The organism is Janibacter sp. LM (assembly GCF_039631275.1).
Classification (GTDB): domain Bacteria; phylum Actinomycetota; class Actinomycetes; order Actinomycetales; family Dermatophilaceae; genus Janibacter; species Janibacter terrae.
In genome coordinates this window covers 1-49,029 of the sequence record NZ_JBDIVG010000024.1, presented here as the reverse complement: position 1 = coordinate 49,029, position 49,029 = coordinate 1, and the positions used below count along the sequence as shown (strand labels likewise).

The 49,029-nt window shown below is 71.8% G+C and carries 48 protein-coding genes and 2 tRNA genes; 30 read left to right on the top strand and 20 right to left on the bottom strand.

Annotation, left to right across the window (positions count from 1 at the left end):
• Positions 1 to 54: 54 nt before the first annotated feature.
• The gene (locus ABC138_RS13265; RefSeq protein WP_345913970.1) at positions 55 to 933 is read right to left on the bottom strand and encodes a DUF3097 domain-containing protein; all 879 of its coding nucleotides are present in this window, start codon (positions 931 to 933) and stop codon (positions 55 to 57) included.
• Between the two features lie 121 nt (positions 934 to 1,054).
• Between ABC138_RS13265 and hrcA the strand changes: the two genes are divergently transcribed.
• The 12 genes from hrcA (at position 1,055) to ABC138_RS13205 (ending at position 13,550) form a co-directional block, all read left to right on the top strand.
• Complete coding sequence (gene hrcA / locus ABC138_RS13260) at positions 1,055 to 2,089, top strand: heat-inducible transcriptional repressor HrcA (protein WP_338537928.1); 1,035 nt, start codon at positions 1,055 to 1,057, stop codon at positions 2,087 to 2,089.
• A gap of 50 nt (positions 2,090 to 2,139) precedes the next feature.
• Positions 2,140 to 3,261, top strand: coding sequence for a molecular chaperone DnaJ (dnaJ, locus tag ABC138_RS13255; protein WP_068423490.1), 1,122 nt, complete (start codon positions 2,140 to 2,142; stop codon positions 3,259 to 3,261).
• Between the two features lie 4 nt (positions 3,262 to 3,265).
• The gene (locus ABC138_RS13250; RefSeq protein ID WP_068423491.1) at positions 3,266 to 4,009 is read left to right on the top strand and encodes a 16S rRNA (uracil(1498)-N(3))-methyltransferase; all 744 of its coding nucleotides are present in this window, start codon (positions 3,266 to 3,268) and stop codon (positions 4,007 to 4,009) included.
• Positions 4,010 to 4,095: 86 nt separating this feature from the next.
• Positions 4,096 to 5,085 (top strand): hypothetical protein, encoded by a 990-nt coding sequence (locus ABC138_RS13245; RefSeq protein ID WP_068423493.1) that lies wholly within the window; start codon positions 4,096 to 4,098, stop codon positions 5,083 to 5,085.
• A complete protein-coding gene (locus tag ABC138_RS13240) occupies positions 5,082 to 5,882 on the top strand; it encodes a hypothetical protein (protein ID WP_345913969.1) in 801 nt (266 codons plus the stop codon). Before ABC138_RS13245 ends, ABC138_RS13240 begins: the two co-directional genes overlap by 4 nt.
• A complete protein-coding gene (locus ABC138_RS13235) occupies positions 5,864 to 6,694 on the top strand; it encodes a hypothetical protein (protein WP_170307532.1) in 831 nt (276 codons plus the stop codon). Before ABC138_RS13240 ends, ABC138_RS13235 begins: the two co-directional genes overlap by 19 nt.
• A gap of 13 nt (positions 6,695 to 6,707) precedes the next feature.
• Positions 6,708 to 7,760, top strand: a complete 1,053-nt coding sequence (locus ABC138_RS13230) for a PhoH family protein (protein ID WP_082807440.1) — start codon at positions 6,708 to 6,710, stop codon at positions 7,758 to 7,760.
• On the top strand, positions 7,757 to 8,227 hold the full coding sequence (gene ybeY / locus ABC138_RS13225) for an rRNA maturation RNase YbeY (protein ID WP_068323052.1): 471 nt from the start codon (positions 7,757 to 7,759) through the stop codon (positions 8,225 to 8,227). The genes ABC138_RS13230 and ybeY overlap by 4 nt, the downstream gene beginning before the upstream one ends.
• Positions 8,224 to 9,516, top strand: a complete 1,293-nt coding sequence (locus ABC138_RS13220; protein ID WP_068323055.1) for a hemolysin family protein — start codon at positions 8,224 to 8,226, stop codon at positions 9,514 to 9,516. The genes ybeY and ABC138_RS13220 overlap by 4 nt, the downstream gene beginning before the upstream one ends.
• Positions 9,513 to 10,445, top strand: coding sequence for a GTPase Era (era, locus tag ABC138_RS13215; protein WP_068423504.1), 933 nt, complete (start codon positions 9,513 to 9,515; stop codon positions 10,443 to 10,445). The genes ABC138_RS13220 and era overlap by 4 nt, the downstream gene beginning before the upstream one ends.
• 255 nt (positions 10,446 to 10,700) lie before the next feature.
• Complete coding sequence (locus ABC138_RS13210; protein ID WP_345913971.1) at positions 10,701 to 12,446, top strand: BCCT family transporter; 1,746 nt, start codon at positions 10,701 to 10,703, stop codon at positions 12,444 to 12,446.
• A gap of 66 nt (positions 12,447 to 12,512) precedes the next feature.
• On the top strand, positions 12,513 to 13,550 hold the full coding sequence (locus tag ABC138_RS13205; RefSeq protein WP_345913968.1) for an aspartate-semialdehyde dehydrogenase: 1,038 nt from the start codon (positions 12,513 to 12,515) through the stop codon (positions 13,548 to 13,550).
• 166 nt (positions 13,551 to 13,716) lie between these two features.
• Here ABC138_RS13205 and ABC138_RS13200 read toward each other — a convergent pair whose 3' ends face one another.
• The 4 genes from ABC138_RS13200 to ABC138_RS13185 are packed head-to-tail and all read right to left on the bottom strand — an operon-like array spanning position 13,717 to position 17,133.
• Positions 13,717 to 14,109 carry a universal stress protein gene (locus ABC138_RS13200; RefSeq protein ID WP_068323067.1) on the bottom strand — a complete coding sequence of 131 codons (393 nt, stop codon included), beginning with the start codon at positions 14,107 to 14,109 and terminating at the stop codon, positions 13,717 to 13,719.
• Positions 14,106 to 15,617: a tripartite tricarboxylate transporter permease gene (locus ABC138_RS13195; RefSeq protein ID WP_068423509.1), complete on the bottom strand. Its 1,512-nt coding sequence runs from the start codon at positions 15,615 to 15,617 to the stop codon at positions 14,106 to 14,108. The genes ABC138_RS13200 and ABC138_RS13195 overlap by 4 nt, the downstream gene beginning before the upstream one ends.
• On the bottom strand, positions 15,617 to 16,147 hold the full coding sequence (locus tag ABC138_RS13190) for a tripartite tricarboxylate transporter TctB family protein (RefSeq protein ID WP_345913967.1): 531 nt from the start codon (positions 16,145 to 16,147) through the stop codon (positions 15,617 to 15,619). Before ABC138_RS13190 ends, ABC138_RS13195 begins: the two co-directional genes overlap by 1 nt.
• The gene (locus ABC138_RS13185) at positions 16,144 to 17,133 is read right to left on the bottom strand and encodes a tripartite tricarboxylate transporter substrate-binding protein (RefSeq protein WP_068323076.1); all 990 of its coding nucleotides are present in this window, start codon (positions 17,131 to 17,133) and stop codon (positions 16,144 to 16,146) included. The genes ABC138_RS13190 and ABC138_RS13185 overlap by 4 nt, the downstream gene beginning before the upstream one ends.
• Positions 17,134 to 17,254: 121 nt before the next feature.
• Here ABC138_RS13185 and ABC138_RS13180 point away from each other — a divergent pair, with 121 nt between their 5' ends.
• The 3 genes from ABC138_RS13180 to leuA all read left to right on the top strand — a co-directional run bounded on the left by ABC138_RS13180 (position 17,255) and on the right by leuA (position 21,420).
• A complete protein-coding gene (locus ABC138_RS13180; protein ID WP_345913966.1) occupies positions 17,255 to 18,835 on the top strand; it encodes an ATP-binding protein in 1,581 nt (526 codons plus the stop codon).
• Positions 18,832 to 19,530, top strand: coding sequence for a response regulator (locus tag ABC138_RS13175; protein ID WP_345913965.1), 699 nt, complete (start codon positions 18,832 to 18,834; stop codon positions 19,528 to 19,530). The genes ABC138_RS13180 and ABC138_RS13175 overlap by 4 nt, the downstream gene beginning before the upstream one ends.
• Positions 19,531 to 19,683: 153 nt before the next feature.
• Positions 19,684 to 21,420 (top strand): 2-isopropylmalate synthase, encoded by a 1,737-nt coding sequence (gene leuA, locus ABC138_RS13170; protein WP_068323087.1) that lies wholly within the window; start codon positions 19,684 to 19,686, stop codon positions 21,418 to 21,420.
• A gap of 42 nt (positions 21,421 to 21,462) precedes the next feature.
• On the opposite strand, the gene ABC138_RS13165 is transcribed toward leuA, so the two are convergent.
• Both ABC138_RS13165 and ABC138_RS13160 read right to left on the bottom strand, forming a co-directional pair.
• Positions 21,463 to 22,086 (bottom strand): alpha-ketoglutarate-dependent dioxygenase AlkB, encoded by a 624-nt coding sequence (locus tag ABC138_RS13165; RefSeq protein ID WP_338537937.1) that lies wholly within the window; start codon positions 22,084 to 22,086, stop codon positions 21,463 to 21,465.
• A gap of 57 nt (positions 22,087 to 22,143) precedes the next feature.
• Positions 22,144 to 23,184: a hypothetical protein gene (locus ABC138_RS13160; protein ID WP_068323095.1), complete on the bottom strand. Its 1,041-nt coding sequence runs from the start codon at positions 23,182 to 23,184 to the stop codon at positions 22,144 to 22,146.
• Between the two features lie 100 nt (positions 23,185 to 23,284).
• Between ABC138_RS13160 and recO the strand changes: the two genes are divergently transcribed.
• From recO to ABC138_RS13145, 3 genes are all read left to right on the top strand, one after another.
• Positions 23,285 to 24,031 (top strand): DNA repair protein RecO, encoded by a 747-nt coding sequence (gene recO / locus ABC138_RS13155; protein WP_068323098.1) that lies wholly within the window; start codon positions 23,285 to 23,287, stop codon positions 24,029 to 24,031.
• Positions 24,028 to 24,810: an isoprenyl transferase gene (locus ABC138_RS13150; protein ID WP_068423518.1), complete on the top strand. Its 783-nt coding sequence runs from the start codon at positions 24,028 to 24,030 to the stop codon at positions 24,808 to 24,810. Before recO ends, ABC138_RS13150 begins: the two co-directional genes overlap by 4 nt.
• Before the next feature lie 154 nt (positions 24,811 to 24,964).
• Positions 24,965 to 25,915 carry a class II glutamine amidotransferase gene (locus tag ABC138_RS13145; protein WP_068423527.1) on the top strand — a complete coding sequence of 317 codons (951 nt, stop codon included), beginning with the start codon at positions 24,965 to 24,967 and terminating at the stop codon, positions 25,913 to 25,915.
• On the opposite strand, the gene ABC138_RS13140 is transcribed toward ABC138_RS13145, so the two are convergent.
• Genes ABC138_RS13140 through ABC138_RS13120 form a run of 5 tightly spaced genes read right to left on the bottom strand, consistent with a single transcriptional unit; the run spans position 25,912 to position 29,418 of the window.
• A complete protein-coding gene (locus ABC138_RS13140) occupies positions 25,912 to 26,319 on the bottom strand; it encodes a Fur family transcriptional regulator (RefSeq protein ID WP_068423532.1) in 408 nt (135 codons plus the stop codon). The genes ABC138_RS13145 and ABC138_RS13140 overlap by 4 nt on opposite strands.
• Positions 26,316 to 27,323, bottom strand: coding sequence for a metal ABC transporter permease (locus tag ABC138_RS13135; protein ID WP_345913964.1), 1,008 nt, complete (start codon positions 27,321 to 27,323; stop codon positions 26,316 to 26,318). The genes ABC138_RS13140 and ABC138_RS13135 overlap by 4 nt, the downstream gene beginning before the upstream one ends.
• Positions 27,320 to 28,099 carry a metal ABC transporter ATP-binding protein gene (locus tag ABC138_RS13130; protein WP_345913963.1) on the bottom strand — a complete coding sequence of 260 codons (780 nt, stop codon included), beginning with the start codon at positions 28,097 to 28,099 and terminating at the stop codon, positions 27,320 to 27,322. The genes ABC138_RS13135 and ABC138_RS13130 overlap by 4 nt, the downstream gene beginning before the upstream one ends.
• Before the next feature lie 17 nt (positions 28,100 to 28,116).
• Positions 28,117 to 29,070 (bottom strand): metal ABC transporter substrate-binding protein, encoded by a 954-nt coding sequence (locus ABC138_RS13125; RefSeq protein WP_068323111.1) that lies wholly within the window; start codon positions 29,068 to 29,070, stop codon positions 28,117 to 28,119.
• A 39-nt stretch (positions 29,071 to 29,109) separates the two neighbouring features.
• Complete coding sequence (locus tag ABC138_RS13120) at positions 29,110 to 29,418, bottom strand: DUF6703 family protein (protein WP_345913962.1); 309 nt, start codon at positions 29,416 to 29,418, stop codon at positions 29,110 to 29,112.
• A gap of 60 nt (positions 29,419 to 29,478) precedes the next feature.
• Between ABC138_RS13120 and ABC138_RS13115 the strand changes: the two genes are divergently transcribed.
• Positions 29,479 to 30,885, top strand: a complete 1,407-nt coding sequence (locus ABC138_RS13115; protein WP_068323117.1) for a glycine--tRNA ligase — start codon at positions 29,479 to 29,481, stop codon at positions 30,883 to 30,885.
• A 5-nt stretch (positions 30,886 to 30,890) separates the two neighbouring features.
• Positions 30,891 to 31,640 carry an alpha/beta hydrolase gene (locus ABC138_RS13110; RefSeq protein WP_345913960.1) on the top strand — a complete coding sequence of 250 codons (750 nt, stop codon included), beginning with the start codon at positions 30,891 to 30,893 and terminating at the stop codon, positions 31,638 to 31,640.
• Here ABC138_RS13110 and ABC138_RS13105 read toward each other — a convergent pair.
• Together ABC138_RS13105 and ABC138_RS13100 are read right to left on the bottom strand one after the other, a co-directional pair.
• Positions 31,634 to 32,458 (bottom strand): sulfurtransferase, encoded by an 825-nt coding sequence (locus ABC138_RS13105; protein WP_068323123.1) that lies wholly within the window; start codon positions 32,456 to 32,458, stop codon positions 31,634 to 31,636. The genes ABC138_RS13110 and ABC138_RS13105 overlap by 7 nt on opposite strands.
• Positions 32,455 to 33,411 (bottom strand): cation diffusion facilitator family transporter, encoded by a 957-nt coding sequence (locus ABC138_RS13100; protein WP_169701831.1) that lies wholly within the window; start codon positions 33,409 to 33,411, stop codon positions 32,455 to 32,457. Before ABC138_RS13100 ends, ABC138_RS13105 begins: the two co-directional genes overlap by 4 nt.
• Before the next feature lie 49 nt (positions 33,412 to 33,460).
• Here ABC138_RS13100 and dusB point away from each other — a divergent pair, with 49 nt between their 5' ends.
• Positions 33,461 to 34,696, top strand: a complete 1,236-nt coding sequence (dusB, locus tag ABC138_RS13095) for a tRNA dihydrouridine synthase DusB (RefSeq protein WP_345913959.1) — start codon at positions 33,461 to 33,463, stop codon at positions 34,694 to 34,696.
• A 3-nt stretch (positions 34,697 to 34,699) separates the two neighbouring features.
• Here the strand turns inward: dusB and ABC138_RS13090 are convergent, their stop codons facing one another.
• The gene (locus ABC138_RS13090; RefSeq protein ID WP_345913958.1) at positions 34,700 to 38,074 is read right to left on the bottom strand and encodes a pyruvate carboxylase; all 3,375 of its coding nucleotides are present in this window, start codon (positions 38,072 to 38,074) and stop codon (positions 34,700 to 34,702) included.
• A gap of 113 nt (positions 38,075 to 38,187) precedes the next feature.
• Between ABC138_RS13090 and ABC138_RS13085 the strand changes: the two genes are divergently transcribed.
• The 6 genes from ABC138_RS13085 (at position 38,188) to ABC138_RS13060 (ending at position 43,476) form a co-directional block, all read left to right on the top strand.
• Complete coding sequence (locus tag ABC138_RS13085; RefSeq protein ID WP_345913957.1) at positions 38,188 to 39,417, top strand: deoxyguanosinetriphosphate triphosphohydrolase; 1,230 nt, start codon at positions 38,188 to 38,190, stop codon at positions 39,415 to 39,417.
• A 111-nt stretch (positions 39,418 to 39,528) separates the two neighbouring features.
• Positions 39,529 to 40,392, top strand: a complete 864-nt coding sequence (locus ABC138_RS13080; protein ID WP_245634758.1) for a WXG100 family type VII secretion target — start codon at positions 39,529 to 39,531, stop codon at positions 40,390 to 40,392.
• Positions 40,392 to 40,856, top strand: a complete 465-nt coding sequence (locus tag ABC138_RS13075; RefSeq protein ID WP_068423552.1) for an SMI1/KNR4 family protein — start codon at positions 40,392 to 40,394, stop codon at positions 40,854 to 40,856. The genes ABC138_RS13080 and ABC138_RS13075 overlap by 1 nt, the downstream gene beginning before the upstream one ends.
• Before the next feature lie 68 nt (positions 40,857 to 40,924).
• Positions 40,925 to 42,847 (top strand): DNA primase, encoded by a 1,923-nt coding sequence (dnaG, locus tag ABC138_RS13070; protein ID WP_068323145.1) that lies wholly within the window; start codon positions 40,925 to 40,927, stop codon positions 42,845 to 42,847.
• Positions 42,844 to 43,347 (top strand): hypothetical protein, encoded by a 504-nt coding sequence (locus ABC138_RS13065; protein WP_068323148.1) that lies wholly within the window; start codon positions 42,844 to 42,846, stop codon positions 43,345 to 43,347. The genes dnaG and ABC138_RS13065 overlap by 4 nt, the downstream gene beginning before the upstream one ends.
• Positions 43,348 to 43,403: 56 nt before the next feature.
• Positions 43,404 to 43,476, top strand: a tRNA-Asn gene (locus ABC138_RS13060).
• Between the two features lie 127 nt (positions 43,477 to 43,603).
• On the opposite strand, the gene ABC138_RS13055 is transcribed toward ABC138_RS13060, so the two are convergent.
• Both ABC138_RS13055 and ABC138_RS13050 read right to left on the bottom strand, forming a co-directional pair.
• Positions 43,604 to 44,584, bottom strand: coding sequence for a transporter substrate-binding domain-containing protein (locus tag ABC138_RS13055; protein ID WP_345913956.1), 981 nt, complete (start codon positions 44,582 to 44,584; stop codon positions 43,604 to 43,606).
• 44 nt (positions 44,585 to 44,628) lie between these two features.
• Positions 44,629 to 45,291, bottom strand: coding sequence for a hypothetical protein (locus ABC138_RS13050; protein WP_345913955.1), 663 nt, complete (start codon positions 45,289 to 45,291; stop codon positions 44,629 to 44,631).
• A gap of 214 nt (positions 45,292 to 45,505) precedes the next feature.
• Here ABC138_RS13050 and ABC138_RS13045 point away from each other — a divergent pair, with 214 nt between their 5' ends.
• Positions 45,506 to 45,982, top strand: a complete 477-nt coding sequence (locus ABC138_RS13045; RefSeq protein ID WP_345913953.1) for a hypothetical protein — start codon at positions 45,506 to 45,508, stop codon at positions 45,980 to 45,982.
• On the top strand, positions 45,979 to 46,440 hold the full coding sequence (locus tag ABC138_RS13040) for a hypothetical protein (RefSeq protein ID WP_345913952.1): 462 nt from the start codon (positions 45,979 to 45,981) through the stop codon (positions 46,438 to 46,440). Before ABC138_RS13045 ends, ABC138_RS13040 begins: the two co-directional genes overlap by 4 nt.
• A 16-nt stretch (positions 46,441 to 46,456) precedes the next feature.
• Here ABC138_RS13040 and ABC138_RS13035 read toward each other — a convergent pair.
• Positions 46,457 to 46,530 (bottom strand) — tRNA-Ile (locus ABC138_RS13035).
• A gap of 243 nt (positions 46,531 to 46,773) precedes the next feature.
• Between ABC138_RS13035 and ABC138_RS13030 the strand changes: the two genes are divergently transcribed.
• On the top strand, positions 46,774 to 47,286 hold the full coding sequence (locus ABC138_RS13030; RefSeq protein WP_068423564.1) for a DUF3145 domain-containing protein: 513 nt from the start codon (positions 46,774 to 46,776) through the stop codon (positions 47,284 to 47,286).
• A gap of 79 nt (positions 47,287 to 47,365) precedes the next feature.
• Here ABC138_RS13030 and ABC138_RS13025 read toward each other — a convergent pair whose 3' ends face one another.
• Together ABC138_RS13025 and ABC138_RS13020 are read right to left on the bottom strand one after the other, a co-directional pair.
• Positions 47,366 to 48,235: an amino acid ABC transporter permease gene (locus ABC138_RS13025; RefSeq protein WP_068323167.1), complete on the bottom strand. Its 870-nt coding sequence runs from the start codon at positions 48,233 to 48,235 to the stop codon at positions 47,366 to 47,368.
• The gene (locus ABC138_RS13020) at positions 48,232 to 48,912 is read right to left on the bottom strand and encodes an amino acid ABC transporter permease (RefSeq protein WP_345913951.1); all 681 of its coding nucleotides are present in this window, start codon (positions 48,910 to 48,912) and stop codon (positions 48,232 to 48,234) included. The genes ABC138_RS13025 and ABC138_RS13020 overlap by 4 nt, the downstream gene beginning before the upstream one ends.
• Between the last annotated feature and the right edge of the window lie 117 nt (positions 48,913 to 49,029).

Sequence of the window (49,029 nt, the reverse complement as noted above, 5' to 3'; positions counted from 1 at the left end):
TCCTCGTGTCACCAACCTCATGCCCCGCAACACCTAGGGGAATGCGGGTTCAGGTCATTCGAGGGCGGTGACGAAGTCGATGAGCTCCTCGACCCGCCCGAGCAGGGAGGGCTCGAGGTCGGCGTAGGAGCGCACGGTGCCGAGGATCTGCTTCCACGCCCGGGCGATGTCCGCCTGCGTCTCGTGCGGCCAGCCGAGGTGGGCGCAGATGCCGCGCTTCCACTCCGTCGACCGCGGGATCGTCGGCCAGGCCTCCATGCCGAGGCGTTGCGGCCGGACCGACTGCCACACGTCGACGAAGGGGTGCCCGACCACGAGCACGTGGTCGGGTGCCACCCGGTTGGCCTCGGCGACGATCCGCGACTCCTTGCTGCCGGGCACGAGGTGGTCGACGAGCACGCCCATGCGCCGGCCCCGGCCGGGCCCGAAGTCCCGGATCGCCGTCGCGAGGTCGTCGACGCCGTCGAGCGGCTCGACGACGACGCCCTCGACCCGCAGGTCGTGCCCCCACACCTTCTCGACGAGCTCGGCGTCGTGCCGCCCCTCGACGAAGATGCGCGAGGCCCGCGCGACCTTCGCACTCTTGTCGTGCACCGCGACCGACCCGCTCGCGGTGCGCGAGGCGGCCTGGTGGGCGGCGGCGAGGGCCGCGCGCTGCGCCCCCTTCGGCGCCGTCAGGGTGACGGGCGCACCGTCGACGTGGAACCCGGGGCCGAGCGGGAAGGCCTTGACCCGGCCGCGGCGGTCCTCGAGGTGCACGACGTGGACGCCACCGGCCTTCTCGACCGCGACGACGGCGCCGACCCAGCCGGTCTCGACGTCCTCGACGACCGTGCCGCGGGTCGCCTCCAGGGCGCGGGAGGTCGGGCGCGACAGCCTCCCCTTGGACTTCCAGTCGCCGGAGAGGACATCCTTGCCGTATCGATCGTTCACGGGCATCGACGGTAGGACGAAGGGGGGACACCCGGGCGACGGCACGCCGGACTTCGGGGAATGCGGCGCGCGGTCGTAGACTTGGCACTCAGTCGGACCGAGTGCCAGCGAAGGAGGCAGCATGAGTCAGGAACGCCGGATGGCCGTGCTCAGCGCCATCGTCGAGGACTACGTGCAGACCTCGGAGCCCGTCGGCTCCAAGGCGTTGCTCGACCGGCACCAGCTCAACGTCTCCGCGGCGACCGTCCGCAACGACATGGCGGTGCTCGAGGACGAGGGCCTCATCGTCGCGCCGCACACCTCGGCCGGTCGGATCCCGACCGATGCCGGGTACCGGCTCTTCGTCGACCGGCTGGCCGCCATCCGACCGATGTCGAAGGGGGAGCGCGCCGCGATCACCGACTACCTCGAGGGCGCCGACGACCTCGACGTCGTCCTCGACCGCACGGTGCGGCTGCTCTCGACGCTCACCCGCCAGGTCGCCGTCGTGCAGTACCCCTCGCTCACCCGCAGCACCGTCAAGCACATCGAGCTGGTGCCGATGGCGCAGACCCGGCTCATGGTCGTCGTCATCATGGGTACCGGTCGGGTCGAGCAGCGCATCGTGCCGATCGGCGTCGACTACCTGACGACGGCGGGGGCCGACGCCCTGGCGAGCGCCCGGGCCCGGATCAACGCCGCGACCCGGGAGCGTCGTCTCGCCGACGCCCTCACCTCGCTGGCGACCCTCCACGAGGAGGACAGCCAGACCGAGGACGCCCTGACGGCGGGGGTGCTCGCGGCGCTCGAGGAGGCGCTCGCCGAGGAGCGCGCGACCAAGGTGACGCTGGCCGGCACGGCCAACCTCGCCCGCAGCTCGAGCGACTTCCCGATGACGCTCGAGCCGGTGCTCGACGCGCTCGAGCAGCACGTCGTGCTGCTGCGGCTGCTCAGTGCCGAGGCGGGCCACGACGCCACGGGCGTCTCGGTACGCATCGGCTCCGAGAACCCCGTCACCGGGCTGCAGAGCACCTCGCTCATCACCTCGGGCTACGGCTCGGGCGACGAGCAGGTCGGCGCCGTCGGCGTGCTCGGCCCGACCCGGATGGACTACCCGGCGACGATGGCGCAGGTGCGTGCCGTCGCCACCTACCTCTCGCGGATCATGGACGCCTGACCGGCGTCCACCCGCACCGACCACCACCACGACCCACGAGGACGTCACGCGTGAACGACTACTACGAGGACCTCGGCGTCAGCCGGCAGGCCACGCCCGAGGAGATCAAGCGGGCCTACCGCAAGCTCGCCCGCACCCTCCACCCGGACGTCAACCCGGGCCCGGAGGCGGAGGAGAGGTTCAAGGCCGTCTCCCAGGCCTACGACGTGCTCTCCGACGAGACCAAGCGGCGCCAGTACGACATGGGCGCCGACCCGTACGGCGGTGCGCACGAGGGCTTCGGTGCCGGCTTCAGCTTCAGCGACATCATGGAGCAGTTCTTCGGCCAGGCGGGCGGCGGCGGCCGCGGCCCCCGCTCGCGCTCCTCGCGCGGCCAGGACGGCCTCGTCGGGCTGGAGATCGACCTCGCGACCGCCGTCTTCGGCGGCCAGGAGGACCTGACGATCGACACCGCGGCGGTCTGCGGCTCGTGCTCCGGCGACGGTGCCCAGCCCGGCACCGGCCGACGCACCTGCGACACCTGTGGTGGCCGCGGTGAGGTCCAGCAGGTGCAGCGTTCCTTCCTCGGGCAGGTCATGACGACCCGTCCGTGCCCGACCTGCCAGGGCTACGGCGAGGTCATCCCCAACCCCTGCCACGAGTGCTCCGGCCAGGGCCGGGTCCGCAGCCGCCGCACGATGAAGGTGCGCATCCCCGCCGGCGTCGACTCCGGCACCCGCATCCACCTCGCGGGCGAAGGGGAGGTCGGTCCCGGTGGCGGTCCGGCCGGCGACCTCTACGTGGAGCTGCGCGTGCGTGACCACGCGACCTTCACCCGCCGCGGTGACGACCTGCACGCCTCGGTCTCGGTGCCGATGACCGCGGCGGCACTCGGCGTGACGATGAGCTTCGCGACCCTCGACGGGGAGCAGGAGATCGCCGTCAAGCGCGGCACCCAGCCGGGCGACACGATCGTCCTGCCCGGTCTGGGCGTGACCCACCTGCGGGTCGAGGGCCGCGGCGACCTCGTCATCCACATGGACGTGCGCACGCCCACCAGGCTCGACGCGGAGCAGGAGCAGCTGCTGCGCCAGCTCGCGCAGGTCCGCGACGAGGAGCAGCCCGACGGCGAGCTCGACGACGTCGACTCCGGCTTCGTCGGGCGCCTGCGCCACGCCTTCAAGGGACGCTGACCGCGTGACCGCACCGCTCTTCCTCGTCGACCCCGGGGCCCTCGACGGCCTCGGGGTCGACGGCGTCGTCGACCTCACCGGTCCCGAGGCGCACCACGCGGCGACGGTCGTGCGCCTCGCCGTGGGGGAGGAGGTGCTCGTCGCCGACCGGGGCGGCGCCCGGGTGCTCACGACGGCCGAGGCCGTGGCCGGCGACCTCGTGCGCCTGCGGGTCACGGCCCGCGCCGACGAGCCGGAGCCGTCCGTGCGCCTGACGCTCGTGCAGGCGCTGTCCAAGGACGGCCGGGACGAGGACGCGGTCGAGGCCGCGACCGAGCTCGGCGTCGACGCCGTCGTGCCCTGGCAAGCGGACCGCTCGATCGTCCGGTGGAAGGGCCCGAAGGTCGACAAGGGCCGCCGCAAGTGGGCCAACGTCGTCGAGCGCGCGGCCAAGCAGTCCCGGCGCGGCCGGTGGCCGCGCCTCGGCGACCTCGTGACCACCGCGGGGCTCGCCGACCTCTGCGGGGCGGGGGTGACCCCCTTCGTCCTGCACGAGGACGCGAGCACCCCGCTCGCCACCGTCGAGCTGCCCGAGGCCGGCGAGGTCCTCCTCGTCGTCGGTCCCGAGGGTGGCATCTCCCCGCAGGAGGTCGAGCGCCTGGTCGCTGCCGGCGCGACCCCGGTGCGTCTCGGCGCGCAGGTCCTGCGGGCCTCCACGGCCGGACCCGCCGCGATCGCCGTGGTGAGCTCTCGCGGCCGCTGGCACTGAGCGAAGGGGGAGTCCTCCCCCTCGCGCGGCCGCTGCGGCGCCCCTAGTGTTCAGCAGGACCGAGGCCGAGGAGCAGGGGAGCAGACATGAGCGTCACCGAGGGCATGGATGCGGCTCGCATCCACCTGATCGCGGGTCGGCTGCAGCGCAGCAGCGAGCAGCTGGGGGAGCTCGGGACGCGGGGGCGCGGGCAGCTCTCGGTGCTCCACGGCGCGTGGGCGGGTCCCGACCTGGAGGACTTCGGACGCGAGTGGGGCGCTGCCGAGAGGTCGCTCCAGGCCGCCGGCCAGACCCTGTCGATGCTGAGCACGCGGTTGCGCGCCGAGGCGGGGGAGCAGGACGACACGTCGTCCTCCACGGGGAGCGTCCTCGGCGGAGGCGGTCTGCCCACCGGCCCCGGCCCGGGCGGTCCCGGCGGGCCGTCCGGTCCCGAGGGGGTCCCGTGGCTGGAGAACCTCTCCACGTGGGTCGGACGCGTCGGGGCCCTCGACGGCGTCAACGACATCATCAGGGCGCTCAACGCCGGTCGCGGCCTCGGTGCCCTGCTGAGCGGGATCCCGGCGCTGACCCGTCCGATCCTCTCGCCGGCCGCCCGGCTCGGGCTCTACCTGCAGGCGGAGCTGACCCACCCACTCTTCGGCAGGGGGGCAGCGGCACTCTTCGGCAGCTCGCGCCTGGCGCCCCTGTTCAACTCCAGCCGGCTGGCCGCCCTCACCCGTGGGTTCGGTCGCCTCCTGGGTCCGCTGTCCGTCGGTGTCGGGGCCTACGACCTCGTCCAGGGGGTCCGGGAGGGCGACTGGTCCCAGGCGATCTCCGGCGGCCTGGGCATCGCCTCGGTCGCGGCGCCCCTCCTCATCGCCTCCGGGCCCGTCGGCTGGGCCGTCGCCGGCGGCCTGGCCATCGGCTCCTTCGTCGTCAGCCAGTGGGGTGACGACATCGCCGCGGGCGCGCAGCAGGCGTGGGACTGGACGGGAGACCGGCTGTCCGACATCGGTGACAGCGCGCAGAGCTTCGTCGAGGACGCCGGTAGTGTCCTCTCGTCCGGCCTCAACACCATCGGAGGGCTGTTCTCGTGACCGACACCACCGCCGCCGAGGCGCCGCTGCTCGACCTCGTGGCGAGCGACGAGGCCCAGCGCGTGTGCGCCGAGCTGCTCGACACCGCCCGCACCTCGCAGCTGCCGCTCGAGATCGGCACCCTCACCGACGAGGAGCTCGTCGCCTACCTCGGGTCCGAGGACGCGGCCGGACCCATGGGCGTCTGGTACTCCTCCCTCGTCGTCGAGGCCAAGCAGCTGACCCAGTTCGCCACGCTCCGGGCGCTCACGGCGCGCGGTCAGTTCCTCCAGCTCGTCGACGAGAGCGGCCAGGAGGCCTACCGGCTCGCCGAGCCGGTGCTGGCGACGCTGCGCCTGCGCGACACCGAGCCGCGCCTGTCCGCGCAGACCGCGCGTGACGACGGCCCCTGGTGGTACCTCCTGCGTCCGCTCGAGGGTCGGCTGTGGCTGCGCGAGGTCGTCACCCCCGCCGGGATGCACAGCTTCCACATCGTGCGGGTCGAGGACGAGGAGGAGCTCTTCCTCACGGTCGTCGGTGTCACCGCGGGGGCCCCGGCGGCCGCGGTCGAGGCCGACCTGACGCCGGCGCAGCTCGAGACGCAGACCGAGGACAACTCCTTCCTCGCCGACTGCACGCACTCGACCTCGCTCATGGCGATCAGCCCCGGCCAGGCCACCCCGGACGTGCTCAACATCCACGTGGGACAGGACGCCGCGGTCTTCCTCGGGCGCCGCATGGGCGAGCACATGGCCTTCCGCGGGGCGCCCGGTCAGGTCGTCGTCGACACCTGGCGATCGTGGGTCGCCGCCCAGTGAGCCGGGCCTTCTACCGGTGGTCCGGCGGGACGCCCGCGGACCACGAGGCCCTGGCGTGGTTCTCGTCGGCCACCCCGGGCCGCATGGGTCCGCTCGTCGCCCGGTTCCGCGGTGGGATCGGCGTCGGTGCGTGGGTGCGGATCGTCGGCGTCGGTCTCGGCGTCGGCGTCGTCCTCGGTGTCCTCGTCCTGCTCCTCGCCCCGGGCGCCGCGCTGGTGGCGGCCGTCGCCGCCTGCGCCGTCACGGTCGTCGTCGCGGTCCTGGCAGCGACGGGCGCACTGCTCGCGGCGCGGCGGTACCGCTACGACGTGCACGCCCACGGCCTGGTGCTGCGCGGCCTGCGCGGGGGGTACGACGTCCTCCCGTGGGCGAGCCTCGACCCCGGACGCGTCTTCATCGCGCGCAGCGTCCGCGCGATGACCCGCATGCCCATCGCCCTCCACCGCCAGCGGGCGGCCTTCCCCCCCGGCGTGGTCCTCAACGGGTGGACCAACAGCCCCACCGGGACCCACGAGGCCATCGAGGCCTTCTCCGGCGGTTACCGGTACCAGCCGACGGCGGGCGAGACCCCCTTCGGCTGGTGGCAGCTGGGCGTCACCGACCCGGCAGCGCTGCTCGGCGCGATCGAGCACGCCATGGTCGCCGACGGCTACGCGGCCGCCGGGCTCACCCCCTTCGCCCTCTCGCGTCGGTACTCGGCCGGTGATCTGCGCCGCGACCCGACGATCCAGCGGGAGCGGCAGCTCACCGACCCGGTGATCGGGCTCCCGACCGCCGCACGGCCGTCGCCCGCGGGACCCGCGGGCCCGTAGAATCAGGAGCACGATGCCTCAATCCGACCATCCCGACCTGCGCGCGCTCGACGCGATCTCCGACGACCCCCGAGCGGCTGCCCCCGACGGCGCCCCGAGCGTCCAGCAGACCATCGTCCTGCCCGACAACATGCCCATGGTCAGCGTCCTCGGTCCGACCGACGAGCTGCTGCGCACCATGGAGCGGGCCTTCCCCAAGACCGAGATCCTCGTGCGCGGCAACGAGTTCCGTCTGCGCGGTCCCGCCGATGACCTCGAGGTCATCGACCGGCTCCTCGACGAGATCATGGAGATCGTCGAGGCCGGCCACCCGCTCAACAAGGACGCGGTCGAGCGCGCGATCACCATGCTGCGCGGCCAGACCCGGGAGCGGCCGGCCGACGTGCTGACGATGAACATCGTCTCCAACCGCGGCCGCACGATCCGGCCCAAGACGCTCGGCCAGAAGCACTACGTCGACGCGATCGGCGACAACACGGTGATCTTCGGCATCGGGCCGGCGGGCACCGGCAAGACCTACCTCGCGATGGCCAAGGCCGTGGCGGCCCTGCAGGCCAAGCAGGTCGCCCGGATCATCCTCACCCGACCCGCCGTCGAGGCGGGGGAGAAGCTCGGCTTCCTGCCCGGCACGCTCGGCGACAAGATCGACCCGTACCTGCGACCGCTCTACGACGCGCTGCACGACATGATCGACCCCGAGTCGATCCCGCGCCTCATGGCCGCGGGCACCATCGAGGTCGCCCCGCTGGCGTTCATGCGCGGCCGCACCCTCAACGACTCCTTCATCATCCTCGACGAGGCGCAGAACACCTCGCCCGAGCAGATGAAGATGTTCCTCACCCGCCTCGGGTTCGGCTCCAAGATGGTCGTCACGGGTGACACCAGCCAGGTCGACCTGCCCGGCGGCACCGAGTCAGGCCTGAAGGTCGTCCAGCGCATCCTCACCGACATCGAGGGCGTCGAGTTCGTCCACCTCGACGCCTCCGACGTCGTCCGGCACCGGCTCGTCGGCGAGATCGTCGGCGCCTACGACCGCTACGACGCGACGAAGGGGCAGCGCCGATGAGCGTCGACATCCTCAACGAGACCGACCACACCGTCGACGAGACCGAGTTCGTCGACCTCAGCCGCTACGTGCTCGAGCAGATGCGTGTGCACCCGCAGGCCGAGCTGTGCATCCGCCTCGTCGACGAGCCGACGATGACCGTCCTGCACGAGCAGTGGATGGACCTCGCCGGGCCGACCGACGTCATGAGCTTCCCCATGGACGAGCTGCGGCCCGGCCGCGAGGGGGAGAGCCCGCTCGAGGGTGTCCTCGGCGACATCGTCCTGTGCCCCTCGGTCGCCGAGGCCCAGGCGGTCGCCGCCGGGCACGCCACGATCGAGGAGATGCTGCTGCTCACGACCCACGGCATCCTCCACCTGCTCGGCTACGACCACGCGGAGCCGGACGAGGAGAAGGAGATGTTCGAGCTGCAGCGCCAGCTGCTCCTGACCTTCCTCGCGACCCGTGGCCGGGGGGACACGGGGTGACGAGCCTCATCGTCGGCGCGATCGTCTCGATCGTCGCCGCGTTCGGCCTCACCCTCATCGACGCCGCGATCGGTTCCGCCTCGCGCGTCGCCGCCGAGGAGGCGGACAGCGAGGGACGAAGGGGGGCCCCCGCCCTCCGCGAGATCCTCGCCGACAGCGCCGGGCCGATCTCGGTGATCGCCTTCCTGCGCGCCGTCGCCGAGGCCGTGGCCGCGGTGCTCATCACCCTCGTCGTCGTCGACCAGGTCGAGCGGACGTGGTTGGCGCTGCTCGTCTCCGCCGCGATCATGGTCGTCGTGACCTTCGTGCTCGTCGGCGTCTCGCCGCGCACCCTCGGTCGCCAGCACAGCACCGCGATCGCGCTGGCGACGGCTCCCTTCGTCATCTGGATGCGGCGGTTGCTCGGGCCGGTCGCCCGCCTGCTCGTCACCTTCGGCAATGCCGTGACCCCCGGGCGCGGGTACCGCGACGGACCCTTCCGCTCCGAGGCCGAGCTGCGCGACCTGCTCGACCTCGCCGGGGAGTCGGCGATCATCGAGGACGAGGAGCGCGACATGCTCCACTCCGTCTTCGAGCTCGGGGACACGCTCGCGGGCGAGGTCATGGTGCCGCGCACCGACATGATCACCATCGAGTCCGACAAGCCGGCGCGCAAGGCGCTCAACCTCTTCATCCGCTCCGGCTTCTCCCGGGTGCCCGTCGTGGGGGACGACACCGACGACATCGTCGGGCTGCTCTACCTCAAGGACGTCGTGCGACAGGTGCTCGCGGACGAGAGGAGCTCCGGGCGGGCGGTCGAGGACTTCATGCGGCCGGCCCCCTTCGTCCCCGAGAGCAAGCCGGTCGACGAGCTGCTGCGCGAGATGCAGCGCGACCAGATCCACGCCGCGATCGTCGTCGACGAGTACGGCGGCACGGCCGGGCTCGTGACGATCGAGGACATCCTCGAGGAGATCGTCGGTGAGATCACCGACGAGTACGACCGCGAGGGGCCCGGCATCGAGGACCTCGGTGACGGGCGCCACCGCGTCCCCGCCGGCATGCACGTCGACGACCTCGGCGAGCTGTACGGCGTCGACCTCGACGACGAAGAGGTCGACACGGTCGGCGGGCTCATCGGCAAGGTCACGGGCCGGGTCCCGATCATCGGGGCGCGCGCCGAGGTGGCCGGTCTGTCGCTCACTGCTGAGAAGATGTCCGGACGACAGCACCGCATCGCCACCGTCATCGTCGAGCCCCTCGCGGCCGACGCCACCGGCGGCCACGAGCAGGAGGAGATCGGGGCATGACGCAGGACCAGGACGAGGTCACCTGGCGGGCGGGGTTCGCCTGCCTCGTCGGGCGACCCAATGCCGGCAAGTCGACGCTGACCAACGCCCTCGTCGGCGACAAGGTCGCGATCACCTCGAGCAAGCCGCAGACCACGCGGCACACGATCCGCGGCATCGTGACGCGCGACCACCAGCAGGTCGTCCTCGTCGACACACCGGGGCTGCACAAGCCGCGCACCCTGCTCGGGGAGCGGCTCAACGACCTCGTGCGCGAGACGCTGCTCGAGGTCGACGTCATCGGCTTCTGCCTGCCGGCCGACCAGAAGATCGGGCCGGGGGACAGCTACATCGCGGCCGACCTGGCCGAGCTGCAGCGCGCCAAGCGCGTGCCCGTCGTCGCCATCGCCACCAAGGCCGACAAGGTCGACCGGGAGCGTCTCGCGGAGCACCTCATCGCCATCGACCAGCTGGGGGACTGGGCCGCGATCGTGCCCTGCTCGGCTGTGCGCGGCGACCAGATCGAGGACGTGCTCGCCGTGCTCGGCGAGCACCTGCCCCCTTCGCCCGCCCCGCTGTACCCCACGGACCAGCTGACGGACGAGGACGACGAGACGATGATCGCCGAGCTCGTCCGCGAGGCCGCCCTCGAGGGCGTGCGCGACGAGCTCCCGCACAGTCTCGCGGTCGTCGTCGAGGAGATCGTCCCGCGGGAGGGCCGGCCCGAGCACGACCCGATGCTCGACGTACGGGTCAACGTCTTCGTCGAGCGCGACAGCCAGAAGGCGATCATCATCGGCCGGGGCGGGTCGCGCCTGCGCGAGGTCGGCACCACGGCCCGGGTGGGCATCGAGAAGCTGCTCGGTCAGAAGGTCTTCCTCGACCTGCACGTCAAGGTCGCCAAGGACTGGCAGCGGGACCCCAAGCAGCTGCAGCGCCTGGGGTTCTGAGGCCCCGGTCCGAGGTCACGAGCCGGTCACGAGCATTTGGGCGCAGGCCGGTGGGTGGGTCAGAGTGAGTGGTTGGGCAGCGCGCTGCCCGACGCCACCCAACTCGACAACAGGAGGAGTGGCCCCGGGCGGGACCTGTGCCGACCGGGCCATGTACACAACGTGACCGAACCTACGCAACCGCCGACCTCCGGACGTGACGCCGCACCGCGCGATACCCGTCGCGTCGACCACCCGGCCCTCGAGCCGCGGCTCATCGCCAAGACCGACCGGCTCGGCATCGACTGGATCGTCTTCGGCATCACCGCCGTCCTCGCGATCGCCTTCGTCCTCTGGGGCGTCATCAGCACGGCCTCCCTCTCCGATGCGTCGACATCGGGTGTCGACTGGGTCGTGACGAACACCGGTTGGCTCTTCGCCCTCGCCTCGACCGGCTTCGTCTTCTTCGTCATCTGGCTCGCGGCCAGCAAGTACGGCAACATCCCGCTGGGCGCCGACGGCGAGCAGCCGGAGTTCCGGACCATCTCGTGGATCGCGATGATGTTCTCCGCGGGCATGGGCATCGGCCTGATGTTCTGGGGCGCCGCGGAGCCGTTGGCGCACTACCTCGCGCCGCCGCCGGGGACGGGTGCGGAGGGCAACGACCACGTGACGCGCACGGCGATGGCGACGACGCTCTTCCACTGGACGCTGCACCCGTGGGCCATCTACACGGTCGCCGGTCTGGCGATCGGCTACGGCGTCTTCCGCAAGGGCCGCGGCCTGACGATCAGCGCGGTCTTCGAGCCGCTCATCGGCAAGCGTCAGGTGCACGGGCCGGTCGGCAAGGTCATCGACATCTTCGCCATCTTCGCCACGCTCTTCGGCTCTGCGACCTCGCTCGGCCTCGGTGCCCTGCAGATCGCCTCCGGCGCGAAGATCGTCGGCTGGGCCAACGACATCACCAACACCGTGCTCGTCGTGATCATCGTCGTGCTGACGATCTGCTTCATCTTCTCGGCCGTCTCCGGTGTTGAGAAGGGCATCCAGTGGCTCTCCAACACCAACATGGTGCTGGCCCTCCTCCTGGCCGCCTTCGTCTTCATCGCCGGCCCGACGATCTTCATCCTCAACCTCGTGCCGACCTCCCTCGGCACGTACATGCAGCACCTGATGGAGATGGCCGCCCGCACCAACGCGCAGGGCGAGCACGGCATCAAGTCGTGGCTGTCCGGCTGGACGATCTTCTACTGGGCGTGGTGGGTCAGCTGGACCCCCTTCGTCGGCATGTTCATCGCCCGCATCTCCCGCGGTCGCACCATCCGTGAGTTCGTCACCGGCGTCCTCCTCGTGCCGAGCACCGTGAGCCTGATCTGGTTCGCGATCTTCGGTGGCGCCGCCATCAAGGCGCAGGAGATGGGAGCGAGGCTCGACAGGTTCGGCGACGGCGAGGAGAGCACGCTCTTCGCGCTGCTCGACTCGATGCCGTGGGCCGCGGTCACGTCGGTCCTCGTCATGGTGCTCGTCGCGATCTTCTTCGTCTCCGGCGCCGATGCGGCCTCGATCGTCATGGGCTCGCTCAGCCAGCGGGGGACCCTTGAGCCCAACCGGTTCATGGTCGTCTTCTGGGGTGTCGCCACGGGCGCCGCCGCAGCGATCATGCTCGTGATCGGCGGTGAGGACTCGCTGACGGGTCTGCAGCAGGTCACCATCGTCGCGGCGCTGCCCTTCGTGCTCATCATGATCGGCATGGCCGTCGCGCTCGTGCGGGACCTGCAGTCGGACCCGATGGCCATCCGTCGGGCGTACGCCCGCGAGGCGCTCAGGCAGGCGGTCGTGGCCGGTGTCACCGAGCACGGGGACGACTTCGTCCTGTCCATCGACCAGACCGCGCCCGGCGAGGGCATCGACCGCGACAAGGTCGTCCCGGCCTCGGCCACGGACGAGGCGCCGGATGCCCAGGCCGACGAGGAGCACCCGGAGCGACGCGAAGAGCACGGCAGCACGCCGGCCTCGAGCTGAGCGACGCCCTGTCCGGGGCCTGAACGCGATGTGGGCGTTCAGGCCCCGACCTCTATCCTTGGGCGCATGCACATCGGAGTCTTCGGAGCCACCGGCCAGGTCGGACACGTCATGCGAGCACTGCTCGAGGAGCGGGACTTCCCCGTCACCTCGATCCGCTACTTCGCCTCGGCACGGTCCGCCGGCACGATCCTGCCGTGGAAGGACCAGGAGGTGACGGTCGAGGACACCGCCACCGCGGACTTCTCCGGCCTGGACATCGCGCTCTTCTCCAACGGCGGAGCCACGAGCAAGGAGTGGGCCCCCAAGGTTGCCGCTGCCGGCGCCACCGTCATCGACAACTCCAGCGCGTGGCGCAAGGACCCCGACGTCCCGCTCGTCGTGTCCGAGGTCAACGCCGAGGACACCGTCGACCTGCCCAAGGGCATCATCGCCAACCCCAACTGCACCACCATGGCCGCCATGCCCGTGCTCAAGCCGCTGCACGACGAGGCGGGCCTCGTCGCCCTGCGGGTCGCCACGTACCAGGCGGTCTCCGGCTCGGGCGGCAAGGGGCTCGACGAGCTCGACAGCCAGCTGCGCGCCGGGTACGCCTCGGGTGACCCCAAGGACCTCGCGCTCGACGGGTCGGCCCTCACCCTGCCCGCGCCGCAGGTCTACGAGGTGCCGGTCGGCTTCAACGTCGTCCCGGTCGCCGGCTCCGTCCAGGACGACGGCAGCCTCGAGACGGACGAGGAGCAGAAGCTGCGCAACGAGTCGCGCAAGATCCTGCACGTCCCCGACCTGCGCGTCTCGGGCACCTGCGTGCGCGTGCCGGTCTTCACCGGTCACGCGCTGGCGGTCCACGCGGAGTTCGAGCGCGAGATCACGCCCGAGCGCGCCACCGAGCTCCTCGAGGCCGCCGAAGGTGTCGTCGTGACGGCCGTGCCCAACCCGCTCGAGGCCGCCGGCAAGGACGACGTCTACGTCGGCCGGATCCGCGCCGACCAGTCGGTCGTCGACGGCAAGGGGCTGACGCTCTTCGTCGTCGGGGACAACCTGCGCAAGGGCGCGGCCCTCAACGCCGTGCAGATCGCCGAGGCGATCGTCGCCCGACAGGGCTGATACCCGCGCTGCAGCCGTACGCGTCCGACGACGAAGGGAGTGCCCCACCGCTGGGGCACTCCCTTCGTCGTGCTCGTGTGTCGAACCGGTAGCCCGGCGAGTCGGGGACCTCGCCACGGGCGCTGCCGGCACCGGGGGCTACCGGTTCGACACAGAACGACTGCGGTCACCGCGGCGGCTTGACCGCCAGGACCGGGCAGGTGGCGTCGAGCAGGATGCGCTGCGCGGTCGACCCGAGCAGCAGCTTGCCCACGGGCGTGCGGTGGCGCAGCCCGATGACGATGAGCGAGGCGTCGACCCGCGCGGCCTCGTCGAGCACGAGGTCGGCGATGTCCGGGCCCATCGGGCGGGAGACCTCGTGCTCGAGGCCCGAGGCGTCGAGCTGCTGCTGGAGCTCGTCGATGTCGCCCTCGCCGCCGTAGCGCGGGTCGACGAAGGCGTCGCCCTTCGTGGCGTTGACGACGAGGACCCGTTCGCCACGCAGCCTGGCCTCCGAGAGGCCGCGCTCGAGGGCGTGGGTGCTGGCGGGTTCCGGGGTGAAGCCGATGACGACGGTCATGCCGAGACCTCCGAGGTCGTGGTGTCCTTGCGGCCGCGGAGGAGTCCGGTGACCGCCATGCCGATGAGACCGAGGGCGATGATCGCGTAGACGATGACGGCGGCAGGCTCGCTGACGAGCCCGCTCCAGTCGCCGCTCGACAGGAGCAGCGTCTTGCGCAGCTCCTCTTCGACGCGCGGGCCGAGGATGACGCCGATGATCAGCGGCAGCACGGGGACACCGAAGCGCCGCATGCCCAGCCCGACGACCCCGAAGAGGAGCAGCAGGGCCAGGTCGAACCACTGCAGGTTGACCGCGAGGGCGCCGAGCGAGGCGAAGAAGAGGATGCCCGCGTAGAGGTATGGCCGTGGCGTGCGCAGCAGCTTGGCCCACAGGGGCGCGAGCGGCAGGTTGAGCACGAGCAGCAGGAGGTTGCCGATGAAGAGGCTCGCGATGAGGGTCCAGACGAGCGTGCTCTCGGACTCGAAGAGCGCCGGGCCGGGCTGGATGCCGTAGCCCATCATCGCCGCGAGCATGATCGCCGCCGTGGCGTTGGTCGGCAGGCCGAGGGCCAGCATGGGCACGAGGGTGCCGGCGGCCGAGGCGTTGTTGGCGGCCTCCGGCCCGGCCACGCCCTCGATGGCGCCGTGGCCGAACTCCTCGGGGTGTTTCGAGAGCTTGCGCTCGGTGATGTACGACAGGAAGGTCGGCAGCTCGGCGCCGCCGGCCGGGACCGCTCCGAAGGGGAAGCCGAAGGCGGTGCCGCGCAGCCACGGTTTCCACGAGCGCTTGAGGTCGTCCCTGCCCATCCACGGGCGACCCACGGGGATGATCTCCTGCGGGCGTCGGCGGAGGAAGGCGGCGACCCACAGGGCCTCGCCGATGGCGAAGATCGCGACGGCGACGACGACGATGTCGATGCCGTCGCCGAGGAGCGGGATGCCGAAGGTGGCCCGGCTCTGCCCGGTGAGGCTGTCGATGCCGACGATGCCCACGGCGAGGCCGAGGAAGAGCCCGATGAAGCCGCGCAGCTTGGAGCTGCCGAGGACGGCCGTCACCGCGATGAGCGCCAGGACCATGATCGCGAGGTACGAGGGGTTGCCGAGCTTGACCGCCTGCACGGCGATCCACGGCGCGAAGAAGGTCAGCAGGGTGGTGCCGATCGCACCGGCGATGAAGGAGCCGATCGCCGCGGTGGCCAGGGCCTGTGCCGCCTTGCCCGCCTTGGCCATCTTGTTGCCCTCGATGGCGGTGATGACCGACGAGGACTCGCCGGGCGTGTTGAGCAGGATGGAGGTCGTCGACCCGCCGTACATGCCGCCGTAGTAGATGCCGGCGAACATGATGAACGCGCTGGCGGGCTCGACGTTGTAGGTGATCGGCAGGAGCAGGGCCACGGTCATGGCCGGGCCGATGCCGGGCAGGACGCCGACCGCGGTGCCGAGGAGGACGCCGACGCAGGCGAAGAGCAGGTTGGCAGGGGTGATCGCCGAGCCGAAGCCGTCGATCAGGTGGTTGAGGTTGTCCATCAGAGGATCCCGTCCAGGATGCCCGCGGGGAGCGGGACGCCGAGGGCGACGTAGAAGGCGTAGAAGGTGGCGACCGACAGCACGGCGCCGATGACGAGGTCACGCAGCCAGGTGCGGCTGCCGAGCGTCAGGGAGCACCCGGCGAAGAAGAGCGCCCCGGAGATCGCCCACCCGAGCAGGTCGACGGTGGCGATGAGGAAGACGAAGACGGCGACGAGCTTGGCCACGGTGACCCAGTCGGCCCCTTGGTCGAGGTCGACGTCCTCACCCCCTTCCTCCTCGGGGAGAGAGCCGCGCAGGATGGCGACGCTCAGCAGGGCGGCGGTGAGGTAGAGGAAGCCGGCGACGAGCCAGGGGAAGAACTTCGGTCCGACCGGGTCGGTCTCGGCGAAGTCGTTGCGCAGCCCGGCCGCGTCGACGACGAGGACGGTCGCGACGAGGACGAGGAATCCCACGACGACGAACTGCGCGAGGTCGCGCCGACGCTCGGGCGCGGGGGTCGTGGTGGTGGTCAGGATCGTGTCGTTCACAGCAGTCCCAGCTCCTTCAGGGTCGTCTCGACGCGTTCGTCCTGGGAGGTGAGGAACTCGCCGAACTCGTCTCCGGTCATCCACGCATCGGTCCAGTTGTTCAGCTTCAGCGCCTCCTGCCAGCCGGTGCTGTCATGCATCTGCTGGAGCAGGTCGATGAGCTGCTCCCGACGAGCGGTCGAGATGCCGGGAGGGGCGAGGATCCCGCGCCAGTTGATGAAGGTCAGGTCGACGTCCGACTCCTTGAGCGTCGGCGCGTCGATGCCGGGCACCCGCTCCTCGCCCGAGACGGCGAGGACCTTGACCTGGCCCTTCTCGATCTGCTCGGCGTACTCGCCGAGGCCGCTCATGCCGGCCTTGATCTTCGAGCCGAGCAGTGCGGGGAGCAGGTCACCGCCACCGTCGTAGGTCACGTAGTTGACCTTGCGCGGGTCGATGTCGACCGCCTTGGCGAACTCCATCGGGAAGAGGTGGTCGGGGCCGCCGGGGGAGGAGCCTCCGCCGATGCTCACGGCCTTGGGGTCCTGCTGCCATGCCGTGATCAGGTCGGCGATGTCCTTGTAGGGGGAGTCGGCGGGCACGATGACGCCCTCGGACTCCTGGATGAGCCGGGCGAGGGGCGTCATGCCGGAGACACGGGCCTGCGACTTGTTGGTGAATGTCGCGCCGACGACCCCGAGGCCCATGGCCATCATGAGGTCCTCGTTGCCGCGCTCGTTGGCCAGGCGCGCCATGGCGACGGTGCCGCCGGCACCGATGACGTTGAAGACCTCGAAGCGGCTGGTGATCTCGGCGTCCTCCATGACGCGCACGGCGGCGCGACCGGTGAGGTCGTACCCGCCGCCGGGAGAGTTGGGGATCATCATGCGCAGCCGGGTGGAGCCGGCGTCGTCGCCGCGCGTCACGCCGCAGGCGGCGAGCGTGGGGACGGTGAGCGCTCCGAGCGAGGCCAGCAGCAGGGTTCGCCGCGTGGGGCCTGGGGACATGTCGGCACGCCTTTCGTGGGGTGGGTGGTCGATGATGGTCGTTGACGATGGTGGAGGGCGCGCGCGCCCCACGTCACCATTGCGGTCACAAAGGAGGTTGTGGTCATTGCGGTCCCGGCGCGTGCGGTGGAGCCTTGCCGCCCAGTTCCTCGTCTGGCAGCTCGCCGCCCTCCTCCTCGTCCTCCTCGTCGTCGCGGTGATCACCGTGCAGCAGTCGACGCAGGACTTCCGGGCGTCCCGGGAGCAGCGGCTGCTCGCGGTCGCGGAGTCGCTGGCGGCCACACCGGTGGTCCGGTCCGAGCTGGTCGAAGGGGGGAACCGTCGCGCCCTCGACGGGCAGATCGGGCGGGCGGCGAGCCTGTCCGGGGCGCGCACGGTGCAGCTGCTCGACGCGGACGGGACCGTGGCCGCGTCGACCGACGCGACGGACCTCGGGGAGCGGCCGGCACTCGGCCTGGCGGCCAGTGACGGTCGGTCGTGGTCGGGGGACCTGGAGATCGACGGCGCCCGCGCCGTCGGCGGCCAGGCGCCCGTGCTCGCCGACGACGGTCGGGTCCTGGGCGCGGCACTCGTCGTCGAGGAGTACCCGCCGCTCACCCAGCGGCTGTCGCAGGCGGCCCCCGACCTGCTGCTCTTCCTCGGGGCCGCCGCGGCGCTGGGTGTGGCCGGTGCGTGGGGGCTCTCGCGGCTCATCCGGCGCCAGACCCGCGGCCTCGAGCCGGCCGACATCGCGCGGCTGGCCGACCACCAGGAAGCACTGCTCACCGGGATCCACGAAGGGGTCGTGGGGGTCAACGGTGCCGGCGTCATCACGCTCGTCAACACCTCGGCCCAAGAGCTCCTCGGGCTGTCCGAGCGGGACGTCGGCCGTCCCGTGAGGGAGGTGCCGGTCCACGGCGGGGTCGCCGAGTTCCTCGCCTCGGCGGAGGACAGCGACCCGACGCTCATCGTCGTCGGGGACCGGACGCTCGTGCTCACCCGGCGTCGCACCTACTTCGACGGGCGCCAGGTGGGGACCGTGACGACGATGGTCGATCGCAGCGACCTGCTGGCCCTGCAGAGCCAGGTGTCGGCGCAGGCGAGCATCACCGACGCCCTGCGGGCGCAGACCCACGAGTTCGACAACCGGCTGCACACGATCTCCGGTCTGGTCCAGCTGCAGGAGTACGACGAGGTGGTCGCCCTCATCGCCGACGTCAACCGACGACGTGGCGAGATCAGCGATGCCGTGACCTGCCACGTCGAGGACCCCCGCGTCGCGGCGCTGCTCATCGCCAAGGTCACCGCCGCGTCCGAGGTCGGCATCGAGCTGTCCATCGAGCCGGAGTCCCACCTGCCGCGCCTGGACCCGGCCGTCGCAGCGGACGTCATCACCGTCGTCGGCAACCTCATCGACAACGCCCTCGACGCGACGCGGGCCAACGGGGGGCGGGAGTCGTCGGTGCGTCTGCTCATGACGGACGACGGCCCGCTCGTGCGGGTCGCCGACACGGGTGCGGGCATCGCACCCGAGGACGTCGACCGGGTCTTCGAGCGCGGGTGGTCGACCAAGCCCTCGGGGGCGGCGGGCCGCGGCATCGGGCTCGCCCTGGTGCAGGCCGTATGCTCCCGGGGCGGTGGCCGGGTGACGGTCGTGCAAGGTGACTTCGGTGCCGTCTTCACCGCATCGCTGGGCGGTACCGGGAGCGAGGAGACCCCATGAGGGAGAGCGTCGACGTCGTGGTCGTCGACGACGACTTCCTCGTCGTCAGGGTGCACACGCGCTTCGTCGAGAGCGTCCCGGGCTTCCGGGTCGTCGCGACCGCGCCCACGGGCGCCGCCGCCCTCGAGGCCGTCCGTGAGCACGGGCCCGACCTCGTGCTGCTCGACGTCCACCTGCCCGACATGACGGGGATCGAGGTGCTGCGTCGGCTGCGTGCCGAGGGCAACGAGGTCGGTGTCCTCATGGTCACCGCCGCACGTGAGGTCGAGCAGGTGCGGGCGGCCCGGACCGGGGGCGCCGTGGGCTACCTGGTCAAGCCCTTCGGCCAGGCCGATCTGGCCGCCCGCCTGCAGGACTTCAGGGCCGAGCTGCAGCGACTCCAGCGGGTCGACGCCGACACCGCTGCGCAGGAGGACATCGACGCGATCTTCGGCGGGACCCCGGGGGCAGGGACGCCGACAGCTGTCCTGCCCAAGGGGCTGAGCGGGGAGACCGGCGAGCTCGTCCTCGCTGCGGTCCGCGGGGCGGGGGACCTCTCCGCCAGCGAGTGCGCGGAGGCGGTCGGGCTCTCCCGGGTCACGGCCCGGCGCTACCTGGAGCACTACGTCGGGACGGGTCGGCTCGAGGGCCGTCAGCAGTACGGACGGGTGGGTCGACCCGAGCGGCGGTACCGCTCCCCTTCGTCCGCATCGTGACCCGCGGCATGCCGCGCCGGGGCGAGGAGTATCGTGCTGGGCATGCGGACGGACCTCCTCCTTCTCTGCCGCGGCGAGGCCTGACAGACGGCCACCTCGTCGCGGAGTTCGTGGTGCCGGCCCACACGAGACCCACGCGACGAAGGACAGAGCATGATCCACCCCCAGCAGGCCACCGCGATGCCGGTGCGCAAGTACGTCCCCTTCCAGGACCAGATCGCCGTCGAGCTGCCCGACCGCACGTGGCCCGACCAGGTCATGACGCAGGCACCGCGCTGGTGCGCCGTCGACCTGCGTGACGGCAACCAGGCGCTCATCGACCCGATGGACGCCGAGCGCAAGCTCGCGATGTTCCAGCTGCTCGTCAAGATGGGCTACAAGGAGATCGAGGTCGGTTTCCCGAGCGCGAGCGAGACCGACTACAACTTCTGCCGCGAGCTCATCGACGGCGGCCACATCCCCGACGACGTGACGATCCAGGTGCTCACGCAGTGCCGTGACCACCTCATCGAGAAGACCTTCGACGCCATCGCCGGCAGCAAGCAGGCGATCGTCCACTTCTACAACTCGACCTCCGTCCTGCAGCGACGTGTCGTCTTCAACACCGGCCAGGACGGCATCGTCGACATCGCGCTGCAGGGTGCGCGGCTGTGCAAGAAGCTCGAGGAGACGATCCCGGACACCGACGTCTACTACCAGTACTCGCCGGAGTCGTACACGGGCACCGAGCTCGACTTCGCCGCGCGGATCTGCAACGAGGTCATCGACGTCATCGACCCGACGCCGGACCACAAGATGATCATCAACCTGCCGGCGACGGTCGAGATGGCCACCCCCAACGTCTACGCCGACTCCATCGAGTGGATGAGCCGCCGTCTCGAGCGGCGCGAGTCGATCGTGCTCTCGCTGCACCCCCACAACGACCGCGGCGAAGGGGTGGCTGCCGCCGAGCTCGGTTACCTCGCCGGCGCCGACCGGATCGAGGGGTGCCTCTTCGGCAACGGTGAGCGCACCGGCAACGTCGACCTGGTGACGCTGGGCATGAACCTCTTCAGCCAGGGCATCGACCCGCAGATCGACTTCTCCCAGATGGACGAGATCCGCCGCACCGTCGAGCACTGCACCCAGCTGCCCGTGCACCCGCGTCACCCGTGGGGTGGCGACCTCGTCTACACCGCCTTCTCCGGGTCGCACCAGGACGCGATCAAGAAGGGCTTCGAGGACATGGAGCTGCGGGCCAAGGAGGCCGGCACCGACATCGACGGCATCGACTGGGGCGTGCCCTACCTGCCGATCGACCCGCACGACATCGGCCGCTCGTACGAGGCGGTCGTGCGCGTCAACAGCCAGTCCGGCAAGGGCGGCGTCGCCTACCTGCTGAAGTCCGAGCAGGGCCTGGACCTGCCGCGTCGCCTGCAGATGGAGTTCTCCGCGGTCGTCCAGCGCAAGACCGACACCGACGGTGGCGAGATGAGCGGCCTCGCGCTGTGGGAGGTCTTCAACGACGAGTACCTGCACAGCGAGGACAGGGACGGGTGGGGCCGGTTCCAGCCGGTGCGCACCACGCTGACCGGTGAGGACAACGGCCTCGACCGCATCGAGGGGCACATCCTCGACCGCGGCCAGGAGATCGCGATCTCCGGCAGCGGCAACGGCCCGATCGCCGCCTTCCTCGACGCGCTCGCCCCGCTGGGCGTCGACGTACGGGTCCTCGACTACGCCGAGCACGCGCTGTCCGCCGGTGGCGACGCCCGCGCCGCGGCCTACGTCGAGTGCGCCGTCGGCGAGCGGGTGCTGTGGGGCGTCGGCCTGCACGACTCGATCGTCAAGGCCTCGCTGCGCGCGATCCTCTCGGCGGTCAACCGCGCCGAGCGCGACGCCCAGGCCTGAGCCTGGCGAAGGGGGAGGCGCGAGCCTCCCCCTTCGTGCGTCTCAGCGCACGCCGGCCACGCGGAACTGGATCGACACCCGGGGCCCCACCGCCGCCGAGGTCTTGGGCACCGCGTGGTCCCAGGTGCGCTGGCAGGCGCCGCCCATGACGACGAGGTCGCCGTGGCCGAGCGCGACCCGCTGCGACGGGCCGCCGTCGCGCGGGCGCAGCGCGAGATGGCGGGCTGAGCCGAGGGAGACGATCGCGACCATCGTGTCCTGCTCGCGGCTGCGCCCGATGCGGTCGCCGTGCCAGGCGACCGAGTCCTCGCCGTGGCGGTACAGGCACATGCCGGCGGTGACGAAGGGCTCGCCGAGCTCGCTGGCGTAGTGCTGGGAGAGGCGCTCGCGCATGTCGGCGACGAACGGGTGGGGCAGGGGCTCCCCTGCGCGGTAGAAGCAGGTCAGGCGCGGCACGTCGACGACGGAGTCGTACATCTTGCGCCGCTCCGCCCGCCACGGGACCTCGTGCAGGAGCGTGTCGAGCACCTCGTCGGTGCCGCACGCCCATCCCGGCACGAGGTCCAGCCAGGCGGTGCCGTCGAGGAATCGCCGGTGACGCCGCTCGAGGTCACCGAGCGTGGGGGAGTCGGCCGTGTCGAAGAGCGAGGACTGGAGCGCCTGCATCCCACGACCCTAGCAGCCCCTCGAACACACGTTCGATGAGCGCCACCGGCGTGTCGCTCAGCCTGCGGCCACCGGGTGGTCGCCCTTCGCGCGCAGGCGCAGGCCGGCGGCGCTGGCCACGAGCAGCACGGCCCCGGCGACGAGCAGGGCCCCGGCGGCGCCGAGCGCACCGTCCGAGTAGTCCACCGCGGCCTCGGTGGCGGCCATCGTCAGCGCGACGACCCCGACGCCGAGGTAGGGCCACGACTGCGTCCGGACGTAGGCGAGGAAGCCGAGGACGCCGACGACCGCCAGCAGCGCGTAGGAGACCCACGCGTGCTCCCAGCCCATGGCGACCTGGGCGCCGAGGATCGCCAGGACCCCTCCGACGGCGCGCCCGAGATGGGTCTCGCGCCACAGCCCGGTCTCGGTCAGGGCGATCCATGCGGCGGCGAGCCCGAGGAGCGAGGCCGCGGCCACGAGCGGGGCGTTGTCCGAGGCGTCCGGCCCGAGGGCCAGCGTCATCGTCGTGATGGCCGCGGTGAATGCGGCGCCGAGCTGGCCGAGCCCGGTCGGCACGAAGCGGTAGCCGAGGACCATGAGCGCGCACGCCGTGCCGAAGCCGATGCTCACCGTGTAGGGCTCGCGCAGGTCGAGGACGTGGGTCGCCCACACCCCCGCCGCGCCTCCCGCGACAGCGGCGGCCGCCACGGCCAGCGTGCCCGCCAGGAGCAGCCGGGCCTGCCGCGCCAGCTCGGGGAGGGTCGCGGCGGAGCGTGCCGTGAGCCGCACGGCGACGGCGCCGGCGGCCAGGACGAGGGCGCTGACGAGCAGTGCCGCCACGCGGGTGCCCGGGCCCATCCGCGACCACTGCGAGGCGAGGAAGACCGCGGCTGCCGCGATGACGAGGATGCCGCCGAGGTAGCCGGCGATCTCCGCGGCGATCCGGCCCGCAGGCGGGCGCGCAGTGGCTGGCTCCGGCCCGACGTCCACATGGCGGGCCAGCACGGCACCCGCTCGGTCCCGGTCGCCCTCGGCGACGACACCCGCCCGGACGAGGTCGTCGGCGATCTGCCGGGAGCGAAGGGGGAGTGGGGCCTCGTACGCGCGCCTGCCCATGGTGAGCCTCCTGAGGACGACACCGCCGTGGCGTCACTCCCATTGTCCGCCCGGCGTGCCCGCCGTGGGAAGACCCGTCGTGCGTAGGACAATGGGGTGCATGCCCCTCTACCGCGACTCCGGAGTCGTGCTGCGCACCCACAAGCTGGGCGAGGCCGACCGGATCATCACCGTGCTCACCCGCGGGCGCGGCAAGATCCGCACGGTGGCGAAGGGGGTCCGCCGCACGAAGTCGAAGTTCGGCGCCCGCCTCGAGCCGGGCATGCACGTCGACCTGCAGTGCTACGAGGGCCGCAACCTCGACACCGTGACCCAGACCGAGTCGATCGACGCGTGGGGCGACGTCATCGCCCGCGACTACGCGCGCTGGACGGCGGCCACCGCGATCCTCGAGACGGCCGACCGGCTGACCGAGGAGCACGAGCCGGCGCTGCAGCAGTACCACCTGCTCGCGGGTGCGCTGCGCTCGCTCGCCCAGGGTGACCACGCCGCCGAGCTCGTCCTGGACGCGTACCTCCTGCGGGCGCTGGCGGTCGCCGGCTGGGCACCGAGCTTCCACGACTGCGCCCGGTGCGGCGACGAGGGCCCGCACCGCGCCTTCCACGTCGCCTCCGGTGGCGTCGTGTGCCGCAGCTGCCGCGTCCCCGGGGCTAACGCCCCCGCCCCCGAGACCCTCACCCTGCTCGCCGCGCTCCTCGCCGGTGACTGGGTGGTCGCGGACGCCTCCCTCGACCGGCACCGACGGGAGGGGTCCGGCCTGACCGCCGCCTTCCTCCAGTGGCACCTCGAGCGCGGGGTGCTCTCCCTTCGTCACGTCGACCGCACCCAACCGCAGAGGACCGGATGAGCCGCTACGAGACCCCCTTCGCCCACCCGAGCGGGGCCACCCCGCCGCCCGTGCCGGCCGAACTCGTGCCCGGTCACGTCGCGATCGTCATGGACGGCAACGGCCGCTGGGCCAACCAGCGGGGCCTCGCCCGGACCAAGGGCCACGAGGCGGGGGAGGGCGCGCTCCTCGACGTCGTCGCCGGGGCCCTGGACATCGGCGTCAAGCACCTGTCGACCTACGCCTTCTCCACCGAGAACTGGCGCCGCTCGCCAGAGGAGGTGCGTTTCCTCATGGGGTTCAACCGGGACGTCATCCGCCGGCGGCGCGACCAGCTCGACGCGTGGGGCGTGCGCATGCGCTGGGTGGGACGTCGCCCCAGGTTGTGGAGCTCGGTCATCAAGGAGCTCGAGATCGCCCAGGAGATGACCCGCGACAACGACGCGATGACGTTGTACTTCTGCGTCAACTACGGCGGTCGGGCCGAGATCGTCGACGGCGTCCGGCGGATCGCCGACGACGTCAAGGCCGGCCGGCTCAAGGGCTCGGGCATCGACGAGCGGACGATCTCGCGCTACCTCACCGAGCCGACCATGCCGGACGTCGACCTCTTCCTGCGCAGCTCGGGGGAGCAGCGCACGAGCAACTTCCTGCTCTGGCAGTCGGCCTACGCCGAGATGGTCTTCCAGGACACGCTGTGGCCGGACTACGACCGGCGCCACCTGTGGGAGGCCATCGAGACCTACGCCCAGCGCGAGCGGCGCTACGGCGGCGCGGTCGACGCACCATCGGGCTCCTGAGTCGCCCCGAGTGCATCGACCCGGCGAAGGGCGTTCAGGACCAGTCGCGCTCGATCGTGCACCCGACGCCGACACGGTCCGAGAGGACGTCGTGACATACGCTGTCGAGGCCCGCGCGACCTGCGTTCATCGATCTGTCACATGAGGAGAACGTATGTGTCGAGTCCTTGCCTACATCGGTCCGGAGATCTCGCTGGAGAATCTCTTGCTCAAGCCGACGAACAGCCTGATCAACCAGTCCCTCGACCCGGAGACCCATCCCGAGCTCCAGCTCGTGGGATGGGGTTTCGGAGCGTGGAGCGAGCACCTGCTCAAGCCGGAGGAACCCTTCATCTACCGCCGGCCGACGGCCGCCTTCTACGACGACAACGCCACGCGCATGCTCCCCAGCCTGCAGGCCAGCACCATGTTGGCGCACGTCCGCGCTGCCGCCTACGAGGCCAAGGTCGTCATGGCCGACGAGAACTGCCACCCCTTCTGCTTCGAGGGGACCCGGTGGATCGTGGCGCAGAACGGCTACCTGCCGGGCTGGCAGGTCCTGCAGCGGGAGCTGCTGCAGCACTGCAAGGACGAGTACCTGACGCAGATGCTCGGCACGACCGACACGGAGTTCATCTACGCCCTCTTCCTCTCCCTGCTGGAGGGTGACGGTGACGAGGATGTCCAGCGCGCGGTCGAGGAGCTGCTGCGCCTGATCGCCAAGGCGATGAAGGACCTCGAGCTGCCGGGGCTGACCAAGCTGAAGATGGGCCTGGTCTCCCAGGACCGGGTCATCGGGATCAACTGGGGGCTCGGGCACCAGGGCGAGGTCGACCCGGAGGGGGACTGGCGGGAGCTGCGCACGGCTGACGCCGGCACCGACGACCGCGCCCTCTCCATGCTCCTGGAGCCGATGTACCTGTTGCTGGGTCGCAACTTCCAGCACGACGAGGCGAACTACGGCTTCCAGGAGTGCACCGAGGAGAAGGCCACGGCGGCCATCTTCGCCTCCGAGCCGTTGAGCGAGGAGGGCGATGGCTGGTTGCCCCTGGAGTACGGATCGATCGTCTTCCTCGCCAAGGACGGCGAGCACATCACCAAGTCCGTCAGGCAGCTCCAGCTCTAGGTCGTCGGCCGGGAGGCGCACTCCTCGCAGCGTCCGAAGAGCTCGAGGGTGTGCGCCACGTCGCTGAAGCCGTGCTCCGCGCTCACCCGGTCAGCCCATCGCTCCACGGCCGGGCCCTCGACCTCGACCGTGCGGCCGCAGTCACGGCAGACGAGGTGGTGGTGGTGCCCGGTGCTGCAGCGTCGGTAGACGATCTCGCCGTCGTCGGTGCGCAGGGCGTCCAAGGCCTCCTCGTCGACCATCGCCTGCAGGGTCCGGTAGACCGTTGCCAGGCCGATCTTGTCCCCACCGGAGACGAGGCTGGCATGGATCTCCTGCGCTGACCTGAACTCGTCGTAGCGATCGACGTCGGCCTCGATCGCGTTCCTCTGCCGAGTCGGTCGGCGGGTACGGGTGTCGGTCATCGGGGGCTCCCCTCGAGGGTCGTGTCGGCGGGCGTGTGCTCCGGGTCGTGCTCGTCCCAGTGGTCGCCGTGCCGGGCGTGCCGGTGCCCGTCGTGCAGGTAGTCGACGTGGTCGCCGTGCAGGACGACGTCGTGGCCGCAGTCCTCCCAGTGGACGTGCTCGTGGACCTCTGCCGTGCGGTGGCCACGACGGCGCAGGGCGCGCAGCGCGGTGACGGCGGTGGCCGAGACGACGAAGACCGCGATGGCGAGCAGCACGATGGTCGCGCCGGACGGGGTGTCGGCGTAGAAGCTCGTGAAGACCCCGCCGACGCTCGTCAGCGTGCCGACGACGACTGCCCACCGCAGGCTCCCGCGGAAGGACCGCCCGAGGTACTGGCCGGTCGCGTTGGGCAGGATCATCAGCGCGCTGATGAGCAGCAGGCCGATGACGCGCATCGAGATGACGACCGTGACGCCGGTGAGGACGGCGAGCAGGATGTTGGTGCCCAGCACGGGCAGTCCCGAGGCGCGGGCGTACTCGTCGTCCTGGGCGACGGCGAAGAGGCGCTCGCGCAGCACGAGCACGGTGACGAGGACGACTGCGGCGAGGACCGCGAACTGGACGAGGTCGCTGCGGGTGACCGTGGTGAGGGCACCGAAGAGGTATCCCTGCAGGTTGGTCGCCGAGCCGGACGGCGCCTTGGCGATGATGACCACACCCGCCGCCAGACCGCCGTAGAACATCACCGCGAGCGCGAGGTCGCCACCGGTCCGCCCGAGGTGGCGCAGCAGCTCGATCGCCACGGCCGCGACGACGACGACGGCCAGGGCCGTGAGCACGGGCGAGGTGCTCGTCAGCAGGCCGATGCCGACGCCGGCGAGCGCGACGTGGCCCATCCCGTCACCGATGAGCGACATGCCGCGCTGGACGAGGAAGACGCCGACGAGCGGCGCGGACGCCCCGACCAGCAGCGCGGCGAGGAGTGCGTTGCGCATGAACTCGAGACCGAGGATGTCGATCACCGGGGTCCCCCCTTCGTCGTGATGATGGTCGAAGGGAGGGCCGAGGGTGCCGGCTCGTCCTCACCCTCGTGGTGGGTGTGGGCCTGTGCGTCGGCGGTGAGCTCGTCCGGGGCGCAGTCCTGCTCGATCGTGCCGCCGCGCACGACCACGGCCCGGGTGACGATGTCGGCCAGCGCGTCGACCTCGTGGGTGACGATGACGAGGGTCGCCCCACGGGCGACGAGACGTCGCATCACGGCGACGAGCACCTGCTGGTGGCCGCGGTCGACCCCGGCGGTCGGCTCGTCCATGACGAAGACGTCGGGACGGCTCGCGAGCGCGCGCGCGATGAGCACCCGGCGCTGCTGGCCGCCGGAGAGCGTGGCGACGTCGTGGTCGGCGAGGTCGCCCAGGCCGACGACCGCGAGGGACTCGGCGACGAGCGCGCGGTCGGCCGAGGAGCGGATCCGCCACGGCGCCCACCAGGGCGTGCGCACCGTGCGTCCCGTCGTCACGATCTCGGAGGCGGTCGCCCTGACGGCCGAGGCGAGGGTGTGGCGCTGCGGGACGTACCCGATACCGGCCCGCGCGTCCGCGCTGCCGACCTCGTGGCCGAGGACTCGGGCGGTGCCGGCGTGCTGCTCGGCGATCCCGAGCAACCCCTTGACCAGGGTCGACTTGCCGGCCCCGTTGGGTCCGAGCACGGCGACGACCTCACCGCGGCGGACGGTGAGGTCGACGTCGTGGACCACGACGCGGTCGCCGTAGCCGAAGGCGGCGCCGGTCAGCTCGATCACGGGAGGGGCGGACGAGGTCAACTGCACCCCTGTCCCTTGCGGACGGTGGCCAGGTTGCTGCGCATGACCTCAAGGTAGTCCGATCCGGCGGACTCGTCCGTCAGTCCCTCGAGGGGGTCGAGGACGGCGACCTTCGCCCCGGAGTCGCGGGCGATGGTCCGGGCGACATCGGCGGGCACGAGGGTCTCCGCGTACACGGTGTCGACCCGCTCCTGCTTGACGTGCTTGATGAGGTCGGCCAGCGCGCTGGGGCTCGGCTCGCTGTCCGGGCTCAGGCCGCTCACCGACTCCTGGTGGAAGCCGTAGCGGTCCGCGAAGTAGGCGAAGGCGGTGTGGCCCGTCACGAGGTCCTGGCTGCGGCAGTCGGCGAGCCCGGCCCTGAGGTCCTTGTCGAGCGTGGTCAGCTCGCCCGTGAACTCCTTGGCGTTCGCCCGGTAGTCCGCGGCGTGGTCCGGGTCGGCCTCGGCGAAGCGCTCGGCGACGGCGTCGACGACGTCCGCGTAGCGCGTCGGGTCGAGCCAGAAGTGGGGGTCGACCGCCCCGTGGCCCTCCTCGTGGGCGGCGTGCTCCTCGGCGCTCTCGCCCTCGTGCCCCTCCCCCTGAGGTGCCTCGAGGTCGAGACGAGCGGCCGACGAGACGTCGAAGGCGGAGTCGCCCGCCTCCTTCGCCGCGTCGTCGACGGAGGGCTGGAAGCCCTTGAGGTAGACCAGGGCGTCGGCCCGGCTGACGTCGAGGACCTGGTTGGGCGTGAGCTCGAGGTCGTGCGGCTCGGCGCCGGGCTTGGTGAGGTTGGTGACCTCGACGTGGTCACCGCCGACCTGCTCCGCCGCCTCCTGCAGGGGGTAGAAGCTCGTCGCCACCGACAGGCTCGCGTCGCCCGCACCGTCCGTGGCGTCCTCGCCGGAGCCGCAGCCCGTGAGGGCGAGCAGGAGGGCGGAGACGCTGAGGACGAGACGGTGGCGGGACTTCATGAGAACGATTCTCACCGCACGTGAGAATCGTTGTCAACTTCAGCGGGGTACGACCTTGATCACCGTCAGGCCGACGAGCAGGACGATGACGGCGATGCGCATCAGGCGCTCGCTCGCGGTGAGGCGCGGCCAGGACAGCCCGAGCATCCACAGCAGGAAGAGCACGACCAGGCCGAGGGGGATCGCGCCCCACGGACCGAGGAAGCTGCCGAGCAGCACGAGCGCGAAGACGACGACGATCGGCACGAGCGGCGGCAGCTGGGACAGCGCCCGGGTGAGAGGCAGGCTCGCGCGCTCGAAGGCGTTGGTCGCGACGGGCTCGGGACGGGGCGTGGGGCTGCTGGACACCCCCACAGGGTAGGCGGGCCGATGCAGGGGTCGGTCCGCGGCCCGGATAGCCTCTGTCCCATGGCCAAGCAGACCTCCACCGTCGACACCGTCGTCAACCTCTGCAAGCGCAGGGGTTTCGTCTTCCCCTGTGGCGAGATCTACGGAGGCACGCGCTCCGCGTGGGACTACGGACCGCTCGGGGTCGAGCTCAAGGAGAACATCAAGCGCCAGTGGTGGAGGTCGATGGTCACCGGCCGCGACGACGTCGTCGGCCTCGACTCCTCGATCATCCTGCCGCGCGAGACCTGGGTGGCCTCCGGACACGTCGGGACCTTCACCGACCCGCTCACCGAGTGCCTCAACTGCCACAAGCGCCACCGCCTGGACCACCTGCAGGAGGCGATCGCGGACAAGGCGGCGAAGAAGGGTCAGGAGGTCGACCCCGACTCCATCCCCACGAGCGAGATCGTCTGCCCGGACTGCGGCACCCGCGGCCGGTGGACCGAGGCCCGCGAGTTCAACATGATGCTCAAGACGCACCTCGGGGTCATCGAGGACGAGTCCGGGCTGCACTACCTGCGCCCCGAGACCGCCCAGGGCATCTTCATCAACTTCAACAACGTCCTGCAGACCTCGCGCAAGAAGCCTCCCTTCGGCATCGCGCAGACCGGCAAGTCCTTCCGCAACGAGATCACACCGGGCAACTTCATCTTCCGCACCCGCGAGTTCGAGCAGATGGAGATGGAGTTCTTCGTCAAGCCGGGCGAGGACGAGGAGTGGCACCAGTACTGGATCGACGAGCGCACCCGCTGGTACACCGACCTCGGCATCAAGCCGGAGAACCTGCGCCACTACGAGCACGCGCAGGAGAAGCTGTCCCACTACTCCAAGCGGACCGTCGACATCGAGTACCGCTTCAACTTCGCCGGCAGCGAGTGGGGTGAGCTCGAGGGCATCGCCAACCGCACGGACTTCGACCTGACCAGCCACAGCAAGCACTCCGGCACGGACCTCGTCTTCTTCGACCAGGCCAACAACGAGCGGTACACGCCGTACGTCATCGAGCCGGCGGCGGGGCTGTCGCGCTCGATCATGACCTTCCTCGTCGACGCGTACGCCGAGGACGAGGCCCCCAACGCGAAGGGGGGCGTGGACAAGCGCACCGTCCTGCGCCTCGACCACCGGCTGGCTCCCGTCAAGGCGGCCGTCCTCCCGCTGTCGCGCAACGCGGACCTCTCGCCCAAGGCGCGCGACCTCGCCGCGCAGCTGCGCAAGAGCTGGAACGTCGACTTCGACGACGCGCAGGCCATCGGCAAGCGCTACCGCCGCCAGGACGAGATCGGGACGCCCTTCTGCATCACGGTCGACTTCGACACCCTCGAGGACGACGCGGTGACCATCCGCGAGCGGGACTCGATGGAGCAGCAGCGCATCTCCATCGACCAGGTCGAGTCCTTCCTCGCGCCCAGACTCCTCGGAGCCTGACGGGGATGACCGGGCGGGGAGCCCCCCTTCGCCTCCTGCTCGTCCACGGCAGCCGGCTCAACGCCGCCGCGTGGATCCCGCTGGAGGAGGCCCTCCTCGGCCGGGTCGTCTGCGACCACCTCGACCTGCCCGGGCACGGGCTGCGGCGGGCGGACGCCTTCACGATGGGGGCGGCGCTCGACGCGGTCACCGACGCCGTCGCCGCGCTCGACCCGCAGGCGCACCGGGTCGTCCTCGCCGGGCACAGCCTCGGCGGGTACGTCTCGATGGAGTGGGCGGCGCGCCACCACCACGTCCTCTCGGGGCTGGTGCTCCTGGGCTCGACCGCGCAGCCGTCCTCGCGGCTCGCGGGCATCTACCGCGCCTTCGGCAGCGCCTTGCGCGCCGGCCTCGGGGACGAGCGGCGCGTCGGGCGCATCGAGGAGACCGACGCGGCGTCCCTGCGCCGGATCATCGGCCCGCGCACCGCGCAGGCCGTCCTCCAGCGGGGACGGGGGCTCGCCGCGATCCCCGACGCCTGGGACGCGGTCATCAACGAGGTCGACCTCGCCTCGCTGCGGGACGTCGACGTGCCGGTGCTCGCGATCAACGGCGAGTACGACCAGTTCCGCGTCGGCGAGGCCGCGGCCCGTCGCCTGCGGCGGGACCTGCAGGTCGTCCGCGTGCACGGCGCGACGCACTTCGCCCCGATGACGCACCCGGCGCCGGTGGCGCAGGCGATCTGCGACTTCGTGGCCGCCCTGCCCGACTACTGAGCGCCGGTCGCGATCTCGCGGGACGGGTCGGTGATCCACTCGCTCCAGCTGCCGACGTAGACGTCGGCCTCGACGCCCGCCTCGTGCAGCGCCAGGGCGGTGTGCGCCGCGGTGACGCCGGAGCCGCAGTAGGTGCCGACGACCGTCACCTCGTCGATGCCCTCCCGGGCGAAGCGCTCCCGCAGCTGCGCCGCCGGGCGCAGTCGTCCGTCGTCGGTGACGAGCTCGGACATCGGCACGTTGACCGCTCCGGGGATGTGGCCGGCGACGGGGTCGATCGGCTCGCTCTCCCCTCGGAACCGCTCGGGGGAGCGGGCGTCGACGAGCACGCCGAGCTTGGCGGTCGCGGCCGCGTCCTCGGCGTCGAGGGCGACGAGCTCGTCGCCCTCGAGGTGGACCTCGCCGGGCTCCGGCGTGACCGGCTCGGTGCTCACGGCACCGCCGGCGGCGCGCCAGGCGGCGAGGCCGCCGTCGAGGACCCGGACGTCCTCGATCCCCGCCCACCGCAGGACCCACCACGCGCGGGCGGCACCGAGGGAGGTCGCCTGGTCGTAGACGACGACCCGCGTGTCGTCGCCGATCCCGGCGGCGCGCAGGCCCTCCTGCAGGACCGCGACGTCGGGGAGGGGGTGGCGCCCGCCGTCCCCGGGCGGTCCGGCGAGGACCGCGTCGAGGTCGACGAAGGGAGCGCCCGGCACGTGGCCCTGGGCGTACAGCGCCGGACCCTGCCCGTCGAGCGTGTACTGCACGTCGAGCACGACGAGGTCGTCGTCACCCAGCTCGTGCTGCAGGTCGGCGGCGGTGATCAGGGCGCTCATGGGGTCTCCTCGGGGTGGGGGTGCAGGGGGGCGATGGGGATCTCGTAGTCGCCGAAGTCGTGGTAGGCGCGCGGGTCCTCGCGCGGCTCGATGTGGGTGGTGACCTCGAGGTCGGGGAAGTCCCGGTGGAGGACCTGCTCGAGGTCCTCGACCACGTCGTGGGCGCGGCGCACCGACCACGCGCCGGGGACGAGGACGTGCACCTCCGCGAAGGACAGGTGGCCGGCGCCGCGGGTGCGCAGGCCGTGGAAGTCGATCTCAGCGGTGCGCTGGGCCTCCAGCACGGCGGCGAGGGCGGCGTTGACCTCGGGGTCGAGCGCCTCGTCCATCAGGCCGCGTCCGGACTCGTCGAGGAGCTTCCACCCGGTCCAGATGATGTTGGCACCGACGAGCAGCGCGACGATCGGGTCGAGCTGCTCGATCCCGGTGACCACGACGAGGAGCACGCCGACGAGCACGCCGACGGAGGTCCACACGTCGGTGAGCAGGTGCTGCCCGTCCGCCCGCAGGGTGATCGACCGGTGCTCGCGCCCGGCGCGCAGGAGCACCAGGGCGACGGCGCCGTTGATGACCGAGGCGACCACCGAGATGGTCAGGCCGATGCCGGCCTGGCTGATCGGCTGCGGGTCGAGCAGGCGCGCGATCGACTGCCAGATGATGAAGGTCGCGGCGACGAAGATCATCCCGCCCTCGATCGCGGCGGAGAAGTACTCGGCCTTGCTGTGACCGTAGTGGTGGTTGTCGTCGGCGGCCCGCGCGGCCACGCGCAGCGCGATCAGCACGGCGATCGCCGCGACGAGGTTGACGATGGACTCGGCGGCGTCGGCGAGCAGGCCGACGGAGTCGGTGATGTACCAGGCGCCCGTCTTGAGGGCGATGGTCGCCACGGCCGCGGCGATCGAGAGCCAGGCGAACTTCTCGAGGTTGGGTCGGGATGTGGCCGGGGAGTCCATGTGTGCGATTGTCCCTGCTCGTGCCCGCGGTGCGACACTGGGAGGCGCGATGAGCACCCAGACCCTTGATCCCACCACCCCGGCGACCACGGGGGAGCGCGTGCTGCCTCCCCTTCGCATCGGCCGCCACGTCATCGACTCACCGGTCGTCCTCGCCCCCATGGCCGGCATCACCAACCGCGCCTTCCGTCGGCTGTGCCGCGAGGCGGGCGACGCAGGGCTCGCCGCGAGCGGCCTGACGGGCGCGAGCAGCCTCTACGTCAACGAGATGGTCACCTCGCGCGCCCTCGTCGAGCGCACGCCGGAGTCGATGCGCCTCATCGAGCACGACGGGGACGAGCGCCCCCGCAGCGTGCAGCTCTACAGCGTCGACCCGGCGACGACGGCCGCCGCCGTGCGGATGCTCGTCACGGAGGAGCGCGCCGACCACATCGACCTCAACTTCGGCTGCCCGGTCCCCAAGGTCACCCGCAAGGGTGGCGGCGCGGCGCTGCCGTGGAAGCGCGACCTCTTCCGCGCGATCGTCGCCGCCGCGGTCACCGAGGGGGCGAAGGGGGAGATCCCCGTCACCGTGAAGATGCGCGTCGGGATCGACGCCGAGCACCACACCTACCTCGAGGCCGCGACCGCCGCCGTCGAGGAGGGCGTCGCGGCCGTGTCGTTGCACGCGCGCACCGCGAGCCAGGCCTACTCCGGGCAGGCGGACTGGGGACACATCCGGCTCCTGAAGGAGACCGTGACCTCCGTCCCGGTTCTCGGCAACGGCGACATCTGGTCGGCCGAGGACGCGCTGCGCATGGTCGAGGAGACCGGCTGCGACGGGGTCGTCGTCGGGCGGGGGTGCCTCGGCCGGCCCTGGCTCTTCGCCGACCTCTCGGCCGCCTTCGCCGGCACGCAGGTGCGGGTGCGCCCGACCCTCGGGGAGGTCACCGCGACCCTGCGCCGGCACGCCGAGCTGCTCACCGACTTCTACGACGGCGACGAGCTGCGCGCCTGCCGCGACATCCGCAAGCACATCGCCTGGTACCTCAAGGGCTTCCCGGCCGGCTCGACCGTGCGCAACCAGCTCGCGCTCGTCGACTCGCTCGCCGCCCTCGACCGGCTCATCGCGACGATGGACCCCACCAGTCCCTGGCCGGGCGAGGCCGCGGAGGGCCAGCGCGGCCGCGCCGGCTCCGCCCGCGTCGTCGCCCTGCCGGAGAACTGGCTCGCCTCGCAGGAGCTCGACGAGGCCCAGCGGGCGCAGGTCGCCGCCGCCGAGCAGTCGGTCGCCGACGGCGGCTGACCCTCACCCCACGACGACGAGCAGGTCGCCCCCTTCGACCTGCTGGCGACCACCGATCGCCAGGCGCGTGACGGTGCCGGCCTGCGGGGTGGTGATCGCGGCCTCCATCTTCATCGCCTCGATCGTCGCGACCGTGGCCCCCGCCGCGACCTCGTCGCCCTCGGCGACCTGGAGCGTCACGACCCCGGCGAAGGGGGCCGCGACGTGACCGGCGGCGCTCGGGTCGGCCTTCTCCGCGGCGACGACGTCCGCCTCGACCGTGCGGTCGCGGACCTGGACCGGGCGCAGCTGACCGTTGACCGTGCCCATGACGGTGCGCATGCCCTGCTCGTCGGGCTCGCTGACCGAGGACAGGCCGAAGGTCAGCGTCTTGCCCGGCTCGATCTCCACGTCGTGCTCCTCGCCCTGCTCCAGGCCGTGGAGGAAGAGGCCCGTGTCGAGGACCGAGGTGTCGCCGAAGGTGGCTCGCGCCGTGCGCATCTCGTCGGTCGGTCCGGGGAAGAGCAGCTCGTTGAGGGTCTCGCGCGGGTGCTCCCGCAGGGCCTGCTCCTGCTCTGGGGTCAGCTCAGCGGTCGGGGGCTGCTCACGGCGGCCCTCGAGCGCCTTGCTGCGGAAGGGCTCGGGCCAGCCGCCGGGCGGGTCGCCGAGGTCGCCGCGGAGGAAGCCGATGACCGAGTCCGGGATGTCGAAGCGGGCCGGGTCGGCCTCGAACTCGGCCGGGTCGGCGCCGAGGCCGACGAGGGCGAGCGCGAGGTCACCGACGACCTTGCTGCTCGGCGTCACCTTGACGATGTTGCCGAGCATGGCGTTGGCCGCGGCGTACATGTCCTCGACCTCCTCGAACCGGTCGCCGAGGCCGAGGGCGATCGCCTGCTGGCGCAGGTTGGACAGCTGGCCGCCCGGGATCTCGTGGCGGTAGACCCGCCCGGTGGGGGAGGCCAGGCCGGACTCGAAGGGGGCGTAGAGGCGGCGCACCCCCTCCCAGTACGGCTCGAGGGCGAAGACCTGCTCGATGTCCAGGCCGGTCGGCCGGTCGGTGCCGTCGGTCGCGCCGACGAGGGCGGAGAGCGAGGGCTGCGAGGTCGTGCCGGCCATCGTCGCGCTCGCGGCGTCGACCGCGTCGACGCCCGCGTCGATCGCCGCGAGGAGGGTGCCGATCTGGCCGCCCGCGGTGTCGTGCGTGTGCAGGTGGACGGGCAGGTCGAAGCGCTCCCGCAGCGCCCGCACGAGGGTGGCGGCGGCCGGCGCCCGCAGGAGGCCGGCCATGTCCTTGATCGCGAGGACGTGCGCGCCGGTGTCGACGATCTGCTCCGCGAGGCGCAGGTAGTAGTCGAGTGTGTAGAGCCGCTCGCCCGGGTCGAGCAGGTTGCCGGTGTAGCACAGGGCGACCTCGGCCACGGCCGTGTCGGTGGCGAGGACCGACTCGACCGCCGGGCGCATCTGGCTCACGTCGTTGAGCGAGTCGAAGATGCGGAAGACCGACAGGCCGCTGCGCGCCGCCTCGGCGACGAAGGCATCGGTGACCGTCGTGGGGTAGGGCGTGTAGCCGACGGTGTTGCGACCGCGCAGGAGCATCTGCAGCGCGATGTTGGGCATGGCCTCGTGCAGGGCCGCGAGCCGCTCCCACGGGTCCTCGTGGAGGAAGCGCAGGGCGACGTCGTAGGTCGCCCCGCCCCACGCCTCGACCGAGAGCAGCTGCGGGGTGAGGCGGGAGACGTGCTCGGCGACGTGGAGCAGGTCGCGGGTGCGCACGCGGGTCGCGAGGAGCGACTGGTGGGCGTCGCGGAAGGTCGTGTCGGTGACCTGGACATCGGTGCGCTCGCGCAGGTCGGTGGCGAAGCCGGCCGGGCCGAGGCGCAGGAGGCGGTCGCGGCTGCCTTCGGGCCGGTCGCCGGCCGGCAGCTCGGGCAGCTTGGTGCGCGGGCGCAGGTCGCTCGTCCGGGGGCCGTGCGGGCGGTTGACGGTGACGTCGGCCAGGTAGGTGAGCAGCTTGGTGGCCCGGTCCTTGCCGACGGGCGCGTCGACGAGGTGGGGGCGCTCGTCGATGAAGCTCGTCGTGACGCGTCCCTCCTGGAAGGCCGGGTCGGCGAGCACGGCCTCGAGGAAGGGGAGGTTGGTCGCCACGCCGCGCACGCGGAACTCGGCGAGCGCCCGGCGGGCGCGACGGACCGCGAGCGGGAAGGTCGCGGCGCGGCAGGTGAGCTTGACGAGCATGGAGTCGAAGTGGGCGCTCACCTCGGCGCCGACGAAGGTCGTGCCACCGTCGAGCCGGACGCCGGACCCGCCGGCGGAGCGGTAGGCCGAGATGGTGCCCGAGTCGGGGCGGAAGCCGTTGGCCGGGTCCTCGGTGGTGATGCGGCACTGCAGCGCGAAGCCGTGCGTGCCGATGTCCTCCTGCCGGTGCCCGAGCCCGGCGAGCGTGGCGCCGGCGGCGATCTGCATCTGCATGACGACGAGGTCGACCTCGGTGACCTCCTCGGTGACCGTGTGCTCGACCTGGATGCGGGGGTTCATCTCGATGAAGACGTAGCGGCCGTCCTCGCCGAGGAGGAACTCCACGGTGCCGGCGTTGACGTAGCCGATCGACCGGGCGAAGGCGACCGCGTCGGCGCACATCCGCGCACGCAGGTCCGGGTCGAGGTTGGGGGCCGGGGCGATCTCGACGACCTTCTGGTGGCGGCGCTGCACCGAGCAGTCGCGCTCGAAGAAGTGCAGCACCTCGCCGGCGGCGTCGCCGACGACCTGGACCTCGATGTGGCGCGGGTTGACCACGGCCTCCTCGAGGTAGAGCGTGGGGTCGCCGAAGGCGGACTCGGCCTCGCGCTGGGCCGCCTCGAGCGCGGCGCGCAGGTCCTCCCGTCGTCCCACCCGGCGCATGCCGCGCCCGCCGCCACCGCTCACGGCCTTGACGAAGACGGGGAAGCCGATCTCCTCGGCCGCGGCCTCGAGGGCGTCGAGGTCGGTCGTCGCGTCGGCGCCGACGAGGGTCGGCAGGCCGGCGGCCTTCGCCGCGGCGATCGCGCGGGCCTTGTTGCCGGTGAGCTCGAGGACCTCCGCCGGCGGGCCGATGAAGGTGATGCCGTGGCGGGCGCACTCCTCGGCGAGCTGGGGGTTCTCGGAGAGGAACCCGTAGCCCGGGTAGACGGCGTCGGCGCCGGCCTCGCGGGCGACCCGCACGATCTCCTGCGGGTCGAGGTAGGCGCGGACGGGGTGACCGGCCTCGCCGATGACGTAGGCCTCGTCGGCCTTCATCCGGTGCTCCGACATGCGGTCCTCGACCGGGTAGACGGCGACGGTGGTCGCGTCGAGCTCGGTGGCCGCGCGGAAGGCACGGATGGCGATCTCGCCTCGGTTGGCGACGAGGATCTTGCGGAACATGGAGCCTCCGGGGTGTGTCGGCAGTGTCCCCGCGACGCTAGCCCCACCGGTGCGATGACGAAGGCGGCGTTCCGCAGGGTGGAGTGCGCGTCGCCCGTCGTAGGCTCGCCAGCGTGAGCGAGAGCAGCGACCGGGAGCGGTGGGTCTCCGAGGACCCGGTGCACAAGCGGGCCGACCGTGACGACTTCGCGCGCGACCGGGGTCGTCTCATCCACTCGGCCGCCCTGCGCCGTCTCTCCGCCAAGACGCAGGTGCTCGGGCCCGGCAGCGACGACTTCGTCCGCAACCGGCTCACGCACAGCCTCGAGGTCGCGCAGATCGGCCGCGAGTTCGGGGGGGCCCTCGGCTGCCGGGCCGACGTCGTCGAGGTCGCCTGCCTCGCGCACGACCTCGGGCATCCCCCCTTCGGGCACAACGGGGAGACGGCGCTGGACGAGGTCGCGGCCGGGATCGGCGGGTTCGAGGGCAATGCGCAGACCCTGCGGATCCTCACCCGGCTCGAGCCCAAGCGGGTCCACCCCGACGGTCGCCCGGCCGGCCTCAACCTCACCCGCGCGAGCCTCGACGCGGCGACCAAGTACCCGTGGCGGCGCGGTCACGGGCCTGCTCCCACACCCAAGTTCGGCGTGTACGAGGACGACGTGGCGGTCTTCGAGTGGATGCGCGAAGGGGGGCCCGGCGGTGTCGTGCGCTGCCTCGAGGCCGACGTCATGGACTGGTCGGACGACGTGGCGTACTCCGTCCACGACGTCGAGGACGCGGTCGCCTCGGGCCGGCTCGACCTGCGGCGGCTGCGCGACGGCAGCGACGCCGAGGCCGTGCTCTCGGTCGCCGCGACCCACTTCGCCCCGGACCTGGGTTGGGACGCCGTGGGCGCGGGCCTCGAACGCCTGCTCGCCACGGGCGCGGTCCCCACGGACTACGACGGGTCCCGGGTCGCCCTCGCGGGGCTGAAGGACATGACCTCACGGGTCATCGGGCGCTTCGTCCACGCCGCCGAGGCGGCGACGCGCGCGGTCCACGGCCCGGGCGACCTCGGCCGCTACGATGCCCGCCTCGTCGTGCCGGACGAGTCGCGCGCCGAGGTGGCCGTGCTCAAGGCGGTCGCCGCCCACTTCGTCATGTTCTCGGGGGAGCGGGACGACGAGTACGCCCACCAGCGCCGTGTCGTGGCCGACCTCGTCCAGTGGTTCACGGCCGACCCCGAGGCGCGCCTGGACGCCGACCTGCGCCCCGACCTCGAGGCCGCCCCCGACGACGCCGCCCGGCTGCGTGTCGTCGTCGACCAGGTGGCCGGCCTGACCGACGTGCGCGCGCTCGCGCTGCACGCCGCGCACTGCTGAGCAGCCGCCGGGTGAACCCCGGGTGACAGGGGAGTCCTCCCCATTCCCGCTCCTCGGGGGCTGCTGACAGGGTCGGTGCGACCGAGACGCCACCGGCAGGAGAAGCACGTGATGCTCACCCACGCGATGGACCCCGCGCGGGTCCGGGAGGTCGCGGCGACCCTGCGCGCGCAGGCCCGCACGGTCGAGGACCTGCGGACCTCCGGGCAGGCGAGCTCCCTGGTCCTGCGCGGGGCCTGGCAGGGGGGTGACACCGAGGCGCTGCTCTCGGAGTGGGACGACCTCAGCCCGCGGCTGACGGATGCGGCCCGGACCCTGCACGAGGTCGTCGCCGCGTTGCACCGGGGTGCCGAGTCGCAGGACGCGACGTCGGGCGAAGGGGGCGGGGCGCCCCCTTCGTCGACCAAGACGTCCGCGGCGGACACCAACCCCGCCCCGCGGACCGTCATGGCGGGGGCGCCGGACCCCGGGACCGGCCAGATGACCGAGGGGGAGGCGGAGCGGTGGCGGGCGGAGCACACCGACGGCGTCAACCCGGCATGGGACATCGACCCGGAGGAGGGGACGGCGATCGTCAGCGGGCGGGCCGTGCCGAACAACGACTTCGCGGGGCGGACGTACGACGGCCCCCAGTGGAGCGAGGAGCTGCAGGAGCGCTACCCCGACGGGGTGGAGATCGACGAGTTCGGCTTCCCGGACTTCTACCCCTACGTCAACGAGGAGCACGGGCCGGTGCTCATCGAGCTCACCGAGACCTCGAGCAAGGACATCCGGCTCGCCTACGAGGCGGCCGGCATCGACAAGGACGAGGCCAAGGCGCTCCAGGAGGACTGGGTCTGGCACCACACGCACGCCTACGACCCCGAGAGCGGGCGCGGTGAGCTCGTCCTCGTCCCGCGTGACCTCCACGCCGCGGTCAAGCATGCTGGGGGCCGGTCACTGCACAAGCACGACGGAGCCGAGACGAGCGACTGATGGACTTCCGCACCAGCTACCCAGCACCCGACGAGTCGAGCCTGCGCGCCCTCGAGGCCGCCCTCGGCGTGCCGTTGCCTGCCGACTACCGGGCGTGGTTGCAGGGCAACGGTGGTGGCGTCACCGAGGACGACCTCAAGTACGGCACCGACGACCTCTCGGTCGAGGAGCGCACCCACCCCGTGGTCACGATCTTCTTCGGGCTCGGGGTGGCGGACCGCGAGCTCGACCTCGGCGGGGCCCGCGGTGTGTACGACCGGCGGCTGCCGCCCGAGGTCACCCCGATCGCGACCAACGACGCCGGCGACCTCGTCTGCCTCGCCCTGGCGGGCGAGCACGCCGGGTCCGTGTGGTCCTGGGCGCACGAGGAGGAGTCCGCCGACGGGCCGTCGTGGGCCGGCCTGACCCGCGTCACGGACGGGTTCACCCCCTTCGTCGACGGGCTGCGCGCCGTCCCCTGGTGACCGGCCCCGGCCCGGCCGCCACAGGCACCTAGACTCGGAGGCCACGAGGGCGAGACCAGGAGGTGGCCGTGGCGGGACGGATCCGTGCCGAGGACGTGCAGGCGGTCAAGGAGCGCTCCTCGATCACCGACGTCGTCCGTGAGCACGTCAACCTGCGCGCCGCCGGCATCGGCTCGATGAAGGGCCTGTGCCCCTTCCACGACGAGAAGACGCCGAGCTTCACCGTCCGCGAGACCGTCGGCGCGTACCACTGCTTCGGCTGCGGCGAGGGCGGTGACGTCATCTCCTTCGTGCAGAAGCTCGACCACCTGACCTTCGCCGAGGCCGTCGAGCGGCTCGCCGGCAAGCTCGGGATGGAGCTGCGCTACGAGGAGGGCGGCGGCCCCCGCGACGGGGTGGGGCTCGGCAAGCGCTCGCGGCTCATCGAGGCGCACCGCGCTGCGGCAGAGTTCTACCACTCCCGGCTGCTCGAGACGCCCGAGGCGCGCATCGGCCGGGACTTCCTGCGGGAGCGGGGGTTCGCCTCGCCCGAGGCCAAGCTCTTCGGCATCGGCTACGCGCCCCGCTCCGGCGAGGAGCTCGCCCGCCACCTGCGCGGCAAGGGCTTCAGCGACGAGGAGCTGACGATCGGTGGCCTGTGCGGGCGCGGCTCGCGCGGGCTCTACGACCGCTTCCGCGGCCGGCTCGTCTGGCCGATCCGCGACATCACCGGCGACACCATCGGGTTCGGCGCGCGGCGGCTGTGGGACAACGACCGCATCGGCGCGAAGTACCTCAACACCACCGAGACGCCGATCTACAAGAAGTCCAACGTCCTCTACGGCCTCGACCTGGCGAAGAAGGCCATCCGGGACGAGCGTCGCGTCGTCGTCGTCGAGGGGTACAGCGACGTCATGGCCGCGCACCTGTCCGGGGTCGAGGGCGCCGTCGCGACCTGCGGCACCTCCTTCGGGGCGGACCACATCAAGGTCATCCGGCGCATCGTGCGGGACGAGGAGGACCTCGCACCCGCCAAGGTCATCTTCACCTTCGACGGTGACGCGGCCGGGCAGAAGGCCGCGATGGCCGCCTACGCCCAGGACGACAAGTGGGCCAGCCAGAGCTTCGTCGCGGTGGCCAAGGACGGCATGGACCCGTGCGACCTGCGCCTGCGCGAGGGCGACACCGCCGTCCGCGAGCTCGTCGAGGACGCGGTGCCGATGTTCGAGTTCGCCGTGCGGACGCTCCTCGCGCGCTTCGACCTCTCGACCGCCGAGGGGCGGGTGCAGGGGATGCGCGCCGTCGCGCCCGTCATCAACAGCATCCGCGACACCTCCCTCCGCCCCGAGTACGTGCGCACGGTCGCCGGCTGGGTCGGCGTCGAGGTGGACCAGATGCGCAGCGCGGTCGACCGGGCCGGTCGCCTGCAGGCACGCGAGGACGCGAAGGGGGACTCCCGCGCCAACCCGGAGACCCCCGAGCCGACCCGGGGCGAGGCCTCCTCCGGCATCCCGGCGCCCAACCTGCGCGACCCGATCGTCATGGCCGAGCGGCAGCTGCTCCAGTCGCTGCTCCAGCACCCGCAGATGTTCAGCCCCGAGGACCTCGACGCCATCGAGCCGGAGAGCTTCACCGCGCCGGCCCACCGGTCGGTCTTCGACGCGATCCGCGAGGTCGGGCCGCTCGAGCAGGGCGTGACGCTCTCGTCGTGGCACGCCCGGATCGACGAGGCGACGCCGCTCGCCGTGACCTCGCTCGTCGCCGAGCTGTCGGTCGCCCCCCTTCCCGTCGTCCACGACCAGTCGACCGGCATGCCCCCACCGAGCTACACCCGATCGCTGCTCGTGCGCGTGCGCGAGGTCTCGATCAGTCGCCGCATCTCCGACGCGATGTCGCAGATGCGACGCCTCGCCGCCGACCCGTCCGCGGACCAGGGCGCACTGCGCGAGCTGTCCCTGGCCCTGCAGACGCTCGAGCGGCAGCGCGCCGCCCTGAGGGAGGCGGTCCAGTGAGCCGGTTCCGCTGGCGGCGCGAGCGCGCCGTCCCCGTGCCCGACGACGTGGCGCTCGCGCGCGGCGAGCGGGTGCTCGCGACCGCCCGGGCCGGGGAGTCGACGCTCGTGCTCACGTCGCACCGGCTCCTCGTCCCCGGCGAGACGGACGAAGGGCGTGCCTGGCACCTCGTCGACCGCGGGCGGTGGGACCCCGGGACCGACACCCTGTCGGTGACGTGGGTCGACCACGCGCCCGCGGGGCGGTGGGTGCTCACCGAGGCGGGGGGCGTCCCGGACGCCTTCCACGAGCGGGTGCAGGCCAGCATCGTGCTCGTCGAGGAGGTCGTCCTGGACCGCACGCGACGAGCGCGCGTGGTGCTGCGCAAGGACCTCGCGACCGACCGGATCCTCGCCCAGACGATCGTCGGCCCCCGCTGCGACCCCGACGACCCGGAGCTCGTCGCGGCCACCGAGGCGGCCGCCGCGCGGCTCGCCGAGCAGGTCGGTCGCGAGCCCTGATCCCGATTACGTCCCGCGCTGAGTTCTTGCTATGGTGGCGCAGCGCTTCGGCGCGGTCCCCCATAGCTCAATTGGCAGAGCATTCGACTGTTAATCGGAGGGTTCTTGGTTCGAGTCCAAGTGGGGGAGCCCGATGAGGGCCCCGGACAGGCTGTGTGCCTGGCCCGGGGCCCTTTTCATGTGCTCGGACCTCGCGTGAGATCCCCGTCCTGGACGTCGCCGACCTGGCGGCCGGTCCCGACGTGGTGTGAGTCAGCTAGCTCGTCCCGGAGGTCACGCTCGACGAGGAGCTCTCGCTCGCCGGCGGGGGAGGGCAGTCCTGCAGCTTCGGTGGCCGGAGCGTGGACGTCGGCAGCATCGACGTCGCGAGGTTGCTGCGCACGGCCTTCTTCCAGGCGCCGGAGTCGACCATGTCCTCCAGCGCCGCGCTCACGTCCTCGCACAGCGCGCTGTCGGCCGGGCGCATCGCGACGCCCCACCGCTCACGGGCGAAGCTGTGCCCGCTGAGGCGCAGCTTGTCGGGGGCACGCGAGCGCCTGGCGAAACCCGCGAGGATCGCCGCGTCGGAGGTCACGGCCTTGACCTTGCCCTCCTCGAGCAGCTTGACGCAGTCGGACACGCGCGGCTGGACGGTCAGGTGCAGACCGGGGTGGTCGTCGACGAGCTCGCTCGTCGACGTGGACCCCTGCACGCTGCAGACGGTGAAGCCGCGCAGCTGTCCGGGGGAGCGGATCGTGCTGCGGGAGGAGACGAGCAGGTCCTGCCCGGTCGTGAGGTAGGGGCCGGCGAAGGTCACCTCGTCCCTGCGCTCGGGCGTGATCGAGTACGAGGAGAGCACGAGGTCGGCCTGGCCGGTCGCGAGCAGCGTCTCGCGCTGATCGGTCTTGCCCTCGACGAAGCTGATCCGGTCGATGCCCAGGTGGCGGGCGATGTAGCGCGCGACATCGACGTCCAGGCCCGAGTACGTGTCCCCCTCGCGCAGCCCGACCCCTGGTTGGTCGAAGGAGATCGCCACGCGCAGCGTGCTCGGCAGGTCGGTCTCGTGCAGGGAGGGGGATGAGGTGCCGCTCGAGGACGAGGTGCTCGCGGGCGTCTGGGTCGACACCACGGGGGTCGTCGGTCCGGTCGGCTCGACGTCGACCGGGCGCACGCACGCGCTCAGCAGGGCAGCGCCGAGCGCGGTTGCGGTCACCACCCGGGCACGGCGCACGTCATCCCCCTTCGTCGATCGGTCCATCCTCTCAGGCCCACGGCCATGACGAAGGGGGAGTCCGCCGCGCGTCAGCGCTTGAGCGTCGTCGAGGCCTTGCCCCAGGTGTTGGAGGTGTCGACGGTCGCGATCTGCCAGTAGCGGGTGGTGGAGGCGTAGGCCTTGAGGGAGACCCGGCCGTAGCGGTCGGTGGTGCCGGACCTGACCCACTTCCACGAGCACGACGAGCAGGACTTCTGCCGCAGGGAGACCTTGGCGCCCGACCAGGCGCGGTAGGTCCCGGCGCTGGGGGAGTAGCGGGTCGCGGTCGCCCTGACCGTGACGTAGCGACCGCTGCGCGAGCTGCTGGCCGCGGTCCGGGACCCGAGGCGGACGGTCATCGTGCGGGTGTTCTGGTGGACGTCGTTGTAGTTGTAGTCGTACGCGAAGTCGGGACGGATCGTGTAGGTCCCGAGCGGGGACCAGTCGTACCAGTCCTCGACGTCGCTGCTGGCGCCGTCGAAGTTGAAGGCACCTTCCCAGCCCTGGGTCGGGTGCATGATGTCCCACCACGCGGACTCGGTGTACCCCAGGCACCCAGCACTGAACTTGGCGGTGATCGCCCGGTAGGTGCTCGTGACGGACACCTTGCTCGGCACGCTGATCGAGCAGGAGTACGCGGCCTGCGAGGGGGCGGCGACCATGACGGTCGGGACGAGGGAGAGAGCGGCAGCAGCCGCGACGCGCTTGAGCATGAGGGTCCTCTGGGAGTGGCGAAGGGAGCGCCGCTGGGAAACCGTCTCCCCCCGGCGATCCACAGCCTAGGACCGTGCGGTGACAACCCCTGCGCAGGCGCGCCCGGGGCCAGCCCCATGAAGGAGCCCTCACCCGGATCTCATGATCGCTTCACGACCGGCCGATGGGATGGCGGTACCGGCAAGGAGCCGGCCGAGGACGGGGAGGATGGACATGGGTTCCAGGAGTGTGGGCACCGCGGTGCTGGCCGTGGGCTTGGCGATCGGGGTCACCGGTGGCGCCGCTGTCGTGCAGAGTGCGCCTGCCGAGGCGGCGAACGTCACCCGCGTGCAGTCGTCGATCGACGTGGGTGGGTGCGTGATCCGGCTGTACTCGTACGGGCCGCGGGTGCACGCCAACCACACGCACACGTGCGTCGGGGTGAAGAGCGTCAACATCACGGGCATGGGACGGCTGCAGATCCACTTCAGCGAACAGGGGCGCACGGTTGGCCTGTCCGCCGGGTCGGACGAGACGCTCACCGGTCGCGGGATCGCGGCGGGCATCGACGGCACGTCGCGGTACGCCACGGTGAGCCTCTACGACACGCGCCTGAAGCGGCGCCTGCACCTGGGCCGCAGCACCGACTACAGCAGGGCGGCCGGTGCCTCGTCGAACATCTGGTTCAGCTCGACACGGGTGCTGTCGTGAGGCGCCTCGCCGGTGCCGCGGCCCTGGTTGCCGTCGGCCTCGTCGGTGGGGCAGCCGGGTCGCACGCGATGTCGACGAACCGACCTGCGGCCATCGCGCCCGCGCAGGTCGAGGTCATCGCCTGCCACATCGAGTGGGACGCGCAGGCGCGCGCCCCTCGGTTGGACCGTGGGAGCGGCAGTGGTTGCAGCGGCGTCTGGGGCACGCACGTGGACGCCCGGGGTCGCGTCGTCGTCGACCACGCCTCCGACCCCGTCATCTCGATCGAGGTGACGCCCGACGAGGCCGCCGTCGCCCGGGGCATCTCGGCCGGCCCCTCCGGGGGCGGCAACACGACGAAGCTGACCGTCCACGACTCGCGCGTCCGACGCGCCCTGGACCTGTCGTCGCGCTCGGACGCATCGCGTCTGGGCGGCGGCTCGGGCTGGTGGCTCGTCATCACCCATGACGCGCGCTGAGCGAGGGGCGAACGGGTGGGGCGACTGGGGCTTGAACCCAGGACCGGCGGATTATGAGTCCGATGCTCTGACCGACTGAGCTACCGCCCCGTGCGCCCTGAGGCGTCGGCGTGAGAGTACCGCGCGCGGCACGGCAACCCGTGGTGAGGGTGAGGCGCAGGTGAGGGCTGGTGCTCCTGTGATCCATGGGGCACAATGGCCGTCACAAGCACGTCCGCGTGCACATATCGCTCGAGCAGCACACCGCGACAAGCAGTAGCGCGCAGCCGTTCGGTCCTCCGGGTGAGTGCCTGGCGTTGGGGAAGACGTCCATCGCACTCAAGGAGGATCAGGATGTCTGCAGGAAAGCGCGTCAGCACCCGCGGGGTGGTGTTCATCCACAGCACCCCTACGGCCCTGTGCCCCCACATCACGTGGGCGCTCGAGGCCGTGCTGGGTCAGGCTGTGTCACTGGACTGGACCGATCAGACGATCGGCCGGTCTCTCAAGCGTGCCGAGTTCTCCTGGACGGGAGAGCCCGGCACCGGCGCCAAGCTCGCCTCTGCCCTCCGCGGCTGGGAGGGCGTGCGCTACGAGGTGACCGAGGAGTCCACGCCGGGCCTCGACGGGTCCCGGTGGAGCCACACCCCCACCCTCGGCATCCACCACGCGACGATCTCCGCGTCCGGCGATGTCGTCCTCCACGAGAACCGTCTGCGTGAGGTCATGACCCTCGCCCAGGGCGCCGGCGAGGCCGTCGAGGACATGCTCGGCGAGCTGCTCGGCGATCCCTGGGACGCCGAGCTCGAGCCCTTCCGTCACGCCGGCGACGGCGCGCCGGTCCGCTGGCTGCACAAGGTCGGCTGAGCAGACCCGCCCACCCCCATGACGAAGGGGGCCGCGCTCCCTCCTTGGCGCGGCCCCCTTCGTCATGCCCGGATCCGGGTCAGTCCTCCGCTCCCGGGACCGTCGGCGCGGCCGCGATCGCGTCACCGGCGGTGCGCCCGCGACGGTTGATGCGCCGCTCGAGGAGACCGGCGAGGGAGGTGAGCGCCCAGTTGACGACGATGAACATGATCGCCACGACGACGAGCGCGGCGAAGATGTTGGAGTGCAACGAGGAGAGGTTCTGCCCCTGCTGCAGCAGCTCGGGGTAGGTGATGACCGTGCCGAGCGCCGTGTCCTTGAGGATGACGACGAGCTGGCTGACGAGGGCCGGGAGCATGGCCGTGACGGCCTGCGGGATCTGGATCGAGCGCAGGACCTGGCCACGCGAGAGACCGACGGACAGTCCGGCCTCGCTCTGCCCGGACGGCAGCGAGTGGACGCCGGAGCGGAGCAGCTCGGCCATGACCGAGCCGTTGTAGAGGGTCAGCGCGGTCACGACGGCGGCGAGCGGGTTGAGGTCGGCGGAGAAGACGCCGTTGTAGGCGTAGATGCCGAAGAAGAAGATCATCATGATCAGCACGGGGATGGCCCGGAAGAACTCGACCACCGCCCCGCTGACCCAGCGGATGACGCGGTTGCCGGAGAGCCGGCCGGTGCCGAAGACCAGCCCGAAGAGCGTGGCTCCGACGACCGAGAGGCCGGCTGCCTTGAGCGTGTTCCACAGGCCCAGGAGCAGGTAGTAGCGCCACGTGGACCACTCGAGCATCGGCGACCACTTGGCCCCGGAGAACTCGTCGTACTCGTTGAGCTTGCCGACGACGACCCAGAGGATGCCGGCGGCGACGAGCAGGCCGAGGAGGGCGACGATGCGGTAGCGGACCCGCGCCCGGGGCCCGGGGTTGTCGAAGAGGACGGTGCTCGTGCTCATCGCTTGACCGCCAGACGCCGCGAGAGGCTCGTCATCCCGATGCCGATCGGCAGGGTGAGGAGCAGGAAGAACCCGGCCACGAGGGCGAAGGTCAGGTAGTTGAGGTCGGCGCGCAGCTCGATGGCCGAGCTCATCAGCGCGGCGGTCTCGGCGACGCCGATGGCGGCGGCGACCGTCGTGTTCTTGATGAGCGCGATGATCACCGAGGCGAGCGGGGCGATGGCACCGCGCACGGCCTGGGGGAGGACCACGTGGCGCAGGTTCTGCGCGAAGCCCAGCCCCAGCGAGCGGGCCGCCTCGGCCTGGCCCGGTGGGACGGTGTTGATGCCGCTGCGCAGCGCCTCGCACACGAAGGCCGCGTGGTAGGCGGCCAGACCGACGATGGCCCAGCGCACCCCGTTGTCCGTGATCGACGTGGGGCTCGACTCGTCCGCGAGGTTGATGCCGAGGTCGTAGAGCATGACGAGGATCGTGAAGGTGAGGATCAGCGTCAGCGGGGTGTTGCGGACGATGTTGACGTATGCCGCCCCCACGAAGCGGAAGATGCCCACCGGGCTCACGCGCATGATCGCCACGACCGTGCCGATGACCAGTGCCCCGACGAGGGAGAACAGGGCCAGCCTGATGGTGAGCCAGAAGGCCCCCCACACGTCGAACTGCTGGAAGAGCTCGTTCATCCACTACTCCTTGTGCGCATGCGTCGTCGTCCCGGCGGTCGGGGTGGGCCGCCCGGCCCACCCCGACCGCTCACCGTCAGGAGCAGGCGTCGAGCTTCGGCGGGTTGGTCTTGGTGT

Bases quoted from the DNA above. Each gene is read 5' to 3' on its own strand.
- ybeY (WP_068323052.1), top strand. From the start codon at position 7,757: ATGAGCGTCGACATCCTCAACGAGACCGACCACACCGTCGACGAGACC.
- ABC138_RS13230 (WP_082807440.1), top strand. From the start codon at position 6,708: ATGCCTCAATCCGACCATCCCGACCTGCGCGCGCTCGACGCGATCTCC.
- ABC138_RS13080 (WP_245634758.1), top strand. From the start codon at position 39,529: ATGCTCACCCACGCGATGGACCCCGCGCGGGTCCGGGAGGTCGCGGCG.
- ABC138_RS13055 (WP_345913956.1), bottom strand. From the start codon at position 44,584: ATGGACCGATCGACGAAGGGGGATGACGTGCGCCGTGCCCGGGTGGTG.
- era (WP_068423504.1), top strand. From the start codon at position 9,513: ATGACGCAGGACCAGGACGAGGTCACCTGGCGGGCGGGGTTCGCCTGC.
- ABC138_RS13105 (WP_068323123.1), bottom strand. From the start codon at position 32,458: ATGAGCGCCCTGATCACCGCCGCCGACCTGCAGCACGAGCTGGGTGAC.
- ABC138_RS13110 (WP_345913960.1), top strand. From the start codon at position 30,891: ATGACCGGGCGGGGAGCCCCCCTTCGCCTCCTGCTCGTCCACGGCAGC.
- ABC138_RS13140 (WP_068423532.1), bottom strand. From the start codon at position 26,319: ATGACCGACACCCGTACCCGCCGACCGACTCGGCAGAGGAACGCGATC.
- ABC138_RS13100 (WP_169701831.1), bottom strand. From the start codon at position 33,411: ATGGACTCCCCGGCCACATCCCGACCCAACCTCGAGAAGTTCGCCTGG.
- ABC138_RS13075 (WP_068423552.1), top strand. From the start codon at position 40,392: ATGGACTTCCGCACCAGCTACCCAGCACCCGACGAGTCGAGCCTGCGC.
- hrcA (WP_338537928.1), top strand. From the start codon at position 1,055: ATGAGTCAGGAACGCCGGATGGCCGTGCTCAGCGCCATCGTCGAGGAC.
- ABC138_RS13145 (WP_068423527.1), top strand. From the start codon at position 24,965: ATGTGTCGAGTCCTTGCCTACATCGGTCCGGAGATCTCGCTGGAGAAT.
- ABC138_RS13200 (WP_068323067.1), bottom strand. From the start codon at position 14,109: ATGACCGTCGTCATCGGCTTCACCCCGGAACCCGCCAGCACCCACGCC.
- ABC138_RS13160 (WP_068323095.1), bottom strand. From the start codon at position 23,184: ATGGGCAGGCGCGCGTACGAGGCCCCACTCCCCCTTCGCTCCCGGCAG.
- ABC138_RS13030 (WP_068423564.1), top strand. From the start codon at position 46,774: ATGTCTGCAGGAAAGCGCGTCAGCACCCGCGGGGTGGTGTTCATCCAC.
- ABC138_RS13045 (WP_345913953.1), top strand. From the start codon at position 45,506: ATGGGTTCCAGGAGTGTGGGCACCGCGGTGCTGGCCGTGGGCTTGGCG.
- recO (WP_068323098.1), top strand. From the start codon at position 23,285: ATGCCCCTCTACCGCGACTCCGGAGTCGTGCTGCGCACCCACAAGCTG.
- ABC138_RS13195 (WP_068423509.1), bottom strand. From the start codon at position 15,617: ATGGACAACCTCAACCACCTGATCGACGGCTTCGGCTCGGCGATCACC.
- leuA (WP_068323087.1), top strand. From the start codon at position 19,684: ATGATCCACCCCCAGCAGGCCACCGCGATGCCGGTGCGCAAGTACGTC.
- ABC138_RS13185 (WP_068323076.1), bottom strand. From the start codon at position 17,133: ATGTCCCCAGGCCCCACGCGGCGAACCCTGCTGCTGGCCTCGCTCGGA.
- ABC138_RS13115 (WP_068323117.1), top strand. From the start codon at position 29,479: ATGGCCAAGCAGACCTCCACCGTCGACACCGTCGTCAACCTCTGCAAG.
- dusB (WP_345913959.1), top strand. From the start codon at position 33,461: ATGAGCACCCAGACCCTTGATCCCACCACCCCGGCGACCACGGGGGAG.
- ABC138_RS13090 (WP_345913958.1), bottom strand. From the start codon at position 38,074: ATGTTCCGCAAGATCCTCGTCGCCAACCGAGGCGAGATCGCCATCCGT.
- ABC138_RS13050 (WP_345913955.1), bottom strand. From the start codon at position 45,291: ATGCTCAAGCGCGTCGCGGCTGCTGCCGCTCTCTCCCTCGTCCCGACC.
- ABC138_RS13165 (WP_338537937.1), bottom strand. From the start codon at position 22,086: ATGCAGGCGCTCCAGTCCTCGCTCTTCGACACGGCCGACTCCCCCACG.
- ABC138_RS13025 (WP_068323167.1), bottom strand. From the start codon at position 48,235: ATGAGCACGAGCACCGTCCTCTTCGACAACCCCGGGCCCCGGGCGCGG.
- ABC138_RS13245 (WP_068423493.1), top strand. From the start codon at position 4,096: ATGAGCGTCACCGAGGGCATGGATGCGGCTCGCATCCACCTGATCGCG.
- ABC138_RS13205 (WP_345913968.1), top strand. From the start codon at position 12,513: ATGCACATCGGAGTCTTCGGAGCCACCGGCCAGGTCGGACACGTCATG.
- ABC138_RS13020 (WP_345913951.1), bottom strand. From the start codon at position 48,912: ATGAACGAGCTCTTCCAGCAGTTCGACGTGTGGGGGGCCTTCTGGCTC.
- ABC138_RS13125 (WP_068323111.1), bottom strand. From the start codon at position 29,070: ATGAAGTCCCGCCACCGTCTCGTCCTCAGCGTCTCCGCCCTCCTGCTC.
- ABC138_RS13175 (WP_345913965.1), top strand. From the start codon at position 18,832: ATGAGGGAGAGCGTCGACGTCGTGGTCGTCGACGACGACTTCCTCGTC.
- ABC138_RS13150 (WP_068423518.1), top strand. From the start codon at position 24,028: ATGAGCCGCTACGAGACCCCCTTCGCCCACCCGAGCGGGGCCACCCCG.